Here is a 57,462-nt window from a genome sequence, read left to right as displayed (position 1 = left end):
CATCGGCGTCCAATACCAGTGGCCCGCTGGTGCTGAGGTGGTGTTCGAACTGGGCCCTTCCCCACTCATCCTGCCCGAGCCCCGGCCCCAGTACGCGTACCGTGGCCCACCCCTCGTCCATCCCGACCGGGCATCCCATCAGCTCAGGCTGCACCAGGCTGGCGGGGGGAGAGTCCGGGTGCTGGCACAGTCGCACCAGACCCGCCCCCGCCCGCAGGCAGGCCTGCCCCGCCAGCAGTATGGCTCCCTGCATCCCCAGGTTGCCCCCCACCAGCAACACCTTGCCGTGCTTGCCCTTGTGAGCCGAGCGGGGACGGGGAGAGAGCAGATTCTTTAGGCGGGGATAATCCAGGCGCTCGGCGGCAGGCACCAGGCCGGCCTCGGGCACCACCCCGAGGGGATCCCAGTCGAGTTGGCCGACGCCGTCCACCCCGTCGGCGGTGAGCATGCCCTGCTTGATGCCGATGAAGCTGAGGGTGCGGGTGGCGTGCACCAGGGCCCCCATGGCGCGGCCGGTGTCGGCATTGAGCCCGGAGGGGAGATCCACCGCCAGGACGGGGGCATTCAAGCCATTGATTGTTGCGACGATCTTTGTCATTGGCAAGGAGAGGGGGAGCTGGACACCGGTGCCGAGCAGTGCATCTATCACCAGATCCGGCGAAGGGAGCGACGCCCCCTCGAGCGCATCGGCCATCATTACCTCTCCCCCCACCGCCAGCCACTCGTCGGCGGCCCGCCTGGCGTCTCCTCTGAGCAGGCCCGGGGCCCTGGCGGCGATCACCAGAGGCTCGAGGCCGAGTCGACGGGCGAGGCGGGCCAGCACATAGCCATCCCCCCCGTTGTTGCCCGGGCCGACGAAGATCCACCAGTGGTGACTCTGGGGCCAGTGATGGCGAGCATAACTGCACAGGGCGGCACCGGCCCGCTCCATCAGGGCGTAGAGGGCTTGCCCCTCACGCTCGGCCCAGCGCTGCTCCAGCTTGCGGATCTGTTCGGCCCGCCACAGCGGCTGTGCTAGACTGATGCCTTGTTTTTTGCCGATAGCGTCCTCGATACCCTCTACCATGACGGCTCCCCACCTTCATCATCCACTGGCCCGATTCCTGGCTTGGCATATGACGTGCCATGACGGCGCACGGCCCTCGTCACCCTCTGTGCTGCGGGCGCCATGCCGCTGCCAGCAGGCAGGTAAGGCACAATGACGGCCGCCGAACTCGCGCAACTGGCCCACGATATCAAGCTCTGGGCACGGGAGCTAGGATTTGACCAGGTCGGCATCACCGACACGGATCTCGCCCTCGAGGAACCCAGATTGCAGGCCTGGCTGGATGCGGGTCATCACGGCACCATGGACTACATGGCGCGCCACGGCATGATGCGAGCCCGGCCCCACGAGCTGCTGCCGGGCACCCTGCGGGTGCTGTCGGTGCGGATGAACTATCTCCCCTTCGAGGCGGGCTTTGCCGCCACCCTGCGCGATCCTACCCTGGGCTACATCAGCCGCTATGCCCTCGGGCGCGACTACCACAAGGTGCTGCGCAACCGGCTCAAACAGCTGGGAGAGCGCATCGAGCAGCGCTGCCAGACACTGTTGCCATCCACGCAGGCAACCCCGGGGGAGTGGCGCCCCTTCGTCGATTCGGCCCCCATCCTGGAGCGCCCGTTGGCGGCCAAGGCGGGGCTCGGCTGGGTGGGCAAGCACTCGCTGCTGCTCAACGAGACTGCCGGCTCCTTCTTCTTTCTCGGGGAGCTGCTGGTCGGCCTGCCGCTGCCCGCCGATGCCCCGGTGGAAAAAGAGCAGTGCGGCAAGTGCGTGGCCTGCATCAACATCTGTCCGACCGGCGCCATCGTCGCGCCCTACGTGGTGGACGGGCGGCGCTGCATCTCCTACCTCACCATAGAGAACGACGGCCCCATCCCGGAAGAGTTCAGGCCGCTGATGGGCAACCGCATCTACGGCTGTGACGACTGCCAGCTCATCTGCCCCTGGAACCGCTATGCGGATGCGAGCCCAGAGCCCGGCTTCAGCCCGCGCCCCAATCTGCATCGCCCGCCGCTGTTGACCTTGTGGGGCTGGAGCGAGAGCGACTTTCTCAAGCACACCGAAGGCAGCCCCATTCGCCGTATCGGCTATCGGCGCTGGCGCCGTAACCTGGCGGTAGCGCTCGGTAACGGCCCGGCCAGCAGCGATGCCATGGCCGCACTGCAACAGGCGCTCGCCAGTGCCGAGCCCATGGTGGCCGAACACATCGAGTGGGCGCTGGCGACCCTGGCCGTGCGCCAGGAGAAAGAGAACAAGAAGACCCGTTTGCTGATCCGCTGCATCGAAAAAGGCCTGCCGGATCACGCATAAGTGATCTGGTCCTTGCCGGATGACAGCACTTTTTTCATGCTCTGCCGACCATTGGCCATCGGCACAATAAAAGGAAGATTCGGATGCAGATGTTGGGAGTAGATATTGGCGGCTCCGGGATCAAGGGCTGCCTGGTGGACACCGAGACTGGCGAACTGATTGGCGAGCGCCACCGCATCGCCACGCCGCAACCGGCCACCCCGGCCGCCGTGGCGCATACCCTCAAGGCGCTGGTCGAGCATTTCCAGTGGAAGGGCCCGGTGGGGTGCGGCTTCCCCGCCACCATCCACAACGGCATCGCCAAGAATGCCTCCAACATCGACAAGAGCTGGATCGAGACCGACGCCGCCCACCTGTTCGCCGACGTGACCGGCCTGCCCTGCCACGTGCTCAACGACGCCGATGCAGCCGGGTTGGCCGAGATGCGCTTCGGTACCGGCCGGGATCGCAAGGGAGTGATCATCCTCATCACGGTGGGGACCGGCATAGGCACCGCCGTGTTCGTCAACGGCCAGCTGCTGCCGAACACCGAGCTGGGTCATCTCATCCTGGAAGGGATGGTGGCGGAGCACTACTGCTCGGACGCGGTGCGCAAACGCGAGGATCTCTCCTGGAACCGCTGGGGCAAACGCTTCAACAAGTATCTGGCCCGCCTCGAGTTCCTCTTCTCCCCCGACCTCTTCATCCTGGGTGGCGGCAGCGCCGCCAAGCTCGACAAGTTCATCGACCGGATAGAAACCCGTGCCCCCCTGGTGGCGGCGGCCAACCTCAACCAGGCCGGCATCATAGGGGCCGCCCTCTACGGCGCGGCCCGGCAAGAGGACTGACTCTCCCCGACAACGCCGCAAGAGGCCCGGACCGGGCCTCTGCCATGGCGCGCTAGATGTCGTCGAGCCGATGGGCTCCGTGCACCAGCCGGGTCAGCCGGGATTGCGCCATGGATGCCAGCGACGTCAACAACGCGGCCGTGTCCGGCGTGGGGCTCTCGCGAGCCAGGCGCCCCAGCTCGCCAACGAGTTTTTCCTCCTGCCGCGACACCATGGCCACTATCTCCTCGGGTTGAGTACCGGCCGCCAATGCCAGACGCTGGCAATCGGCCAGCAGATCCTCACCGAAGCCCTGATCCAGCCAGGTCTCCTTGACCGCACTCCCCATCTGCTCCCGATAGTCGTGCAGGTGGGCCGCCGCCGCGTCCTCCCGCCCTTGCAGATAGGCCAGCAACATCCGGCTGCGCTCCCCATCCACCTGGGGGATCAGGCGCCCGTAACTGCGCCCCTGCTGCTGATGCAGTTGTTCAAGGTAAAGCATCAGGTCCTTGATCTGTTGAAATCGCATCTCTGCTTCCTCCTGCCGTCCACCTCCTGCCAGTATAAAAAAACGCCGCTCCCTCCCCGGATAAAAGCGGTCGTTTTTTGTTCTACATCAAAGGGATGGGAAAGAAAAAGGAGAAAACGAAGAGCAACAGGCAAAGAGATTCCTCCCTGTCATGCTGGCAACTGGCCGCCAGCGCCCAGGGGTAGGCCGTGACAAAACGGGGGAATCATCGATTCAAGGGTGATTATCCAGGTTATATTCGGAAGGATGATTTCAAATCAGAATCTAATATTGAAGCTGTCGGTTTACCCCTCTTCCCTTAGTCAGCGAGCGGGAATCCTTATCCATTTTTTAGACGTCTAGACGTAGAAACATGCGTTGACACAGCCATCCGGACATCTTAGCATCATCCTCCATGATGGCAGAGCAACCCAGTGAAACCTCTGCCCAATTCACCCGCCTGTAGCGCCCTGTGCTTTAAGGCTGTTAGCACGGAAGAATCCATGATTAAGTTGATCGGTCTCAACAAAGTCTACGGTAAAGGCAGTGACGCCGTGCACGCCCTGCGTGACGTGAGCCTGCATGTGCCACAAGGCAAGATTTTCGGGGTGATCGGCGCCTCCGGTGCTGGCAAGAGCACCCTTATTCGTTGCGTCAACCTGCTGGAGCGTCCCACCCAGGGCCAGGTCATCGTCGATGGTCAGGATCTCGTGGCTCTGAGCGAACGGGACCTGACCCAGGCTCGTCGCCAGATCGGCATGATCTTCCAGCACTTCAACCTGCTGGCCTCCCGCACCGTGTTCGCCAACATAGCCTTCCCGCTGGAGCTGGCTGGCTGGAGCAAGGCACAGATCCAGACCCGGGTCGACGAACTACTGGCCCTAGTCGGGCTGGAAGCCCGTGCCCACGCCTATCCGTCCGAGCTCTCCGGCGGCCAGAAGCAGCGCGTCGCCATCGCCCGCGCCCTGGCTCCGGCCCCCAAGGTACTGCTGTGCGACGAGGCCACCTCGGCCCTCGACCCCCAGACCACCCGATCCATCCTGAGCCTGCTCAAGGAGATCAACGTCAAGCTGGGGCTCACCATCCTGCTCATCACCCACGAGATGGATGTGGTGAAGGGGATCTGTGACGAAGTGGCCATCATCAGCGACGGTCGCCTGATCGAGCAGGGTGAGGTGGCCTGGTTCTTCAGCAATGCCAAGACCCAGCTGGCCCGTGATTTCATCCACTCCACCATCCACCTGGAGGTGCCCCAGGAGTACCAAGACAGGATGAGTGCGGAGCGGGTGGCCAACAGCTATCCCCTGGTGAAGCTCGGCTTCACCGGCGCCACCGTCGATTCGCCACTCATCTCCGAGGTGAGCCGCCGTTTCAACATCGACATCAGCATACTGAGCGCAGACATCGAATACGCCGGTGGCGTCAAGTTCGGCTTCCTGCTGGCGGAGCTGTTCGGGGATGAGGCCCAGTGCGAGGCCACCCAGCTGTTCTTCATCGACAACCACATTCAGCTGGAGGTAATGGGCTATGTACGAAGCAATGACTAATCTGCTGCGCCCAATCCTCGGCGACTCAGCCATCCTATCCAGCTGGAGGTAATGACTCATGTCCGAAGCCATGATTAATCTGCTCATCACAGCCCTCGGCGACACCCTGATCATGGTGTTTGCCTCCGCCCTGTTCGGCTGCCTGCTCGGCCTGCCGCTCGGCGTGGCACTGCACGTGACCAAGGCGGGCCAGATCCTGGCCAACCCGCTGCTGAACAAGATCCTCGGCATCGTCGTCAACGTCGGCCGCTCCGTGCCCTTCATCATCTTGCTGGTGGCCATCATCCCGCTGACCCGGCTGATCGTCGGCACCAGCATCGGCACCATAGCCGCCATAGTGCCGCTGACCGTGGGCTGCATCCCCTTCATCGCCCGTCTGGTGGAAGGTGCCCTGATGGAAGTGCCGGACGGCCTGCTCGAAGCCGCCAAGGCCATGGGTGCCAAACCCTTGCAAATCATTGCCAAGGTGCTGCTGCCTGAGGCCCTGCCCGGGATCCTCAACAGCATCATCATCACCCTCGTCACGCTCGTTAACTACTCCGCCATGGCCGGTGCCATCGGGGGGGGCGGCCTGGGCGATGTGGGTATTCGCTACGGCTACCAGCGCTTCGACCCTACCGTCATGCTGGTCACCGTGGTCATTCTGGTGGTACTGGTTCAACTCATCCAGAGCGCGGGTGAGCGCCTGGTCAAACAATGTGATCATCGTTAATCGTCGATTTCTGACAGGAGGTTTTTATGAAATTGGGCATTAAATCCGCTGCGGCTGCGCTGCTGGCAACTCTGGTACTGGTCGGCTGCGGTCAGAAGGAAGAGAGCAAGACCCTGAAAGTCGGCGCCATCGCCGGCCCCGAGACCGAACTGGTCGAGACCGCGGCCAAGGTGGCCAAGGAGAAATACGGCCTGACCGTGGAGATCGTCACCTTCTCCGACTACGTCACCCCCAACGTGGCCCTGAACGACGGCAGCGTCGACGTCAACGCCTTCCAGCACAAGCCCTACCTGGATGCCCAGATCCGTGATCGCGGCTTCAAGCTGGTGCCGGTTGGCAACACCTTCGTCTACCCAATCGCCGGTTACTCCAAGAAGATCAAGGCCCTGTCCGAGCTGAAAGACGGCGCCCAGATCGCGGTGCCGAACGATCCGACCAACCTGGGTCGCTCCCTGATCCTGCTGGAGAAGCAGGGCCTGCTGAAGCTGAAGGAAGGCGCCGGTCTGGAAGCCACCGTGCTGGACATCGCCAGCAACCCGCGCAACTTCAAGATCGTCGAGCTGGAAGCCGCTCAGCTGCCCCGCTCCCTGGAAGATGTTGATCTCTCCATCATCAACAACACCTTCGCCGGTCAGATTGGCCTGACCCCGACCGAGAACGGCCTGTTTGTCGAAGACAAGGAGTCCCCCTACGTGAACCTGATCGTTGCCCGCGAGAACAACAAGGACGACGAGAAGGTCAAGGAGTTCGTCCAGGCCTTCCAGACCGACGAGGTCTACAAGAAGGGGACCGAGCTGTTCAAGGGCGGTCTGGTGAAAGGTTGGTAATCACTCACTCTGTAAAAAAGGCCACGTCAAGCGTGGCCTTTTTTTTTGCCACCGTTATCATAGCCAGAAGCACGGCAACACGAAAAAACAGAACAACAATGAAGAAATGGTATCTGGCCTACTGCAAGCCCAAGGAAGAGGCTCGCGCTCGCGCCCATCTGGCAGCCCAAGGCGTCGAATCCTATTACCCCATGGTGGAAGTCGAGAAGCTGAGACGGGGTAGACGGGTTCCGCTACGTGAACCCATGTTCCCCAATTACCTGTTCATCTACGTGGATCTGGAAGAGGTCACTCCGGTCACCCTGAAGTCCACCCGCGGCATCAGCCGCATCATTCACTTCGGCAAGGAGTGGACCCCCGTCAGCAGCCAGCTGATCTACCGGCTGATGAGCCGGGACGACAGCGACGAGGCGCGCGCCAGCTATGCCCGCCTGCCGACGCAAGGGGACAAGGTATTGATCGAATCTGGTCCCCTGGCCGGGTTCGAGGCCATCTACCTGGAGCCGGATGGCGAGAAGCGGGCGATCCTGCTGGTCAGCCTGCTCAACCAGGAGACCAGCAGCAGCTTCGACAACCAGGCCTTCCGGCGCCTGGACTGATTCTCACCAGACGTCGCTGGCGAGAAGCGCCCCAACCCTGCTGGTGAGCCTGCTCAATCAGGAGACCAGCAGCAGCTTCGACAACCAGGCCTTCCGGCGACTGGACTGACCCGGATTCCGGCATCTAGACGGCGTCGGCAGCGAGAAACGCACCATGCATGCTGGTCAGCCTGCTCAATCAGGAGACCAGCAGCAGCGTCGACCACCATGCACTGGAAACAAAACGGGGCAGGCCCATCGGCCTGCCCCGTTTTTATGCCGCTGCACCGCTCCCCTCCTCAGGCATCCAGCGCAAAGCGGCTGATGGCCGTGGTCAGTCGGTTCGTCTCCCGGGTCAGTCTGGCGGCGATCAGCTCGCCCTGTTGACTGTGCTCGCTGGACTGGTGGCTGAGCCCGGCGATCTCCTCCACGGTGCCAGCCACCTCCTGCGCCACTCTCGACTGCTGCTCGGTCGCGGTGGCGATGGCGGCAAGCTGGCCGCTGAGATCCTGCACCAGCGTCGACATGGCCGCCAGTGTCTCGCTCGCCGAGACCACGGCGCCCCGGCCTTGCTCCACCAGCAGGGTACCGCTGCCCACGGTATCGGCCGTCTGCCGGGTCTGTTGCTGGATGCTGGCGATGGTCTGGTTGATCTCCGCCGTCGACTGGCTGGTGCGGCTGGCCAGCAGGCGCACCTCGTCCGCCACCACGGCAAACCCCCTGCCCTGCTCTCCCGCGCGCGCCGCCTCGATGGCGGCATTGAGCGCCAGCAGATTGGTCTGCTCGGCGATGGTGGCGATCACCTCGGTGACGCGACCCACCTGCTCGCTCTGGCTGCTGAGCAGCGTCATCGCCTGATTCGCCTGGGTGATCATGGCGGCAATCTGCGCCATGGTGGTACTCATGCGGGCAAGAGCCTGTTCCCCCTGTTTGGCCTGTCGCTCGGTCTGACGCGCCGCCCCGGCCGCATCGGCAATGTTCCCCGCCACGTCCCGGGTGCTGGCCGACATCTGCTCGATGGCGGCTGCAACCGTATCCAGCCGCTGATTCTGGCTCGCCAGATCGTCCACTATGGCGTTAGTGGTCAGTCCCACCTCGCGACCGGCCCCCTCCACCTGCGCCACGGCCCCCTGGATCTCCCCCACCAGCTGGCGCAACTGGCTCGACATCCGGTTGATGGAGCCGGTCAACCCGCCCAGCTCGTCCTGGCGCAGCACCGGCAACGGCTCCCTCGGCAGACGGCCATCGGCGACCTGCCCGGCACGGCTCACCAGGCTGGCGATGTCACGGGTCAGGCGACGACTGAACAGCAGGGCCACCAGGGTGCCGAGCAGGATGACGCTGGTGGTTGCCAGCAGCAGGGTGCGGTGGATGGTCTGACTGGCGCCGGCCATCTTGCCCGCTATCTTCTCCACTTCCCCCCGGGTCTGGGTCACCTGGCTCGCCAGCTGGTCGGCGAGCCGGGTCAACGCAGGTTCTATGTCGGTGGCCATCAGGTGGTTGGCCTGATCCCAGTCCGGCGCCTGTCGTCTGGCGATCACCTGCCCGACCAGCTCGGCAAAGGGAGCCGACATCTCCTCAAAGAGCGTCCACAACCCCTTCTGCGCCTCGGTGAAGTTGGCCTGTTGCTGTTTCAGCTCGGCCACTCGCTGCAGGTGGAACTGGTAGTAGTCCTGGTACTTGTTCAGGTACTCCTTGTCCCCGGAGATGAGGAAGTCCCGCAGGGCGGAGAGGGCATTGGCCAGCCCGTTGTAGGCATCCCCCACCTGCTTGAGCAGCAGGCGGCGATCGCCGGGCAGCGTCATCTGGGGGGTCGCCACCTCTTCGTTGGCAATGGATTGCAGCTGATCGAGGGCCGCCTCCGCCAGGGGGCCTGCCTCAAGCAGCATCAGGGTGTGGGCCGGCAGATTCTCCTCGGTATGGGCCAGGGCCCACACCTTCTCCTGCCCCCCCTTGAAGGTCTTGAGGGACCGGGTCAGAGCGGGTGTGAACCCCTGCTGCTCGATGGCCTGCCAGGCCGCCTCCCACTCCTGCTTGATGCGCGCACCTTGCGCGGGATCCTTGCCGAGGATGAGGTAGGCCCGCAGGGAGGAGACGGTGGCGATCAGGGCCTTCTGGCTCGCCTCGTCCCGTTGCAGGGCGGGCAGGGCCTGGGCCAGCAGGGTCTCCTGGGACGCTTCAATCCGACCGAGCTGATGGTAGACAAGGGCGGAGGAGAGAATGATGAGCAGATTGATAAAACAGAAGCTCAACAACAGCTTGCTTGATATTTTCATGACCATCCTTGTGTCGCAGCGGGCATCCTGCCCTTGATTAGCGCCCGATCAATGCGGGCAATCGTTCGCGCCAGGTGTCATGCCAGACGAGCAACTCCTCGCGTGGCATGGGGCGGGCGGAGAAGAATCCCTGGCACTGATCGCACCCCAGCCTGGCCAGCAGCCGCCAGGTGGCCTCGTCCTCGACTCCCTCTGCCACCGATTTTAACCCCAACTTGCGCGCCAGTTCGATACTGGATTCGATGATGGCGAGGCGGGAGGGATCCTCATAGCAGCGATCGACGAAGGATCTGTCCAGCTTCAGCTCGGTGAACGGCAGCAGGGCGAGCTGCTGCATGGAGGAGTAGCCGGTCCCGAAGTCGTCGATGGAGAGGCCGAAGCCGTGCATCCGCAAGCGGGTCAGCACCTCCAGCGACTTGCCGAGATCCTTGACGAAGGCACTTTCTGTCACTTCCAGTGTGATGAGCTCGGGGTTGATGCTCCAGCGCTGGCAGTGATTGAGCAGGGTATTGCACAGATCCCCCTCGATCAGCGAGGTGGTGGAGAGGTTCATCGACAGGTTGAGGGAGAGTCCTGTCTTCTCCCACAGATGGCCGTCGCGCAGGGACTTGCCGATGATCACCTCGGTCAGCGGATCCATGAGCCCGTTGTGCTCCGCCAGCGGGATGAAGCGGGCCGGCGAGATGAGCCCATATTCGGGATGCTGCCAGCGGGCAAGCGCCTCCATGCCGACCCACTGACCGTTTTCAAAGCTCACCTTGGGCTGATACCAGGGCAGCAACTGATCCTGCTCCAGGGCCCGACACAGCTCATCCAGGCTCAGGTTGTGACCGTCCTCCTCCTGGCTGCGCACCTGCTGGGGCTGCCAGGCGCCGATCAGCTGCGCGATCTGCTGATGGCTCGCGGGTTTGTCGATACGCCCCAGCACCTGCAGGCCGTAGGCACGGCTCATGCGCAGTACGGCGTCGACCACATCGTCCTCCAGTGCGCTGCACAGCACTATGCCGCCGCGAAAACCGCCCAAAGAGAGGCGACGCAGCAGGGCCATGCCATCCATGCCGGGCATCCGCAGATCGCAAAACAGGATGTCGACCTGGTGGTGCTGGCACTGGGCCAGTGCCTCCTCCCCGTCCTGAGCCTCCAGCAGGTTAGCGTAGCCAAGTCCGCGGATCTGATGCATCAGGGCCTTGCGCTGGAAGTTGTGATCCTCCACCACCATGATCACCCACTCATGCCGTGCACTATTCATCGAGCCATAACCCCGTTTCACCTCTGATAGAGTCCATCAATACCTGTACCGTCTGACTCAGCTCACCGAGCCTGTCCAGCTGCTTCAACCTGGCCGCCGCCTCCAGTCGGGCAGCCTCCTCCGCCAATGCCTGCTGTCCCACCATGCGAGCGGCCCCCTTGATGCGATGCGCCGTCTCCACCAGCGCCTGGGTATCCTGTCGGGCCAGAGCCAGCATCATGTCCTCCCCATCTTGCCGATTGGCCTCCAGATATTCGCTGGCCATGCTGCGAGCCACCGCCTCCTCCCCAAACAGGGTCAACCAGCTGATGCCCGACGCCTGGGCCCTGGCTTGTCGGGGGGCCACTGACTCATGCTGCAGCGCCAGAGCCGGCAACCAGCGAGCCAGGGTCTGACGCAAGGTCTCCAGGCTGTAGGGCTTGAACAACATGTCGTTCATGCCCGCCCCCCGCATCTGCTGACCGGCCTCCTCCGAGGTGTCGGCGGTGACGCCTATGATGGGCGCCTCGTCACCGGCCGCCCGCAGGGTGCGCGTCAGGGTATAACCATCCATCACTGGCATGTGGCAGTCGGTCAGCAACAGGGTAAATCCCTGCCCCTGCCAGGCACGAAGCGCCTGTTCCCCATCATCCACCACCTCGGACTCGAGCCCCAGGATGGCGAGCTGACGGGTCAGCAGCGCACGGTTGACGGGATGATCGTCCGCCACCAGCACCCTGCCCTTGAGCTTATCCCGCTGTATCTGTATCGGCCGACTGGATCGCTCGCTCGACAGTTGGCGACAGGTCTCCAGCAGCAGGTCGGGATAGATGGGCGACTGGCCGAGCCGCCACCAGGCGTCGCTGCCCATGCGGCCGCGCAGTGCTTCGTGGGGGGAGAGTACTATGCCCTTGAGCGAAGACTGCTGCAAATACTGCAACCAGCCACCACCGAAAATCTGCTCCATATGACCCTCTTGAGCCAGCAGGTAGCCATCCAGAGGCTGGTGCCACTGGTCGGCGGTCAGTCGGTGGAGTCTGGCGCCGAGTTGTTCCATCACCGACTGCACCACCTCATCCTCACCGCACCACCACCACACTTGGCCGGCCAGCGGCGGCGCATCCCACTGACACTCGGACAGGGGCATCGCGAAAGTCACCGTGGTGCCCACCCCTGCCTCGCTCGCCAGCGTCAGGCTCCCACCCATCTTCTGGGTCAGCTGATGGCAGATGGCGAGCCCAAGCCCGGTGCCGCCAAAGCGCCGGTTGATGTCGGACTCCACCTGCTTGAACGGGATGAACAGGTTGTCCTGCTTCTCCCGGGCGATGCCTATTCCCGTATCCCGTACCTGCAAGCTCAATCGATGGTCGTGGTAGCTCACCCGGATGGCAATCTCCCCCGCCTCGGTAAACTTCACCGCATTGCTCAGCAGATTGGAGACAACCTGGCCCACCCGCACCGCATCCATGCTCGCCTGATCCGGCACCTCCCGCCCCCACGTCAGCGCCACATTGAGTCCCTTGCCATAGGCCAGGGCGGCATGCCCCCGGATGACGTCACAGATGACCGAGGTCAGTCGGCAAGGATGGGGGTGCAATTGCAACTGCCCCGCCTCCATCTTGGAAAAGTCCAGGATGTCGTTCACCAGATAGAGCAGGTGATTGGTGGAGGTCGAGATGTTGCGCAGCATGTAGCGCTGATCGTCATCGAGATGGCTCATCTGCAACAGCTCCAGCATGCCGTGCATGCCGGAGATGGGGGTGCGCAACTCGTGGCTCATGGTGGCGAGGAACCGGCTGCGCACCCGGGTCGCCTCCTCCGCCACCCGCCTCGCCTGGCGCAGCTCCAGCTCCTGGCGTTTCAGGTTCGTGATGTCCTGCACCACCCCGTTCAGAATGACGCCCTCGAGCCCCTCCTGCCGCACGAAGTGACCCCGGATCTGCAGGTAACCCGATTGCCCCTGGCGCTGGATCTCCACCTCGAGATCCAGCGGTTTCATGGCCCTGGCATGCTCCTCGACTGTGTCAACGAAGTCCTGATGGGCCTGCCCCGCCAACCCGAGAATCGTGGCTCCGGTGCTTGCCGTCTGCACCGGTTCATCTTCATAGCCCACTATCTCTCTGAGGCCCTGGGAGGTGTAGAGGAAGTGCCCATTGCCCGGCCCCAGCCAATGGTACTGGTAAACCAGGCCCGGCATGCTGTCGGTGATCTGGGTGAGTCGGGTCTGGGCCTCCTGGGCCGCGAACCGCGCCTGTTCCAGCTCGGTCACATCGGTCAGCACGGTCAGGATCCCGAGTCGCTTGCCGCCGGGGCCGACGAACAGGCGCTTGGTGTAGATCATCTGATGTTCGACACCGTTGGCGAGCTGGATCTCGCCGCGGCCATGGAGCTCCTCGCCACTCTCCCAGACCCTGGCATCCTCCTCGATCACCCTGGCCCGGATGGCCTCCGGCAGCCTGTCCTGGAGCAGTCGCTCATACGAGCCGTTCAGGTTCTCGCCCCCCAGGAACATCTGCCGATACGCCAGATTGGTCATCGCAATTTCATAGCGCTCATTGGTCAGCACCACCTGATTGGGCAGGGCATCGAGCATCATCTGGACAAACATCAATTGCTCTTCGAGCCGCCGCTCCGCCTCCCGCCGCTGGCTGATCTGGCGGCGCAGGGTCCGGTTCCAGCCCACGAACAGCAGCAGAAAGAGCACGAAGATGCCCCCGCCCAGGGTGGACCAGAGCAGCACCTTGTCGGGATCCAGTCCCGTCTGTATGGTCAGGGAGAGCCACTTCTTCTCCAGGGCGGCCAGCTCCGCCGGCGAAATGGAGAGCAACACCTTGGTCAGGATCTGCTGCAACATGGGATCCTGCAGATGGGTTGCCATGGCGATGGGAACCCGCAGTTCGTTGCCGGAGAAGACCACCTGATAACGGTCGCTGAATCCCTTCTTCAACGACTCTTCCAGGGTGGTCATGCTCATCAGCACGTAGTCGACCTGCTGCCGATCCAGCTGGGGCAGCAACTCGGGATCGCTCGCGACCGCCACGGGCTCGGCCCCCACCTCGGTCAGCAGCGTTTTTTCCACCGAGCCCCCCACCATGCCCACCCGGTGTCCCTTCAACGCCCTGGGGTTGGTCAGCTCGGCCATGCCTCGCCTCGCCACTATCACCCGGTTGAGAGAGGCATAGTTCGGCGTGAAACGGGCAAACTGCTGTCGTTCGGCGGTCGGTGTCATGGCCGGGATGACATCCAGCTTGCGAGCCTGAAACAGATCCAGGGTCTGGGCCCAGCTTCGGGTCTGTACCAGGGTGAACTGCAGACCGGCGCGCTGGTTCATCATCGCCAGCAGATCGGCAATGAGCCCCTTGAGCCTGCCCCGATCGTCAATCTCACTCATGCCGGGCCAGTCCGGGGCGACCCCGTACCTGATCACCGGATGCGCTTGCAGCCACGCCTGCTCCTGCGCGTTGAAGACAATCTCCCTGTTCCCTTTCACCAGGGCATAGTCGACGATGCCGCCAGCTTCCAGGATGCCGCGACGCTCCAGCGGGGAGATGTCCTCAAGGGCCCGGTCCAGCAGCCCCTGCAGTACCTCGCCCCCAGGGGCGACCGCCATTGCGAGCGAGGTATCCCTCATCCAGTCCACCGTGGTCAACGTCATGCCCGCCATGGCTTGCAGGCGGCTCAGCATGGGCAACTCGGCCAGATAGGCATCCGCCTGCCCCTCCTTGAGCATGAAGATCGCTTCATCCCGGCTGTCCACCGTCACCAGGTTTGAGATGCCGAGTCGCAGCAACTCATCGCAAGCGCTGACACCGAAGACGCAGACCCAACGCACCCCATAGGCCTCCTCCAGGGAGAGACTGTCCCGTCCTCCGGTCAACAGGACGGCGCGCGGCAGCGCCATCAACGCGGAGGTAAACAGCATCTGCAGCTTGCGTGTCGGGCTCGGTGCCACGCCGATCACCATGTCGACCTTGCCATCCAGCAATGCCTGCTGGACCCCTGCATTGTTGGCATAGGCCTGGTAGCGCAGCTTGAGCCCCAGCCTGCTTGCTATCTGCGAGGCAAATTCATCCAGAGGGCCGGTGAAGTTGCCCCGGCCATCGGTATAGACATAGGGAGGCCAGGCCGTCGCCGGCATGCCGACCACCAGCTCGTCATGGACGGCGAGCCACTGCTGTGCGGCTGGCGTGAAAGTGCTTCTGTCCAGTTGCGTCGAGGCCGCCATCACCACCAGGCTACAGCAGGTCAACCAGCACAACAGGATGAGACGGTAAAACATTGTTAGTTCCTAATAAAGCGAGGGCGATAGCAGGTCAGAATCTCAGGGCAAGGTGAGAACACTGCGAGTAAAAATAAAGCCAGGCTCTCACCTTGCTTGAAAATGTCGCGTTTTCGCGCAGGTCAGGGGTCCTTCCCTGAGCATTGTTACAATACCACCAGGCAGCAGTACCGCATGAGTGGTTTCTTGATATCAAAAATCCAGGAGAGTGCCATATTCAGTGACAGGGATGGGCACAGCAATACGTTCCCTGACCCAACATAAATCCATTGCTGACAGCGAAGGCGAAATGCTCTTTATGTTCAAGACCATGCACTATGGTTTGCTCACCGCCCCATGCATTGAGTATGCGTCTTAGCTCAGTAGCATCCCCCCTGCTAAATGCAGCTTCAAAAAAATTGCTGTCTATCTTTACCCCATCAATATATGGGTGAAAGGATTTTGACATCTGCAATGAAGGCCATTCATCATCAGCAATCATCCAGAACCGTACGCCTAATGACTTGAGTTTTATAATATTATCCAGCGCAATGTCGGACGACTCGTTCATGATCGTCTGCATCTTCACGCCGACATTGACTCTGAATTGAAAAACAAATGGAATAAAGTCTTTCCATGCCGATCTGGTATCCAGCAAACTAGCCGCCGCATCAATAAACAACCCTCGATAGGACAATGCATCCTGCCGATTCAATTTTTGAAAGAACTCCAGTTGTCGTATAAAAGACATTCTTTCATCGCTGTGATTGTTGAGCACACTCCCATTGTTTTTTAGGATGCGTTGCTTGATTTCAAAAGAAAAGACATCGCCGCTATTGAAATTAACTATCGGTGTTAATGTATGCCTAACAGAGCCAGGGCATTGACTGATTGCCATAGTCATCAAATTCCTCCATCTCAAACCTTGCAAGACGTGGATAAAACATGCCTCAACTTGACCAAGGTAACTATGTACCGGCAATCAAGGTCCGTTTTTATCACTATGCTCCTGATCCCAGAAAGGGGCACCTGCACCGTACCTTCACATGCGGTTAGTTCACGCCTGAGATGGATTGGCAATGTGTCTCTGAAAATCAGGTAGCCACGGTTTCTTGTCAAAGATATGAGCTAATTCATTTCTCTGTTTCCATATTTATGATGCGGTGGTACAACCGCCGGCACATTCACTGGATAACATCACGTGACTTCTCAAGTCGATGACAATGTTTTTCTGTATTCTTCAAGTACAACGCTTTTCTCCGACCTTGAGTGCCCTCGAACCATGCAAAGGGATGCTCATCATTCGAGCAAACCACTGTACGGAAACTGAACGAATGACCAGATGGCGACCCTGAATAGAAAAGATGCATTATGATCCACATAATTCACACCAATTTAAATGACAAAGAAATCAAAAAAACAAAAAATTTAAAATGTCGATAAAAAACAAATACATAAATGAAAATCAAACAGAAAAAAGCCCCGAACGAGACGAATTTATAATCTGAAAACCAAGTATTGAAAGTATAAAAAACCTTTTGTTAAAGAGTTACCCGCATTACGAAACATAAATACAACAGTGAGCGCACTCGATGCCTGTCGGTGTCACATGGTTTGAAGAGGTCATTCTGGAAACCATCATCTGCGATCGGAATGAATTTCATAGCGAGGTATATCTCACCGAAAGATTTATCTTCCTCTGAGATTGCTTTATACCGATTTGGGCCGTGCTGCGAATGATGACGGCTTCTATCAGAAAAGAAAAATGGCAGGCCCGGGCCTGCCATCCACAAGTCGGGGGCCGAAGCCCCTCGCCTCAGGTTATTCGATTCCCGAGTCGGAAACCGGTTTGAAACTCCCGCTCACGGACATGAGCGACCTGCACATTGTGCCCTTCCAGCCCGATGTCTTTGAGCAGGGCGGGAGAGAGATGCAGATAGCTGACGCGACGTTCCAACCGGGTGATCCGTTTTTGAACCAGGGTTTCGACGTGGCGCAGCAGGGCGAGTTCGATAGACATAATATTCTCCAGTTGAACGTGCGGTTCTCCCGGAGAGAGGACATCACCCTGCGGGACAACCGCGGGTGATGAAAAGGCAGGTGTTACCTGTTCCCTCCACGCGGTAAATAAAGAGCACGAGTCTTCGCGCTGCCATTGCAGCGATCGAACGCAACGTTGAGCATGGAATGTTGCATGATCGTCTCCTTACCGTGTGAAAGTTGAACAAGTTGCCACAGTCTAAAAAAACACCGAATTTTACGCAATATCACCCCCACCCATATGGGTGGAATGCGGCCACAGCCGACCTCGGTCAAATCCCGGACAACAGCCTGAACTCCTCCAGCGCATAGGTATCCGTCATGCCGCTGACGTAGTCGAGCAAGAGCCGCACCCTGTAGTACCACTCCTGCTCGCTACCCTTGTCGAAGCGCGGATCCCGGCTGGCCACCGCCAGCCGGTATGCCTTGAGATGGCGGGCCGACAAGCGGTGGAACAGCCGCCGGGCGAAGAACAGCTCGCTCCCGCCGTTGCTGGCCAGCAACCGCTCGAACTGCGCGGCCGGCAGTGCCAGCAGGCAGGAATAGGTGGAAAGCACCCCACGCAGGGCGGCATGGCCTTCCAGCTCCAGCGCCTCCACCTCGGGGCGCATGAATACCTGCTCGCGGGCCACACGTTTGAGGGTATCCAGCACTCTGGCAGCCGGTGCCTGACCGTGCAAGAGCGCCCTGGGGTAGGCGCCGCTCAGGATGGCCTCGTGGTCGCTCACATAGGTGTGGGCCGCGAGCGCCACCAGATCCCGAGTCAGATGCTGACGGAAATGGGGGAAGAAGCCCCTGCCGGATGCCAGCGCCTCCTCGAGCAGGCTGGCCATGTAGCCCCCCTCATCGGCACCGCGCAGCGCCACCAGCAGCTCGCCCTGGGTGAGGATGCGCCTGTCCACCGCGTCTTCCAGATCGGCGATGCAGTAGGAGATGTCGTCCGCCGCCTCCATGATGTAGACCAGCGGATGTCGGCATCCCGGCGCCAACCCCAGACTCTGGCCGAGGGCGCGATAGAGAGGCTGCTCGCTGAAGAAGATGCCGCGCTTGCTGGTCCAGCCATGGTGCTGGCCATAGCCCTGGGGATTGTGCAACAGGGGCTGCTGCGGGTATTTGCACAGGGCCGCCAACTGGCCCAGGGTCAGGTTCATCTCGTGCAGACTGTGCACCAGTCGCAGGCTCTGGGCATTGCCGTCAAACACCAGCAGGTCCTGGCGAAGCTCGGCCCACTGCGGGCTCGGCAACTGATCATGGGCGCTGGCAAACAGCTCATCCAGCGACTGTGCCAGCCACTGGCTCATCACCTGCTCGCCGAAGTGGCCGAACGGCGGGTTGCCGACGTCGTGCAGCAGGCAGGCCATCTCCACCAGGTTGATGAAGGCCCCTTCGCAGACGGTGCCCGCCGGCAGGGCCGCCAGGATGCGCCTGCTGATCTGGCGACCCGTCTCCTGCACCTCCAGGGAGTGGGTGAGACGGCTGCGCACCGAGGCCTTCACATCGAGCGGAAAGACCTGAGTCTTCTGCTGCAGGCGGCGCACCGGCGCGGCCTGCACGATGCGAGCGCGATCCTGCTCGGTCGCCTCCAGCAGCTCTTCGCTGCCCCAGGGGTGAATGCGCGCCGGGGTAATCAAACGGCTATACATGGTGCGGCTCCTTGCCAGCGACGTCCGTCAGGTTCACGACAACAACCAGCGCCGCAAGCGGGCGATATCGCCGGGGTATTCACGGCGCAGCGTCTCAATCCAGTCCTCCACGTTCTCCCACCAGGCGGGGTGATCCGGGCTCTGGATAAGCTGGGCTGTCTGCTGCAGGCGGCGCAGGCCGATGGAGCCCGCCGCCCCTTTTATCTTGTGCGCCTCCTCCACCACGCCGGCCTGATCCCTGGCAATCATGTTGGAATCGAGCACCGCCATGTAGTCCGGCATCATCTTCTCGAACAGATCCACGCTGGAGAGCAGCACCGGCTTGCCGACCGTACTGGCGTAATCGGTGAGGAAGGGCAGATCCAGCAGCGCATCCTGGTTGCCCGCGTCCGCCTGATCAAAGGCCTCGTCGTCGGCGAGATCCGCAAACAGATGACCTATCACCTCCCGCACGGCCTTGGAGCCGAGCGGCTTGTTGATCACATCCTGCATGCCGTGATCCCGGTAGTACTGGCGATCGCCGGTGGCGTTGGCGGTGAGCGCCACCATGGGGGGCAGGCTGTCGCCATAACGCGCCAGCAACTGGGCCGCCACGTCGAAGCCGGTCATGTCCGGCAGCTGGATGTCCAGCAGGATGAGGTCGAAGTCATCCGGGTTGGCCATGGCCAGCGCCTGGGTACCGTCCCGCGCCACCTGCACCTGATGACCCAGCTTGTTGAGCAGGGCGCAGGCGACGGTGACGTTCAGCTCCACATCCTCCACCAGCAGGATATCCAGGGAGGGCATCTCGGGCTCCTGCGGGGTCACCTGCGGCTCGACACAATCCACCTCCAGCTCGGCAGTGAAGCAGGAACCCTCACCCGGGTCACTGTCCACGTAGAGTTGGCCGCCCATGGCCTGCACCAGCTGACGGGAGACGGCCAGCCCTATGCCGGTGCCGGTGGCGTGCTTCTTGCCCTGCACCTGATAGTACATGGCGAAGATCTTCTCCTGCTGGGCCCGCGGGATGCCGACCCCGGTGTCTTCCACCTCGAAGTGCAGCGCCAGCTTGCCCGGTTCATCGGCAGCGTGGGCGAGGCAACGCACCGTCACGCCACCCTCGTCGGTGAATTTGACCGCATTGCCCACCAGGTTCCACAACACCTGGCGCAGCCGGGTGCCGTCAGCCATCACGAACTGCGGCATGTCGCCGTCCCGATCGAAGTGCAGGTAGAGCCCCTTCTGCTCCGCCTGGATGCGCGACAGCATCTCCAGCTCGTCGAGGAAGGCGGGCAGGTCCATGGGGGCAGGTGCTATCTCGAGGCGGCGGCGGTCAAGTTTGTCGAGATCGATGATGTCATTGAAGATGTTGCCGAGCGTCACCGCGCTCAGGTGGATGGTCTTGAGCTGCTGCTGCCGCTTGGCATCGAGCGGCGTGTCCATCAGCATGCGGCTCAGGCCGACGATGCCGTTGAGCGGCGTGCGCAGCTCGTGGCTGATGGTGGAGATGAAGGTGGTCTTGTCCCGGCTCGCCTTCTCCAGCTTGTCCTGATACTGCTTGCGCTCTGTGATGTCGCGGCCAAAGCCGAGCAGGCCGAGCCGCTTGCCGAACCTGTCGAAGAAGGGCACCTTGCGCAGCTCGAAGTAGGCCTTGCGGCCATCGGGGTACTCCAGCCACTGCTCGTAAGTGAGGGGCTCGTTGCTGGCGAAGACCTGCTTGTCCGTCTCCACCACCTTGCTGGCGATGTCGTGCTTGTAGACGTCGAACGGCGTCAGCCCGATGAGCTCAGCCTCCACCTTGCCGGTCAGCTCCTCCATGGCGCGGTTGCAGCCGGAGAACTGCTCGTCCTCGTTGCGGTAGTAGACCAGGTCCGGAGAGCAGTCGATGAAGGAGCGCAACAGGGCGGTGCGCTCCCCCAGGTGCAACTGGGCCTTCTCCCGCTGGAACACCTCGTTCTCCAGATCTTCTATGGCTTGCTGGCGCAGGGTCTCGGCCCGGTTGGTCTCGGCTATCTGGGCATTGAGGCGGCTGATGTTCTCCTGCAGCTGGCTGTTGAGCTCGAGATCGCGCTCGCGCATGTCCTGCAGCTTGCGCACCATGCGGGTCAGCCGCTGGCGGGAGTCCTCCAGCTGATCTACCACGATGGAGAGGAAATAGACGGCCCAGGGGGTCACCAGCAGGCCGAAGAAGACAGAGCGCACCAGGTCGACGATGTCCACGGTACCGCGCAGAAACAGGGTCACCCCCATCTGGATGGAGACCGCCAGCACTATGATCGCGGTCGCCAGGAACATGCTGAAGCGCACCAGTCCCAGCTTGGTCATCAGGTCGACATAATATTGCGCCCAGGATTTGATTTGCTTCATCTCGTTGTTTTCTCCCCGTTATTGCGCAAACAGAATACCAGTACGGCGCCCTGAACTCTTGCCCGTTGCACCTTAAATTATTGATTAACGTCACACTCCGACTGGGGTAGCATTCCCGCCTGAGTCAGTCAGCTCCGGTTCAGCAAAGGATCCCGAGCCGCACTGCCACCCTTGTCATCCCTTGTGTCAGGAGCACACCCCATGCGCAATCATGTCCTGTTGAGTCTTGGTCTGCTAGCCGCCAATGCCGCCCACGCCGATCTTGGCGAGATCCCCAGAGAGTCCGGCTGGTCCGGTTTCCTGCTCGGCGGGGTCAACGTCGTCAGCTACGAGTCCAACTTCTACGCCGGCGATGACAACCACAGTCGTATCAACGACCTCGGCTCTCCCGACAGCGAGAGCGGCCTGACGCCGCTCATCAACGCCGACATCCGCTACACCTTCGCCGACACCCGCACCCAGGTGTTCCTCGGCAACCTGATTCAGGATGCGGTGCGCTTCGACTTCACCCAGCAGCTGGGCCTGCGCCAGGAGATGGGCGACAAGGGCATAGTGGCCACCTCCCTGGTGTTCAGCGCCATGCCGGTGGAGCTGTGGAGCGATCCCTTCGCCACCAAGGTAGATCGCAGCTCGACCGACGTGAAGTCGAAGGGCGTGCGCTTTGCCTGGGACAAGATCTGGGGCAGCCACTTCTACGGCACCCTCACCACCCGGGAAGTGGATCTGGACGAGGAGCGCAGCGGTCAGCAGTATGACCAGACCCACGGCACCCAGTATGCCGCCATGCTGAATCGCAACGGCAAGGTGCACGACATGGCGCTCTCCTACCAGTTCCACTTCGGCGGCAATCAGTTGCTGGAGCCAGCGATCCTCTACAAGCAGGCCAGGCTCGACGGCAGTGCCGAGAGCTTCGACAACACAGGGTTGCAGCTGACTTACGCCAAGCGGGGCCCGCAATGGTCCATTGTCAGCAACCTCTATGCCGGCAAGCGCAAGTATGACGAGGCGAATCCCCTGTTCGGCCAGCGTGCCGATGCAGACGAGTTCGCCATCAACGGCACCTTCTTCTGGCACAACCTGTTCGGGGTCAAGGCCCTGGCCGCGACCTTCACCGCCGCTTACTCAGGCGCCGACTCCGACATCGACTTCTACGATACCCAGGCCACCCGCTTCAGCACCGGCTTGCTCTACAACTTCTAAGCCAAACCCTGTCGAAAACAGCGAGGCCACCCCAGGGGTGGCCTCGTTTTTTTCGCTTTCTGACTGCCTTAGATGCCGAGGGAGTCCAGCAGATCATCGTGCTCGTTGCTCGCCGGGGCGACCGCCTGGGCCGGCTTGGTCGCCGCCAGCTTGGCCTGGGCGATCAGCTCGTCCGGATCGACCTCCTCCTGCACCCCACCATCGTGAATCCGGATAAACTCGGTCCTGTCCATGGCCAGCTCCAGATAGAAGATGTTGTTGCTGGCGGTGAAGAAGGTGACCCTGCGGGTCTCGGGGTTGTCGAGGTTGGTGTCGACGCTCAGCATCACCTGCTTGTTGAGGGCCAGCATCTTGGGCTGGTTCTGGGTGATGTGGGTCTGCAACTCGCGTCCCACCTTGGTGGTGAAGCTGCCGACGATCTGGTTCATCAGCTCGCCCATGACGTTGCTCACCTCATCCGAGGTATGGGAGATGGCGAGATCCTCCTTGGAGAGCCCCATGCTGAGCATGTAACGCTCGTAGAGCTCCATGGCGGCAGCGGCGGAGAAGTTGATCACCACCAGCCCGGAGAAGCCCCCGTCAAACAGCACGAAGCAGCCGATGTCCGGCTTGAGGCAGGTCTTGCTGATCCGTTGCACCATGCCGGAGAAGCGCACCTGGGTCTGGGTCGCCGCACTCAATACGCTCGTCACCGAATTGCACAGGCTCAGCAGCACGTCCTCTGTGGTCAATACGGCATCATCCTCGGATCTTGTCACTATCATGGAACCTTCCTGCTGATCGAAAAAATAGGCTTGTCTGTCTCACCGCCCATGTCATCACGCGCGCGTCCGATACGCTAACAGATTGCGTGATCCCGGTGTTGAAACCGCGAGCCGCCTCTCACTTGACCGTATTGTCAGTCAGAAACGGCTGGAATCCACCCAGGGTGGCCAACCGGGCTCGCCAGTTATCGGCCTGCTGTCGCAAATCTTGTGTCTGATAGGGGATGGTGGGATGTGCTCCCCAGATGGGACCGGGCCAGGCGGCATCCGAGCTGAAGCGGGCGACATGATGCAGGTGCAACTGGGGCACCAGGTTGCCGAGCGCCGCCACGTTGATCTTGTCCGGATTGAGCGCCTCTTCCATCAGGGTGGCAACGGCGCAGGACTCCTGCATCAGCTGTTGCTGCTGCGCGGGGGCTAGGTGGTGGATTTCACGCAGGTCGGCGACCCTGGGCACCAGGATGAGCCAGGGATACTGGCTGTCTTTGGCCAGCAGCACGCGGCAAAGGGGGAGATCCCCGAGTATCTGGGTATCCGCCTGCAGGCGGGGGTGCAATGCAAACATGGGGCCTCGCTGGTCAACATGGGCACGTCAGGAGATGAGTGTACCCACGTTACTGCAACGGGGGGCAAACTTAAAGCCGGGGCACGGCCCAACCGATGAAGCGCTTGCGAAGATCGGGATCCGCCCGCAGGAAGAGTTGCTGCAACTGCCCCTCCAGTTCGCTGGCAGGTACTGAAGGGGCCTGGGCCGCCGTCGCCGCGGCCGTGGTCGCCACGGCGCCGGTCGCCAGCACCGCCTTGCCCGTGCCGCGGTTGTACTCCATCAGCCTGGCGTGCCAGTCCATGCCGATCTGCATGCCGTTGACCACCAGGGCCTCCTGCTGCACCTTCAGGGGCTTGTCCCCCACCAGCAGGCTCACGACCGGCGCCTTGGCGTAGCGCTCCATGCCTTTCTCGTCGGTGGGCACCGCGGCCTGCAGGCGCACCGACTGGCCGCTGGCCTCATAGCGGATCACCTGGGGCTCGGAGCGGATCTGGCGATCGTTGTCGCTGCTGTTGCGACTCGGGATCACCCCCTCATAGCGCACCAGCAACTGCTGCGCCCCGTCGGCCAACACCCCATGCCGCTCGTCCTGCACCTTGCCGTCGCTCACCGCCAGGATCTGGAAATCCCCGGGGACCTCGACCCTGACCTCGGCCTGCACCGCGCCAGCACACAACAACATGACCCCAACCCAACCCTGATGACCCTTCATTCCCGTCTCTCTCTGCTCGCTATGATGGGCGCAGGCTAGCAGCCAAAGATGACAGAAAAATAACGCGAGCCAGCCTCTCAGAGCAGGTAGTGGGGCCGCTCGGCAAACCACTGAGCCAGCACCTGCTTGAACAGCCGTATCTTGCGCGGCACCCGGCGCTGCTGGGCATGGAGCACATGCAGTGGGTGCAGGCCGGTCTGCCAGTCCGTCAGCACGGCCACCAGCTCGCCCCTGGCCAGACTCGTCTCCACCAGCATCAGCGGGCACTTGGCAAACCCCATGCCCGCCCGTGCCAGCTGCAGCACTGTGCTGTAGTGGTTGGCCCGCACCTTGCCCTGCACCAGGATGTGGGCCTCCTCCCCTGCCTTGCGAAAATGCCACTGCTCCCAGGCCGGGTTGTGCCCCTGGCGCAGGCAGGAGCGCCCTCCCAGCTCATAGGGGGTGGCGGGGAGCCCCTCCCGTGCCAGCAGGGTTGGGCTCGCCACCACCACGTCTTTCAACTGCCCAAGGGGCAGCGCCACCAGGTTGTCCGGCACCTGATCCATGGCGCGCAGGGCGATGTCATTCTCCCCCTGACTCATGTCGATCATGGCGTTGGTGAAGTTGAGCTCCACCTCGACCCCGGGGCAGAGCACGGCGAAGCGCGCCAGCAGCTCGCTCACCATGGCATCCCCCGTGCTGACCGGGCAGGTGAAGCGCAGGCGACCACTGTCCTCCTCGGTCAGAGCCTGGATGTCCTGCTCCGCCTGACGGGCAAGGGCAAAGATCTGCCCCGCTTGCACATGGAGGGTTCTGCCCGCCTCGGTCAGGCTGAGTCTGCGGGTCGTGCGCTGCAACAGTTGCGCATTGAGAGCGGACTCCAGAGCGCTGACGTGGCGGCTCAGCATCCCTTTGCTCACCCCCAATGCATCGGCAGCGGCGGAGAAACTGCCCCGCTGCACCACCTCGTAGAAACTGCTCAGATGGGCGATCTCCATCCATTAGCTCCAATATGGAAACAATGGGTTTATCTTAAGCGCTTTTTCTCCCTTTTCATCCAGCTATCATCAACACATCCCAACCAGGAGCGATAGAGATGAAGATTGTGATTGTGGGTGCCTCCGGCACCATAGGTTCCGCCGTCAGCGAGTTGCTTGCCAGAGACCACCAGGTGATCAGGGTTGGCCACAGCCGGGGGGATGCCACTGTCGATATGACGGATGGTGCCTCCATCGCCGCCCTGTTTGCGGGCATCGGCCGGTTCGATGCTCTGGTGGTCGCCAGCGGCAGCGTGGCCTTCAACGCTCTGACCGAGATGACGGACGAGCAGTGGCAACTGGGGCTCCAGAGCAAACTGATGGGCCAGATCAACCTGACCCGGGCCGCCATTCCCCATCTGAATGACAACGGCTCCATCACCCTCATCAGCGGCATACTGAGCGAGGAGCCCATCAACTGGGGGGTGAGCGCGACCACCATCAACGGCGCCATAGAGCACTTCGTGAAGGGGGCCGCCTGCGAACTGCCGAGGGGCCTGCGCATCAACGTGGTGAGCCCCACCGTGCTGGAGGAGTCCATGGACAAGTACGCCGACTTCTTCCCGGGCTTCGTGCCTGTGCCCGCCGCCCGGGTGGCGCAGGCCTACAGGAAGTCGGTGCTGGGAGTGCAGACCGGCCAGATCTTCCGGGTCAATGGCTGAGGCCTCCCTCTCTCACTGCCAGATGCCAATAAAAACGGGCCCCGTCATGGGGCCCGTCTGTTTGCCGGCTTGCTGCCTTCACCGCCGGCAAACGTTTGTGCGCCGGTGGCAAAAAAAGGCGGTCAGCCTCAGTCGATCAGCCCGTACTGCTCCCGCAGTACCTCGATGATCTCCTGCTTGGGATTGGCACTGCGCACCAGCTTGTGACCAATGACCTTCTCGGCGATCCCGACGTAGGTGTGGGAGATGTCCATCATCACCTCGGTGGGCAGCTTGTTGTCCCGGGCCAGGGCGAAGCGTTCCGGCATGCGGTTCTTGTTGAGCAGGATGTCCGGATCCGGGAAGTGATTCAGCAGCCACTGGCGGAAGCCCTCTTTGGACTTCTCGACGATCTCGCCCTGACGCAGGGCCGCGCCGTCCCAGATACGGGAACTATCGGGGGTACCCACTTCATCCATGTAGATGAGCTTCTCGTTGCTGGCGGCATCCTGGACATAGCCAAACTCGAACTTGGTGTCGACGAAGATCTGATCGAGCGCGGCCAGGGCCTCGCTGATGACGTTGAAACCATCCTTGAGCAGCGTCTCGTAGCGGTCGATGTCCGCCGGGGAGCGGAAACCGAAGGCCTGATGGTGGCGCGCTATGTCGGCACGGGAGACGTTGACGTCGTCCGCTTCCGGCACGCCATCCAGCCCCTTCAGCACGCCCTTGGTGGAGGGGGTGATGAGGATCTCGGGCAGCTTCTGATCCTTCTTCAGCCCCTCCGGCAACGTGATGCCGCAGAACTCCCGCTCGCCGTCCTTGTAGGCACGCCACATGGAGCCGGTGATGTACTGGCGGGCGATGGCTTCGATCATCACCGGGCGGGCCTTTTGCACTATCCAGACGAAGGGGTGCGGTATGTCCAGGATGTGGCTGTCCGCCAACCCCTTCTCCTTGAACAGCTTGAACCAGTGGCTGGAGATGGCATTGAGTGCAGCGCCCTTGCCCGGCACGCCGTTCAAGCCATCCACACCCTGCCAGATGCAGTCGAAGGCCGAGATGCGGTCGCTGATCACCATGAGGGCGAGCGGTGTATCGGCCGGCACATCATAGCCTTTCTCTCTTATGAGCCGGGCACTGTCTGCGGGGGTCAACCAGTAGACGCTGCGCACTTTGCCGGAATGGACAGGTTTATCGGTACGGATCGGCAAATCGTCATTCACCGCCAATACTTGATCTGCAAGACTCATGGCTAATAACACTTCCTGTTGTGGGACTGACAAGACAGGCGCATCAGGCTCCTGTCTACGAGGGATTCATTCAAGCGAAGCAGCGCCAGGCCTCTCTGCCGGGGCAGGCTCCCAAGAGGGCCTCTGCGCAAACTCCACATAACAAAACAGGGGCACCAGGCCCCTGTTTCTATTCTGCTTTCGCAGCCTGATCGGCCACGCCTTTGGCAAACGCCTCGGACAGGCTGATATACATCTGGGAGATGACGCCGGATGCAACCGGCTTCTTGTCCTTGTCGAACAGGGTGATGGAGGTCTTGCCTCCGGCCATCTCGCCCAGCTGGAAGCGATACTTGTCTTCCTCCAGCTTGAACGGCTCGGCCCCCTTGGCCTGCCAGAACTCTGCATCGGGCTCGTCATACTCGACGTCGATCCAGCCCAGGGACTGCTGGGTATCCTTGATGGTGAAACCGTAGGCCGGCAACACCTGGTTGAGGCGGCGCCAGACCTGCTCGAAGGAACCATCGGCAATCCAGGCGCTCAGCTCGTTGTTGTCCAGACCCAGCTCCAGACCCATGCCATCGTTGGACTTGTGCTGTTCGCGGGCCTTGAGCTGCTTGTCGTAGTAGAGGGAGAACTGGTTCAGTGCCCGGGTCGCATAGCGCTGGGCATCGGCCGGGGTCAGCACTGTGCTGGTCTCGCCGTCGATGGTCTCTTCATGCTCCAGCACCCGTACCGACATGTTGACGGCGTGACGCTGCACATCGTTGCTAAGGGTGAACTGGTAGCGTTGACGGATACGGAAGTCGTCGTCCTCCTCCGCCCAGCCATCGAGGGCGGCGGAGTTGTCAAACCAGCCGGTCTGCAACACGCCGGCCTGCTGCTCCAGCTTCTCTGTGGTGACCTTGTGCTGGGCCAGGAAGTTCATCAGGAAGGCCCAGGTATCGCGCTCCACGCTCTGGCTGGTGCTCAGGGCATAGAAGGCCAGGGTCGGTTCGCTGGCCTTGGCCACCACCTGACTGCCAGGGACCACCGTCAGCAGCTGGGCTGGCGGACGCACGTCCACCTTGGCACCGATGGCACCTTCGCGGCTGCTCTCCGGCAGGGCCGGGATGTCGAAATTACTGTTAAAGGCGGGGGTACTCAACCCGGAGGGCACGAGGAAGGCGCGACCTTCGAGGCGGCTCTCTTCATACTCGAAGCCACGGTTGGCCATCTTGCGATCCTGGGGTGAGCTACAGGCTGCCAACACGGCAACAGTCGCGACACTCAGCACCAGGCGCACTGCATTTCCCTTTCCATTTGCTTTAAACACTCGCCATCAACTCCGCAGTCGTCAGTGCTCGCGCCATCGCCTGTTCCCCCTCGGGGGTGAGGTCGGTCAGCGGCAGGCGCAAGGTCGCCGTCGCCATCAATCCCAGTCGGGCACAGGCCCACTTGACCGGAATGGGACTCGGTTCGCAGAACAGAGTCTGATGCAACGGCATCAATCGATTGTTGATGTCATGAGCCTGCCCGGCATCACCGGCCAGCGCAGCACGACACATGTCGGCCATCTGGGGCGCCGCAATATTGGTGGTGACCGAAATGACGCCATCGCCCCCTTGCAGCATAAAATCACATCCGCTGGCATCATCGCCACTATAAAGCGCGAAATCCGGCCCGCACAACTCGCGCAGCAGCGGGGTGCGGCTCAAATCCCCCGTCGCCTCCTTCAAACCGATGATGCCGGGAACCTTGGCCAGACGAGCCACGGTCTCCGGTTTGAGATCGCAGCAGGTGCGACCGGGCACATTATAGAGAATTTGAGGCAGACCACTAGCCTCGGCGATCGCACAATAGTGACGATAGAGACCTTCCTGGGTGGGTTTGTTGTAATAAGGGGTCACCGAGAGACCCGCCACCACGCCGGCTTGGGCGAAACGCCTGGAGAGGGCGATGGCATGGGCTGTGCTGTTGGAGCCGCAGCCCGCGATGACCGGAATGCGGCCAGCGGCGAATTCGACGGCTTTTTCCACGACGGCGATATGTTCCTGCTCGCTCAGGGTGACCGACTCTCCCGTGGTGCCCACCGCGACTATGGCACTGGTACCGGCGCCGACATGATACTCCACCAGGGCCGCCAGACTGGTCCAATCGATGTCACCCGAGGCCAGCATGGGGGTAACGAGCGCAACAATACTACCGCGTAACATGGATATTTCTCCCGATTTTCAGGGGCGTAATGGTAAAGCTGCCCCTTTTGAAAAACAAGGGAGGCAAGGGACAAGCCGTGTTACCATCCGCCACAAAACGTATGGATGCACGAGGGCAGGAGAGAGCCCGGAGCAGGGCGTCATGCCCGCCAAGCGCTCGCTTTCACCGCATTCGCAATAAATGGACGAGAGACGATTTATGACTCACTACCTGGTCGTAACGGCCATCGGCACGGACAGGCCTGGCATCGTCAATGAGGTTACCCGTCACGTCAGTGGCTGCGGTTGCAACATTGTCGACAGCCGTCTTGGCATCTTCGGTAACGAATTCACTTTCATCATGCTGTTGTCCGGTGACTGGAACAGCTTGATGCAGCTTGAGATAAGCCTCCCCCTGCGCAGCCAGGAGTGGGATCTCATCACCATGATGAAGCGCACCGAGCGCCACCACTCCCTGCAATACGACATCAGCGCCAGCGCCGAGGTGCTGATCCGGGATCAGCCGGGCATCGTAAGCCAGTGCACCCAGTTCTTCAGCGATCACGGCTGGGATATCCAGGCCATGCAGACCGTCACGCTCGAGCAGCAACCCTTCAACCTGCTCAAGGCCAATTTCCAGCTCAATCAGGCCAAGCAGGGCGAGGCGGCGGACTCGAAGACGGCCTTCGCCGATTTCTGTCGTGAACTGGGTGCCGAGTCATTCGAGTTCATCGTCAATCACAAATACGCCTGACGGCGTTTATCCGAGGAGACCCCATGCAACCACTACAAGTTGGTACTCAGGCCCCCGATTTTTCCCTCCCCGATCAGGATGGTCAGCAGGTCAGTCTGTCCTCCCTGCGGGGCAAGAAGGTGCTCATCTATTTCTATCCCAAGGCGATGACCCCGGGCTGCACCACCCAGGCCTGCGGCCTGCGCGACGTCAATGCAGAGCTGGCCGCCCTCAACGTGGTGGTGCTCGGTATCAGCCCGGATCCGGCCAAGCGCCTGAAGAAGTTCGAGGAACGCGATAGCCTGAACTTCCGGCTGCTGGCCGATGAGGATCACGCCGTGGCCGATGCCTTTGGCGTCTGGGGCCCGAAGAAGTTCATGGGCAAGGAGTATGACGGCATCCATCGGCTGAGCTTCCTCATCGATGAGGAGGGCAAGGTGGCCCATCGCTTCGACAAGTTCAAGACCAGCGATCACCATCAGGTAGTGCTCGATCTCGTCAGGGGCTGAGCCCCGCCAGTTCAGACACGACAACAGGGCCTGCAGATGCAGGCCCTGGTCGTTTGCACCCAACTCTGCCACGCAAGAGCCGGGGATGTCCTGCCAAATGCAGCGCCCCTATTGCGCCCTCCTTCCCGTTTTTCTCGCCAACCTCCCCTATCAGATCAAAAAATTTATCCTGGATATGGGTTAACGTGACCCCAGATTCATTTTCCAGCGAGACAGCCCATGAACATGAGCCATACCGAACGCCTGATCCTGAGCAACCAGTACGAGATCCTGGCCAAACTCAATCCGGAGAAGGCGGCGTTTTACCAGCGGGCCAGCACCATAGTCGAGCGTGGCTACTGCCTGCAGATCCTCGAGCTGGAGAAGAGCTTCGGCCACCTGGATCTCGCCACCTGCCAGGAGGTGCTGGACACCCTGGAGCTACATCATGCGCTGGCCATCTCCTGGGGCAACCTCGACGCTGGTACCCGGGCCGAGGTGAACGAGAGTCGCCTGGCCTTCAACGGCTACAGCCGCAGCCAGGAGCGGGAACTGGCGGATTATGTCTGCTTCCTGCTGGAGGTGGACAAGCGCTTCCCCGAGCTACCCTGCCCCTGCGACGAGCTCTCCAGCGACATCGCCATGCGCGACAAGTACCAGCGCATGCTGGCGGCCTGGCGTCAGTGCCCCCGTCAGTACAAGCTCTCCATTCAGGAGATCAGCAAGGTACTGGCCGCCTGAATATGAAAAAGGCGCCTGAGGGCGCCTTTTGCTCCCCTGCCGGGGTTATTCGTAGAGGAAGGATTTGTCCAGCTGCTTGAAGGCGGCGTTGAGGGTATCGGCCAGCTCCTCGTAACGGGGGCGGGCCACCAGCTGACGATGACCGCCCTGCTCGTTCATCTTGCCGTTGATCTCCCTGTACCAATTGGCAAGGGAGGGAGGGAGCCGGGTATCGGCACGCTGGCCGAGCCAGTAATAGCCTTGCAACGGCAGGCTGAGCAGGAAGAGCACGGAGGCCATCACGGAGGGCCAGTAGTGCAGCTCGCCGAACTGGAACTGCAGCATGACGCTGAGCACGGCGAGTGCCGGGATGACCCTGAGGGCGAACTCGGTGGCCTTGATCACCCGATTCTCCGGGAACATGGAATTAAGCTCGGGACGGCGCGGCCAAAGAGTCATATAATGACGGCCTTGCTGTAATTTAGTTCCAAAAATGTTCATGCTCATACTACCTCCGAGCTCTTTTTGAACGTATTAACGGCAAAACCTCGACAATATTTGAGAGGCAATAACAAAGGTTGAGGATGACTTTGTTATTTTTCAACAATCAGGTTATCCTTTGTACGCCCAATTTTTACGCCAGTGGTTTGCTGCTGGCCTGTCAGGGACGTCAGAATTCCGGGTCTTGTATCACTATACAAGGGGCAAGCAACAGATTGCCAACCCTCATAAGGATAAGTTGATAGTTTTTGGACGCACCGCGTCCGGCGCATCCTCCAACCCAACCCAATCTGCGATAGGATTTATTCATGAGTAAGCTGGTTCTTGTTCTTAACTGTGGCAGCTCGTCCCTGAAGTTTGCTGTCATTGACGCAACCACCGGTGATGATCTGCTGTCCGGCCTGGCCGAGTGCTTCAACCTCGACGACGCCCGCATCAAGTGGAAGCTCAACGGCGAAAAGGGTAGCGCCGATCTGGGTGCCGGTGCCGCTCACCAGGAAGCGCTGGACTTCATCGTCCACAAGATCCTGCCGCTCAACCCGGAACTGTCCAAGAACCTGATCGCCATCGGCCACCGCGTGGTACACGGCGGCGAGCAATTCACTTCTTCCGTGCGGATCTGCAATGACGTGATCGCCGGTATCGAAGCCGCCATTCCTTATGCTCCGCTGCACAACCCCGCTCACCTGATCGGTATCCGTGCCGCGCTGAAGGTCTTCCCTGAGCTGGCCGAGAAGAACGTCGCCGTGTTCGACACCGCCTTCCACCAGACCATGCCGGAAGAAGCCTTCCTGTACGCCCTGCCGTACAAACTCTACAAAGAGAACGGCATCCGTCGCTACGGCGCCCACGGCACCAGCCACTACTACATCAGCCTGGAAGCCGCCAAGCAGCTGAACAAGCCGGTGGAAGAGCTCAACATCATCAACTGCCACCTGGGCAACGGCGGCTCCGTCTGCGCCATCAAGAACGGCAAATCCGTCGATACCTCCATGGGCCTGACCCCGCTGGAAGGCCTGGTGATGGGTACCCGTTCCGGTGATCTGGATCCGGCCATCATCTTCTTCCTGCACGACAAGCTGGGCATGAGCGTCGCCGAGATCAACACCATGCTGACCAAGGAATCCGGCCTGCTGGGTCTGACCGAAGTCACCTCCGACTGCCGTTTCGTTGAAGACAACTACGACAGCAAGGAAGAAGCCAAGCGCGCCATGGACGTGTACTGCTACCGTCTGGCCAAGTACATCGGCGCCTACGCCGCCGCCATGGACGGTCGTCTGGATGCCGTGGTCTTCACCGGCGGCATCGGCGAGAACTCCGCCCCGATCCGCGAGATCACCCTGGGCAAGCTGGGCCTGCTGGGCTTCGACGTCGACCACGACGCCAACCTGAAGGCACGCTTCGGCAAGGGTGGCGAGATCACCAAGGCTGGCTCCACCAAGGCCCTGGTTATCCCGACCAACGAAGAGTGGGTCATCGCCCACGACGCGCTGGAACTGGTCGGCGCATAAATTAGCTGTAGAGCAAGGCCGCCCCAGGGCGGCCTTTTCCTGATCCCAAAAATGAACAAGGGGTAATAAGTGGCACGCACTATTATGCTCATCCCGGTCGGCACTGGTGTCGGCGTAACTTCCGTGAGTCTTGGCGTCGTTCGCGCCATGGAACGTCACGGTGTCAATGTCAGCTTCTTCAAACCGGTCGCCCAGCCGCGCCCGGGTGAAACCGGTACCGAGCGCTCCACCGCCGTGATCCGCGCCGCCGCCAACATCAACCCACCCGAGCCGTTCGCCCTCTCCTACGCCGAGAACATGATCACCTCCAGCAACACCGACATCCTGCTGGAAGAGATAGTGGCTCGCTTCGAAGAGCACGTGAAGACCAGCGGTGCCGAAGTGGTGGTGATCGAAGGCCTGGTACCGACCGACAAGCAGCCCTTTGCCAACAAGCTGAACTACGACGTCGCCAAGGCGCTGGACGCCGACATGGTGTTCGTGACCCATCCGGGCAACGACTCCAGCCAGAAGCTCAAAGAGCGCATCGAGCTGGCCTGCTCCAACTTCGGTGGCGTCAGCAACCCGCGCATCGTGGGCTGCGTCATCAACAAGGTGGGTGCACCGGTTGACGAGCACGGCGTGACCCGCCCCGATCTGACCGAGATGTTCGAGGCCCATCACCACACCTCCGACACCGCCCACAACCTGGAAGTGCTGCAGGTGTTCGGCAAGAGCCCGCTGCGCATCCTCGGCTGCATCCCCTGGAACACCCAGCTGATCGCCCCGCGCGCCAAGGATCTTGCCAAGCATCTGGCCGCCAAGATCCTGCACAAGGGTGAGCTGGACAGCCGTCGCCTGCAGACCGTGACCTTCTGTGCCCGCTCCATCCACAACATGATCGAGCACTTCCGTCCGGGTAGCCTGCTGGTCACCTCAGGCGACCGCTCCGACGTCATCGTCTCCGCCTGTCTGTCCGCCATGAACGGCGTCAAGCTGGGTGCCCTGCTGCTGACCGGCAACTACCACCCTGAGCCGCAAGTCATCGCCCTGTGCCAACAGGCCATGGCTACCGGCCTGCCGATCATGATCACTGGCACCAACACCTGGCAGACCGCCGTCAGCCTGCAGAACTTCAACGTCGACATCCCGGAAGATGACCGCGAGCGTATCGAGCTGGTGCAGGACTATGTGGCTGGCCACATCGACAAGCACTGGATCGAGTCTCTCTCTGCCAAGTCCACCCGCTCCCGTCGCCTGAGCCCGCCGGCGTTCCGCTATCAGCTGACCGAGCTGGCCCGTCAGGCCAACAAGCGCGTCGTGCTGCCGGAAGGGGAAGAGCCGCGCACCATCAAGGCTGCCGCCATCTGTGCCGAACGTGGCATCGCCCGTCCGGTGCTGCTGGGCAACCCGGAAGAGATCCGTCGCGTCGCCGAACAGCAGGGTGTGGTACTGACCGATCGCGTCGAGATCATCGACCCGCTGGAAGTACGCGAGCGCTATGTGCCGCGTCTGGTCGAGCTGCGCAAGAACAAGGGCATGACCGAAGTGGTCGCCCGCGAACAGCTGGAAGACAACGTGGTGCTGGGCACCATGATGCTGGAGCGTGGCGAAGTGGACGGTCTGGTTTCCGGCGCCGTGCACACCACCGCCAACACCATTCGTCCGCCGATGCAGATCATCAAGACTGCCCCGGGTTCGTCCCTCATCTCCTCCATCTTCTTCATGCTGCTGCCTGATCAGGTACTGGTGTACGGTGACTGCGCCATCAACCCGGATCCGAGCGCTGAACAGCTGGCCGAGATCGCCATCCAGTCCGCCGACTCCGCTGCCGCCTTCGGCATCGAGCCGCGCGTCGCCATGATCTCCTACTCCACCGGTACCTCTGGCGCCGGTGCGGATGTGGAGAAGGTGCGTGAAGCGACCGAACTGGCCAAGGCCAAGCGCCCCGACCTCATCATCGACGGCCCGCTGCAGTACGACGCGGCCATCATGGAGAACGTGGCCAAGTCCAAGGCACCGAACTCACCGGTCGCGGGTAAAGCCACCGTGTTCGTGTTCCCGGACCTCAACACCGGCAACACCACCTACAAGGCGGTACAGCGCTCCGCCGAGCTGGTCTCCATCGGCCCCATGCTGCAAGGCATGCGCAAGCCGGTCAACGACCTGTCCCGTGGCGCCCTGGTAGACGACATCGTCTACACCATCGCCCTGACCGGTATCCAGGCAGCCCAAGCCGAGTAATATCGCCCTCGCTGACCCTGTGAAAAACCCGCCTTCCGGCGGGTTTTTTTATGGCGGCGAGATGTTGATCCACAAGATCAAATCAGGATCCTAGGCAGATCCCCCGATCTGACGCTGGGGCTCATCTGGCAAGGCGCTGGCGATAAGCAAACACTCACACCCGCGCAGGGGGATTGCACAATTGCGATCCAGTCAGGATCAAATCAGAATATCCCTTTAAGATCAGCAAACTAACGCCAGACACACCGCTAATCTACAGAGTTTTCCACAGCTTTTGTGGATAGTTTACCGATCATTTGAAAGAAAATGACAGTTCCAGTCAGCACTTCCCCCCCTAGAGCGACCATGAGAAAGGGGCTCCGAAGAGCCCCTGTTGGATAGATTACCAGCCCCTGATATCAGGGACGCAGGGACTTGTCCGCACGGGAGATGCCGCAGACACCAGAGCGCACCACTTCGATGATCTCGTTGGTTTGGGCGGCAGTCTTGATGAAGGCGTCCAGCTTCTCGCTGGTGCCCACCAGCTGCACTGTGTACTGCTCGGGGGTGACGTCCACAATCTGGCCACGGAAGATATCCGCCAGCCGTTTCAGCTCGTCGCGGGCACCACCGGCGGCACGTGCCTTGACCAGGGCGATCTCCCGCTCGATGTGCTCCCCTTCGCTCAAATCGCACACCTTGAGCACGTCCACCAGCTTGTGCAGCTGCTTCTGGATCTGCTCCAGCACCCGCTCGTCACCCATGGTGACGATGGTCATGCGCGACAGGGTGGGATCCTCGGTGGGGGCCACCGTCAGGGTCTCGATGTTGTAGCCGCGCTGGGAGAAGAGGCCCACCACACGGCTCAGGGCGCCGGATTCGTTCTCCAGCAGAACGGAAATTATATGTCTCATCAGGTCCTCTCCGTCTTGCTCAGCCACATCTCGTCCATGGCACCGAACTTTATCTGCATCGGATAAACGTGTTCATCCGGGTCAACCGAGATGTCCATGAACACCAGCCGATCCTTCATGGCGAACGCCTTCTCCATGGCACTCTCCAGCTCGGCCGGATCGCTCACCGCGATGCCGACGTGGCCATAGGCTTCCGCCAGCTTGACGAAGTCCGGCAGGGATTCCATGTAGGAGTGGCTGTGACGGCCGCCGTAAAACATCTTCTGCCACTGCTTGACCATGCCCAGCGCACGGTTGTTGATGGAGATGATCTTGATGGGCACCCCGTACTGCATGCAGGTGGAGAGCTCCTGGATGTTCATCTGCACCGAGCCGTCACCGGTGACGCAGCAGACCACGGCATCGGGGTTGGCAAACTGGGCCCCCATGGCGGCCGGAATACCGAAGCCCATGGTGCCGAGGCCACCGGAGTTGATCCACTGGCGCGGCTTGGCGAACGGGTAGTAGAGGGCGGCAAACATCTGGTGCTGACCCACATCGGAGGCGACGAAGGCCTCTCCCTTGGTCACCTTGTAGAGCGCCTCTATGACCTGCTGCGGCTTGATCAGGGTGGGGTGGGTCTCGTAGGCCAGGCAGTTGCGGGAGCGCCACTGATCGATCTGGCTCCACCAGTCCGCCAGCGCCTGCTTGTCGTTGTCGAAGCCGCACTCGCGGATCACTTCCAGCATCTGTTCCAGCACGGTTTCCACCGAGCCGACGATGGGCACATGGGCCTGTACCGTCTTGGAGATGGAGGTGGGGTCTATGTCGATGTGGACTATGGTGGCGTTGGGGCAGAACTTGCTCACGTTGTTGGTGACGCGGTCATCGAAGCGGGCACCCACGGCGAAGATGAGATCCGCGTTGTGCATGGTTTTGTTCGCTTCGAAGGTGCCGTGCATCCCCAGCATGCCGATGAATTGCGGATGGGTGCCGCTGAAGGCCCCCAGCCCCATGAGGGTGGTGGTCACCGGCAGGTTCAGCAGCTCCGCCAGCTTGGTCACCAGATGATCCGCATTGGCGTTGATGGCGCCACCGCCCACGTACATGACAGGGCGGCTCGCCTCGGTCAGCAGCTTGGCAGCCCGCTTGATTTGCCCCTTGTGTCCGGCCTTGGTCGGATTGTAGGAGCGCAGGGAAACGGACTCGGGATACTGGTAGGGGAATTTCTCTTTCGGGTTCTGCACGTCCTTGGGCAAGTCCACCACCACGGGCCCCGGGCGGCCACTGGCGGCAATGTAGTAGGCCTTCTTGATGGCCTCTGGAATCTCGCTGGCCTTCTTGCACAGGAAGCTGTGCTTCACTACAGGGCGGGAGATGCCGATCATGTCGGTCTCCTGGAACGCGTCCTCCCCTATCATGCTGGTCGGCACCTGACCGGACAGGATCACCAGAGGGATCGAGTCCATGTAGGCGGTGGCGATACCGGTGATGCAGTTGGTGGCACCGGGACCCGAGGTCACCAGCACAGTGCCCACCTTGCCGGTGGAGCGGGCGTAACCGTCCGCCATGTGCACCGCGGCCTGCTCGTGCCGCACCAGGACATGCTCCATCTTGCCGTTTTCGAAGAGAGCGTCATAGATGTCGAGCACTGAGCCACCAGGGTAGCCGAAAACGTGTTCCACTCCCTGATCTTCCAGCGCTCTAACCACCATCTGGGCGCCTGATAACATCTCCATGATAAAGCCCTCCAGGCTTTGCTCCGTTAAGCGAAAGCTACCGACAGTCCGCTGCTTCCCGGCAGCGCCGATCCGTCTCTTGTTGTTGTCTGCATCCAGACCAGGCGAGTTCGGAGCCGTCGATAGTAGAAAAATAGGTTTTTTCCATCATTCACCCGAAAAGCGGGTGAAAAACCAACTTAACCCGCTTGTGAACGCTTGTCCACGGCTTTGTCTGACCAGAACAGTCATAAATTTCAAACAGCTATTAACATTCAGTGACTTGGTCACCAGACCGGAAACAAAGCGGGGAGTATGGGGGGGAAACTAGCGGATCATGCTGCCAATCAGGGCAGAGATGGAAATAAATGGCCCGCCCCCAGGGGGCGGGCCGTCAAAACCATAACGTTTTAGTGCTCGTCTTCCGGCTCCGCCAGCCAGATCTGCTGATCCGGATCCGTCTCTTCACAGACCGAGATGCTGACCCCCATGTCGAGCAGCTCATGCAGGGTGAGATTGTCTGCCAGGGTCATGGTGTCGCCGTTTTCATTGGTAAAGCGCATGGTGTCCGTCCTCTCCTTGGTGGGATCAATTCAGTCTAGTCAAAGGCGCTGAGTTGCGATAACCAGGGACGGGACAATGCCGGGTTGCCCGCCAACTCGCTAAGGCGATCGCACACCTCCTCCGGAAAGAGGGTTCTGGCCCACAGGCGGCGGGAGAGAGACTCAATATCTTCCTCGGTACCGGCCAGCAGCCAGTCGGCCAGCGCACCCGCCACATCGGGGTAATGCACTCTGCCGGGTGCCGGCGCCTCCAGCCAGGCTCTCACCGCATTGACATCCAGCGTCTCCATCAACTGGGCCAGCCCCATCAGCTCCAGGGTCCTGCCGTTGGTCAGCTGCTCGAACTGACCGCCCAGAGGCTTGACCAAGAGCTTCTTGCCCAGCGACAGCGCCTCCGAGGCCAGTTCAAACCCCGCATTGCTGATGACACCCCGGCAACCGGCCAGCGCCAGCTTGAAGCCCTCACGGGCCGCCGGCTCGAAGCGGATGTTGCGCCATTGACTGGCCTTGCGAAGACCGGGGTGAAAGCAGACGAATCGCTGCTGGCTGAAGCGCGACAACAGCGCAGCTATCTGCTCTGTCTGCTCGAATGGCAGATAGACCAGGATCTGCTGGTTGTCCGGGACCGGGGTCATGGGATCTATGATGGGGGGCAGCAGCGGCTGACCGAAATGGAACCAGTGCAACCCCAGAGAGCGGCTCACCGGGGCGAAGTGGCGCATCAGCTGGCGGTTGAAACCACTCTCCCCCCAGCGCGGAATGGGCCAGTCGAAGCTGGCCTGATGGCTGATGGTCAGACTGGTTTTTTGCCAGCGCCGGGCTGCATGGGCACTGAGTGGCTCAAAATCGCTGATCACCAGATCGTAATCCCGGCAATCCAGCGCTCGCATGTCCTGCCAGAAACGCAGGGGAGAGAGCCCCTTGAGGGTACGCCAGCCCGAGATGCAGCCCTGATGGCTGACGAAACTGATGCCGGGAAAGGTGCGGTAGTCCCCGAACTCCCCCATCTCGAAGTAGCCGTCGACGGCGCGCCCGCTGAACAGGTAGTCGACCTCTATCCCCCTGGCCTTCAGGGCGCGCGCCAGAGTCCTGCTGCGGCTGATATGACCGTTGCCGGTCCCCTGTACCCCGAACAGTATCCTCATCCCTGGCTCCAGTTAAGGGCCCAGAGGGCGCAGCCGCCCCCGAGCAGGGCGCCGGCCACCAGATCGCTCAGATAGTGCACCCCGAGCAGCAGGCGCGACGCCCCGACCAGGATGGCCCAGAGAAACAGCAGCGGCGCCCAGAGCGGAAAACTTGCCGCCAGCACGGTGGCCATCAGGAAGGCGGCGGCGGTATGGCCGGAGGGCAGGCTGTAGCGATCGGAGGGGGTGATGAAGACCGGCAAGCCCACGGGGCGCTGACGTCTCAGGGCATTCTTGAGCAGCAGATAGAGCGGCAGCTCGGCGGCAAAGGCCAGCAGGGCGACTTGCACCACTTCCCGCTGCGCCTCCCCCTGCCACCAGAGCAGGGCGGCCAACACGGCGTAGAGGGGACCGTCACCGGTGCGGGAGACGAGCCGGCTGATCCTGGCCTGCGACCGGTTGTAGGGATGAAGCAGACAGACGCGGCACACCCGCAGGTCCCATTGCTGGATCTTGTTCATCACGCCTCCTGCTCTTGAGTCTTGCCTGCAGACTAGGGCGGCGGAGTGACACTTGGTTGAAGGAGAGATAACAGATTTGTGAAATGAGCCATGCAAAAAGGGCCATGCGGCCCTTTTTTCAGTTTTTACCCGGGAAGACTCAGTTCAGGGAACCGCGCAGGCCGTTCTCCATCAACTGGCAGTTGTGGGCCGCCAGCCGGCTCATGAAGCTCTCGTCCACCGTCAGGCCGAACACCTGCTCGTAGAGATCCTTCATCACGAAGGGCTGCCACATCATGCTGAGGAAGGAGATCTTCAGCATCTCGGGATCCAGGTTGTCGCCCAGCTGGCCATTGGAGCGCATGGATTCGAGCAGGGCATCGAACTGGGGCAGTTGACGCTCCAGCAGACGATTCAACACAAAATCCCGCCCCGGACTCTTCTCGGTTGATAATGCGCTGGAGATGGCGGAAGTCAGTTCGCTGTTAGGCGCCATCACCTGATAGTAGGTATTGAGCAGATCGGTCAGGCTGCGGTTGCTGCTCTCGTCATGCCAGGCCTGATCCAGCGGCTCGGCCACATCCCCCAGCACCGCCTTGTAGAGGCCCTCTTTGCTGCCGAAGTAGTAGTGGATCATCGCCAGATTGGAGCCGGCCAGCTCGGCGATCTCGCGGGTCGTCACCTTGCTGTAGGGGGTGTTGAGAAAACGTTCGCGTGCGGCGGCGAGCAGCTTGTCACGAATGTCGGAACGTCCGACCGGACGGCCAGGTCTGCGTTTTTCCATGGAATACCTCAGATAATTCAGCAAGGGCTGATAAGTCGATCTGATTGTGCGGGTGATCGAGTACAGCAGGAACGACCAGATAATCAGGCATGAACCGAATATGGGACAAGGAAATTTGCACTCCTTTACAATCCGATTAAATAACACAGTGAATTGAACCTGTCCTTTCGAGTTGACACAGCATAAAAATCTCGATATTGGTAGTAGCGTTATCGACTGGAAGGATTGAGTCATCATGCATATTGCCGCTCCGCTACTACTGCTCCCCCTAATCGCGACTTCTCGCGCGGGATCCTTGTAGCCGGGCTAAGGCATAGCCGGAATTTACAAAAACCCGTGCACCCCGCACGGGTTTTTTTATGCCAATGCAGGATGCACGCACCGAACTTAGGAAGAGGGAAGTCACATGTCAGATCGAGTCATCATATTCGATACCACCTTGCGTGATGGCGAGCAGGCGCTGTCGGCCAGCTTGACGGTCAAGGAGAAGCTGCAGATTGCCCAGGCGCTGGAACGACTCGGTGTCGACATCATGGAAGTGGGCTTCCCTGTCTCCTCCCCTGGTGATTTTCAATCGGTGCAGACCATAGCCCGCCACATCAAGAACAGCCGTGTCTGCGCCCTGGCCCGCGCCCTGCCCAAAGACATCGATGCCGCCGGCGAAGCCTTGCGGGTCGCCGACGCCTTCCGCATCCACACCTTTATCTCCACCTCCTCCATCCACGTCGAAAGCAAGCTGAAAAAGAGCTTCGAAGACGTGCTGGAGATGGGGGTCGGTGCCATCAAGCACGCCCTGCGCTACACAGACGACGTGGAGTTCTCCTGCGAGGATGCGGGCCGCACACCGATTGATAATCTCTGCCGCATGGTGGAGGCCGCCATCAAGGCGGGGGCTCGCACCATCAACATCCCGGATACCGTGGGCTACACGGTGCCGACCGAATTCTCCGGCATCATCCAGACCCTGTTCAACCGGGTGCCGAACATAGACCAGGCCATCATCTCGGTGCACTGCCACGACGATCTGGGCCTCTCGGTGGCCAACTCCATCGGTGCCGTACAGATGGGGGCGCGTCAGATAGAGTGCACCATCAACGGCATCGGCGAGCGGGCGGGCAACTGCTCCCTGGAAGAGGTGGCGATGATCCTGAAAACCCGCGCCGACCTGCTCGGGGTGCACACCAACATCCGCCACAACGAGATCCACCGCACCAGCACGCTCGTCAGTCAGCTGTGCAACATGCCGGTGCAGCCGAACAAGGCCATCGTTGGGGCCAACGCCTTCTCCCACAGCTCAGGCATCCATCAGGACGGCGTGCTCAAGGCCAAGAACACCTACGAAATCATCACCCCCGAGAGCATCGGCCTCACCCAGAACAACCTCAACATGACCTCCCGCTCCGGCCGCCACGTGATCAAGCACCGCATGGAGAGCATGGGCTACGCCGAGAGCAGCTACGATCTCGACCACCTCTACGGCAAGTTCCTGGTCCTGGCCGACAAGAAGGGGCAGGTGTTCGATTACGATCTCGAGGCGCTGGCCTTCTTCAGCCAAATCCACGAGGAGCCCGAACACTTCAAGCTGGAGTACCTCGGGGTGCAGAGCGGCAGCTCTGTGCTGGCCACCGCCTCGGTCAAGCTCAAGGTGGGTCAGGATCTGATCTGCGAAGCGGCCACCGGCAACGGTCCTGTGGATGCGGTCTACCAGTGCATCAACCGCATCACCGGCTACGAGATCCGCATCGACAAGTACGAGCTCAAGGGCAAGGGGGAAGGCAAGAATGCCCTCGGCCAGGTCGACATCGTCGCCGAATACAAGGGCCGCAAATTCCATGGCATGGGGCTGGCCACCGACATCATAGAATCCTCGGCCCAGGCCCTGGTCCATGTCATCAACAGCATCTGGCGTGCCGATCAGGTCGCCGAGCAGATGGAACGCAATAACAACATCAAATCGGAAACCGTCTGAGCAGTTAGTGATAGGTTCACTGAGCAGATGGGACATAAAAACAACACCAAATCGGAAACCGTCTGAACAGTGAGTGATCGGCTCACTGAGCAGATGGGACATAAAAACAACACCAAATCGGAAACCGTCTGAGCAGCGATCGGCTCGCTGAAAGGACGGAATTCAATCACAACATCAGGACGGAGACAGTCTGAACAGGTATAGGCTCGCAGTATCGGGTCACTGGGCAGATGGAACTCAAGACAACATCAGGACGGAGAGAGTATGAGCAGTTATCGGATCGCAGTATTGCCGGGGGACGGCATTGGCCCGGAAGTGATGGCCGAGGCCATCAAGGTACTGGAAAAGGTACAGGCCAAATTCGGCTTCTCCCTCGACTATGATCGCCACGACGTCGGTGGCATCGCCATCGACAACCACGGCACCCCGCTGCCCCAAAGCACCATAGCGGGCTGCGAAGCGGCCGATGCCGTGCTGTTCGGCTCGGTCGGCGGCCCCAAGTGGGAGCACCTGCCACCGAACGATCAGCCGGAGCGCGGCGCCCTGCTGCCCCTGCGTGCCCACTTCAAGCTGTTCTGCAACCTGCGCCCGGCCCGTATCTACACCGGCCTGGAGCAGTTCTCCCCCCTGCGTGCCGACATCTCGGATCGCGGTTTTGACATCGCCTGCGTGCGGGAGCTGACCGGTGGCATCTACTTCGGCCAGCCCAAGGGGCGCGAAGGGGAAGGCGCCATGGAGAAGGCATTCGATACCGAGGTGTATCACCGCTTCGAGATCGAGCGCATCGCCAGGATAGCGTTCGAATCGGCCCGAGTGCGCAAGTCCAGGGTCACCTCCATCGACAAGGCCAACGTACTCGCCTCCTCCATCCTGTGGCGCGAGGTGGTCAGCGAGGTCGCCAAGTCCTATCCGGACGTGGCCCTGAACCATATGTACATCGACAACGCCACCATGCAGCTCATCAAGGATCCGTCCCAGTTCGACGTGCTGCTCTGCTCCAACCTGTTCGGTGACATCCTCTCCGACGAGTGCGCCATGATCACCGGATCCATGGGGCTGCTCCCCTCCGCCAGCCTGAACGAATCCGGCTTCGGCCTGTTCGAGCCGGCCGGTGGCTCGGCCCCCGACATCGCCGGCAAGGGCATTGCGAACCCCATAGCCCAGATTCTCTCCGCCGCCCTGATGCTGCGTTACAGCCTCAAGCAGGAAGAGGCGGCCCAGGCCATAGAGCAGGCCGTGGCCCAGGCTCTGGCCGAGGGTTACTTCACCGCCGACCTGCATCAGGGTAACGCACAGCACCCGGTACAGAGCACCGCCGAGATGGGCAGCCAGATAGCCGCACGGATCTGAGCCACGCAGCACATAACAAGGAATACAGAGCAATGTCCAAGACCCTCTATCAGAAAGTGTTCGACGCCCATGTGGTCCGGGAAGTGGAAGGGGAAACCCCCCTTATCTACATCGACCGCCATCTGGTGCATGAAGTGACCAGCCCGCAGGCGTTCGACGGCCTGCGCGCCATGAAGCGCCCGCTGCGCCGCCCGGATCTGACCTGGGCCACCATGGATCACAACGTCTCCACCACCACCAAGGACATCGCCGCCTCTGGCGAGATGGCCCGCATCCAGATGGAAACCCTGGCCGCCAACTGCAAGGAGTTCGGGGTCCGTCTCTACGATCTCAACCACAAATACCAGGGCATAGTCCACGTGATGGGTCCCGAGCTCGGCATCACTCTGCCCGGCACCACCATAGTCTGCGGCGACTCCCACACCGCCACTCATGGCGCCTTCGGATCGCTCGCGTTTGGCATCGGTACTTCCGAAGTGGAACATGTGATGGCGACCCAGACCCTGAAGCAGGGCCGGGCCAAGACCATGCGTATCTCTGTCAACGGCAAGCTGGCCGAAGGCATCAGCGCGAAAGACGTGGTGCTGGCCATCATAGGCAAGGTCGGCGCGGCCGGCGGTACCGGTTATGTGGTGGAGTTCGCAGGCGATGCCATCACGGGTCTCTCCATGGAAGGGCGCATGACGGTGTGCAACATGGCCATCGAGCTCGGCGCCAAGGCAGGCATGATCGCACCGGATCAGACCACCATCGACTACATCCGCGGCAAGGTATTCGCCCCCACCGGCGAGGCGCTGGCGCAGGCCATCGCCTACTGGCAAACCCTCAAGAGCGATGCCGATGCCAGATTCGATGCCGAAGTGGTGCTGGACGCCGCCGCCATCGCCCCTCAGGTGACCTGGGGCACCAACCCGGGCCAGGTGATTGCCGTCAATGAACCCATTCCTGCGCCGGAGTCGTTTACCGACCTGATGGAGCAGCAGTCCGCCCGCAAGGCGCTTGCCTACATGGACTTGCAACCGGGCCAGAAGCTCTGTGATGTCACCATCGACAAGGTGTTCATCGGCTCTTGCACCAACAGCCGCATCGAGGATCTGCGCGCCGCCGCCGCCATCGCTCGTGGCCGCAAGGTGGCCGCCGGGGTACAGGCCCTGGTGGTGCCGGGCTCCGAGCAGGTGAAGGCCCAGGCCGAAGCCGAGGGGCTGGACAAGATCTTCCTCGAGGCGGGTTTTGAGTGGCGCCTGCCCGGCTGCTCCATGTGTCTGGCCATGAACAACGACCGGCTGCAACCGGGGGAGCGCTGCGCCTCCACCAGCAACCGCAACTTCGAAGGGCGTCAGGGCCGTGCCGGCCGCACCCACCTGGTGAGCCCGGCCATGGCCGCCGCCGCCGCCGTCACCGGCCGCTTCGCCGATATTCGCGCACTGTAAGAGGACATAACGATGACAGGCTTCAAGCAACACAAAGGGATCGTCGTCCCCCTCGACAGCGCCAACGTCGACACCGACGCCATCATTCCCAAGCAGTTTTTGCAGAAGGTGAACCGCATCGGTTTTGGCAAGCACCTGTTCCACGACTGGCGCTTCCTGGACGATGCCGGCCAGCAGCCCAACCCCGAGTTCGTGCTGAACCAGCCGCAATTCGCCGGCGCAAGTATCCTGCTGGCCCGGGAGAACTTCGGCTGCGGCTCGAGCCGCGAGCACGCCCCCTGGGCGCTGGCAGACTACGGCTTCAAGACCATCATTGCCCCGAGCTTTGCCGACATCTTCTACGGCAACGCCATCAACAACGGCATGGTGCCGGTGCGCCTGAAGGAGGAGGAGGTCGAGGCCCTGTTCCAGTTGGTTGCCGCCCAGCCGGGTATCGAGATCGACGTGGATCTGGAGGCGAACCAGGTGCGCGCCGGCGCGCTCACGTTCGGCTTCGAGATCGACGAGTTCCGCCGCTACTGCCTGCTCAACGGACTGGATGCCATCGGCCTGACCCTGCAGCACGAGGCCGCCATCAGCGCCTTCGAGGCGAAGCAGCCGAGCTGGATTTGACCCATCAGGTGCCATAAAACGAGTAGAATCCACAGGGAGCCGAGGCTCCCTGTTTTATTGTCGGGTCGCTGTACAAGGCCCGCCACCTCTGCATGTCCGACAGGAGACACCTATGTCCGCAAGGGGCGCCCTTTCACTGCTCTGCCTGCTGCTCAGCCTCCCGGCCCTGGGCGGACAGACCTACTTCAACAGCAACGGCGGCCAGCTCAACGTCGGCTGGCAAGACAAGGAAGGCAAGGCCCAGCAACTCAGCTACCGGCTGGAGGCGGGCAAGCTGCCGCCGCTCATCGCCTATCGCCCGGCCAGGATGCAGGAGGAGGTGCTGCAGAGCTTGCTGCAGCAGGCTGCACTTGAGTTCCCCGAGGTGCAGTTCTCCCTCTCTCGCCCCAGTCTCGCCCTCAGCCTCAAGAGCCGCAACGCCGACAAGGCCAGGGAAGCCTCGCTATGGGTCAAGCCGGAGCAGGCCAGGCTGGAGGCCGAATGGCTCAAGCAGCACTACTTCCAGCCCTTCACCCCGCCCGACGGTGCCCCCGCCATCAAGCAGGATCATGTGCGTATCGCCCTGGAGAGCCGTGCCGAACTGGCGCCACTGGCCGAGCAGCTCAAACAGGAGGGGGCCACAGAGACAGAGGCGCGCCAGAAGACGGTGGAGCACATGCTCGACTTCATCCAGGCCATCCCTTATCAGCTGCTCGACAGCCAGTCGGGGCGCTCGGGCAAGGGCTTTCTGAGCCCGCGCCAGGTGCTGGAGCAGAACCGGGGGGACTGCGACAGCAAGGTGACCCTGATGGCGACCCTGCTGGCCCAGCGCTTTCCCGAGCTGAAACAGGCCATGGTGTTCGTGCCGGGTCATGCCCTGCTGGGAGTCGCGCTGCCGGCTGGCCCGGGTCAGGCGACCCTGAGCTGGCAAGGGGAAACCTATCTGCTGCTGGAACCGACCGGCCCCGCCCAGCTCCCCATGGGCCAGATCGCCGCCACCAGCAAGACGCTGGTCGACAGCAAGCAATTGAGCGTCCAACCCGTGCTGGCCAGCCACTGAGTCGCCTCCGGAGCGGCGATCCGGGCGGGAAGGCAAGGTTGGCCCGGGCCGAAAATGCATCGACCAGCCGGTGGCTGGTCGATGGAACAGGGTGGCGTGCGGACTCAGGTCAGCGGCAGAAACTCCAGGGCCAGCAAGAGTCCACCCTCCTCCTCCAACACCCGCACTATGCGGGCCTGGGCCTCGAAGGGGGGCAGCAGGTTGCTGCTGGTGGCCAGGCTCACCCGGATGGGTTGGGCCAGATCAAACCCGTGTTCGTTCACCTCGACCCCCATGCCATTGGCGCTGAGATCCCGGCAGACTCCTTCAAGCACCTGCGGGTGCTGGAACAGGGTGACAGGGGCGTTGATGACCATGCGCTGGAAGGCACGTCTTTCCTTGGTGCTGGTGATCACTGGGGCATCCTCCTTGGTGGTGGCTCGCGCGGCGCGGCCCCGGAAACATAGTGCTGGCCTCCCCCAAAGAAGGTCAATACAATGCGGTTCGTTGCTCAAACGGGGTGCGGTTTACCGCTGAGATTATACCCGTGAACCTGATCCAGATAATGCTGGCGGAGGAATTTGAGGCATGGCGCGCGTTTTTTGCGCCCTCATCCGCTGGCCCTCACCACAAGAGAGGTGCCATTGATGCGCAGATCGCTGCCCATGGCACCTCAGTACTCACAGGAGTGCCATTGATGAAGACCCTGCTGCTGCTCGCGACCGGCCTGCTCTCTGCCCAGGCATTTGCCGCCGACACCCTCACCGTCTACACCTACGGCTCCTTCGCCGCCGAATGGGGCCCAGGTCCCAAGATCAAGCAGGCCTTCGAGAAGGAGTGCGGCTGCACCCTCAATCTGGTGGCCCTGGAAGACGGTGTCGCCATCCTCAACCGGCTGCGGCTGGAAGGTCAGCACAGCAAGGCAGACCTGGTGCTGGGGCTGGACGATGCCCTGGTCAGCGAGGCCAAGCAGAGCGGCCTGTTCGCCCCCCATCACACCAGGCTCGACGCCCTCAAGGTTCCGGGTGGCTGGCAGGATGACACCTTCGTCCCCTATGACTACGGCTACTTCGCCTTCGTCTACGACAAGGACAAACTCAAGCAGCCTCCCAAGAGCCTGAAAGAGCTGGTGGAACGCCAGGATCTCAAGGTGATCTATCAGGATCCCCGCACCTCCACCCCGGGTCAGGGGCTGATGCTCTGGATGAAGTCTGTCTATGGCGATCAGGCCCCCGCCGCCTGGGAACAGCTGGCCAAAAAGACGGTAACCGTCACCAAGGGCTGGTCGGAGGCCTATGGCATGTTCCTCGACGGCGAGGCGGACATGGTGCTCTCCTATACCACCTCCCCCGCCTATCACCTGATCGCCGAGAACAAACCCCAGTATCAGGCGGCCGCCTTCGCAGAGGGGCATTACCGTCAGGTGGAAGTGGCCGCCAAGCTGAAAAGCGCTACCCAGGACAAGCTGGCTGACCAGTTCCTGCAGTTCATGGTGAGCCCGGTCTTCCAGCAGGAGATCCCCGCCGGCAACTGGATGTACCCGGTGATCGACCAGCCGCTGCCCAAGGGCTTCGAGCAGATGATCACGGTCGCCAAGCCGCTGAGCTTCACCTCTGATGAAGTGGCCGCCAATCGCAAGAACTGGATCCGCGAATGGCTGCAAGCCGTCACCCAGTGAACGCAGACACTCGTCCCCTCTGGTGGCTGCCAGGCAGTGCGGCCACCTTTCTGATCCTGCTGTTGTCCCTCGGGCCGCTCGCGGCCCTGCTGTGGCAGGCGGGCACCTTGTCTCCCCGCACTCTGTTGGCCGATCCCTACCTGCGCCATGTGCTGGGCTTCAGCCTGGGGCAGGCGCTGCTTTCCACCCTGCTGAGCCTGGGGCTTGCCATTCCGGTCGCCCGGGCCCTGGCGCGGCGCCGCTTCCCCGGCCGTCGCCTGCTGCTCAAGCTGTTCGGCCTCTCCCTGGTGCTACCGGTCATCATCGCCATCTTCGGCATGGTCGCGGTGCACGGTCGCCAGGGCTGGCTGCCACAGCTGCTGCGCGGCCTGGAGCTGGATCCCGGCAACTACCTGTACGGCCTGTTCGGCATCCTGCTGGCCCATGTCTTCTTCAACATGCCGCTGGCAGCCAGACTCATCCTGCAGAGCATAGAGAGCATCCCCGAATCCTCCTGGCGCCTCGCCAGCCAGCTCGGCATGCGCTCCTCCCATATCTTCCAGCTGCTGGAGTGGCCGCTCATCCGCGGCATACTGCCGGGGCTCGCCAGCCTCATCTTCATGCTCTGCTTCACCAGCTTCACCACAGTGCTGGCGCTGGGCGGCGGCCCCAAGTCCACCACCCTGGAAGTGGCCGTCTATCAGGCACTGCGTTTCGATTTCGATCTCGCCACCGCGGGCGGACTGGCGCTGGTACAGCTGCTGCTGACCGTCGCCCTGCTCCTGCTGCAACACAGGCTGCAGACCACCCCGGCCAGCCGTCTCACCAGCCGCCGCCCCTGCCTGAGGCCGGATCGCCATCAGCCGGGGACAGGCCTGGTGGATGGGCTGGCCCTTGCCACCGGGCTTGCCATCTTCCTGCCCCCCCTGCTAGCCATAGTCGTGGCCGGTTTCAACCCCGGCCTGCTGACGGCGCTGGCATCCCTCCAACTGTGGCAGGCGGGCGGCCAGTCCCTGGCCATCGCCCTGGCGGCCGGGTCGCTGGCGACCCTGCTCGGCGCCAGTCTGCTGCTCACCAGCCGCCACCTGAGGGTGCGTGGGCGCAAGCGGCGGGCCGCCGCCCTGTGGGAGGCCAGCGGCTCCATGATCCTGATGATCCCGGCAGTGGTGCTGAGCACAGGGCTGTTCATCATGTTCATGCCCTTCACCGATGTCTTTGCTCTGGGCCCCTGGCTGGTGGTGCTGGTCAACGCCCTGATGGCGCTGCCCTATGTGCTGCGCACCCTCAGCGCCCCCATGCAGTTGGTGGTGCGTCAGTATGACCGGCTGGCGGACAGCCTGGGGGTGCGCGGTCTGCATCGCCTGCGACTGGTGGAGTGGCCTCTGCTGCGCCGCCCGCTGGCGCTCGCCATGGCGCTCTCCATGATATTGTCCCTCGGGGATCTCGGCGCCATCGCCATGTTCGGCAGCCAGGCTCTCACCACCTTGCCCTGGCTGCTCTATCAGCAGCTCGGCAGCTACCGGCTGACCGAGGCGGCCGCCACCGCCCTGCTGCTGCTCACGCTCTGTTTCTCCCTGTTCTGGCTGGTTGAGCGGGGTCTTGGAGGAAAAAATGCTGAACATTGAGGCACAGAGCGTACGACTCCACCCTCACCGTTTATTCGGCCAGACAGCTGGTCAAGCGGCCTCTTGGAGAAGACAACATGCTGAACATTGATCAGCTGGTCACCAGCTACCCGGATTGGCGCGTCAGCTTCAGCGCCACCCTGCCCAGAGGGGAGATCACGGCCCTGATAGGGCCGAGCGGCGCCGGCAAGTCCACCCTGCTCGGCATGATCGCAGGTTTCGTGCCGGTGGAGTCCGGCCGCCTCAGTTTCGATGACGTCGATCTGCTGCCGCTCGGCCCGGCCGAGCGCCCTGTCACCACCCTGTTTCAGGATCACAACCTCTTCCTGCACCTGTCTGTGTTCGACAACATTGCCATCGGCCTGCACCCGGGCCTGCGCCTGAGTCCGGCACAGCGCGAGCAGGTGAAGCAGGGCGCAGAGCGGGTCGGTCTTGGCGACATGCTCACGCGCCTGCCGGAGCAGCTCTCCGGCGGCCAGCAACAGCGGGTGGGGCTGGCCCGCGCCTTGGTGCGGGGAAAACCGCTGTTGCTGCTGGATGAGCCCTTCTCGGCCCTGGATCCCGCCCTGCGCCGGGAGATGCTGGCCGAAGTGGCCCGCCTCGCCTGCGAGCAGGGCATCACTGTGCTCATGGTGTCCCACAACCCGGAGGATGCCCAGCTGATCGCCGATCAGGTGTTGTTCGTGGACGAAGGGCGCATCGCCCTGCAGGGCAAACCCGACATACTGCAAAACAGCGAACACCCCGGGCTGCTGCGCTACCTTGGTCGCGCTCTCTCTCCATAGTGGATGGCCAACAAGCTGATGGTCTCCCCCTGGCATAACCCCGGAGGATGCCCAGCTGATTGCCGATCAGGTGTTGTTCGTGGACGAGGGGCGCATCGCCCTGCAGGGCAAACCCGACATACTGCAGAACAGCGAACACCCCGGGCTACTGCGCTACCTTGGCCATACACATGGGCAATGACGGCAACGGAATCAAAAAAGGGGAAGCCGTCCGGCTTCCCCTTTCTCATGCAGAGATTGCGTTAAATCAGAGATTTTCCTCGGCGAACGAAGCCAGGCGGCTGCGCACCACCCCGTTCAGGAAGATATTGGCACTGCCGTCGAAGTCCTTGAACCGTTCGACTATGTAGGTCAACCCTGAGGTCACCGGGCTCAGATAGTTGGAGTCTATTTGCGCCAGGTTGCCGGAGCAGACGATCTTGGTCCCCTCACCGCAGCGGGTGATGATGGTCTTGATCTGGGAAGCGGTCAGGTTCTGACACTCGTCCAGCAGCACGAAGGTGTTCTGGATGCTGCGCCCGCGCATGAAGTTGACCGATTTGAACTGGATGTTGGCCTTCTCCATGATGTAGCTGAGGGACCCGCTCATGTTCTCGTCCTGCTTGTGCAGCACCTCCAGGGTGTCAGTCACCGCCGCCAGCCATGGCATCATCTTCTCTTCTTCGGTACCGGGCAGGAAGCCGATGCTCTCGGCGATTTCCGGGGTGTTACGGGTGACGATCACCTTCTCGTAGATCCCCTTCTCGATCACCAGCTCCAGGGCAGCCGCCATGGCGAGCAAGGTCTTGCCACAGCCCGCCGGGCCGGTCAGGATCACCAGGTCGATGTGCGGATCCAGCAGGGCATCCAGCGCCATCCCCTGATAGACGTTCTTGGGGTGCACCCCCCAGGCCTTGCGTGACATCAGCCGCTCGCGGCCCAGATCCTTGAGACGGATCTTGTTGCCATCGTGGCTGAGTACCCTGGCTGCAAAGAAGTTCTCCTCGTCCAGCAGGTACTGGTTGACGTGTACCCCCTCCAACAAGTTGGCATCAATAACGTGCACCGTATCGCGGCCATGGGTTTCGCTGTCGCACTCGCCCACCCGCTCCCAGAAGCTGCCGGGCACCACCTGAAAGCCCTTGGCGAGCAGACGGATGTCGTCGATGAGCTGGTCGCTGCGATAATCCTCCACATGGGCAAGGCCCGCCCCCTTGGCCTTGAGGCGCATGTTGATGTCTTTGGTGACCAGCACCACCTGGCGTTTCATCTCATGCTTTTGCAGGTAGAGGGCCGCGTTGATGATGCGGTTGTCCGCCTCCTTGTCGGTGAACACCTCGGCATCCTGGGGCAGATGGTGATCGCTGAAGATGGAGATATGACCGCTCGCCTCGCCGGCCAGGGCCACCCCCTGCACTATCTGTTCGGGGTTGGCGTCGCGAAACACGTCTTCCAGCGCCCGGATGGCGACCCTAGCATCACGACTGACGTCTTTCTGGCGATCCTTGATGTTGTCGAGCTCTTCGAGCACCGTCATGGGAATGAGCACGTCGTGCTCTTTGAAGGAGTAAATGGCGAGGGGTTCGTGAAGCAGAACGTTGGTATCCAGGATAAACAGCTTTCGGTCCGTGTTGTCCATAAGCATCCTCCTTGGCACTGAAGGTGCCACGTGTGTGAATCTCAGATGTCATTGAAACCACACGGCCGTGACAGTTTTATTACCCCCAACGCTACGCCCGATTTTACCAGCGTGCAACAAATCCCTTTGGCTCCCGCGACTGACTGAACAGAAAATACCCAATAGAAAAGACCGGCCCACAGGCCGGTCTTTTCATACTGCTTTTCGGACTAACCGCACCTGCTAGCCACACTTGGAATCGCCACAGTTGAGGCAGGTCATGCAGCCATCCTTTTGCACCAGCGCCTTGGTGTGGCACTTGTAGCAGAGCGCCGCACTGGCCGGGAAGCCGCTGCCTGCCTGCTGGACGTCAGCCTCCTGTTCGGCCTGGATCTGTGCCTGCTTCTCGGCCAGAAACGCCTGCTGGTGCTCATCCAGCCCGGTGGCCTTGAGCATGCCTATCTCGGTGAGATGAGTCTCGATCACGTTGCCAATTTCGGCGATGAGCGATGGCACATACTTGCCCTTGTTCCAATAACCCCCTTTGGGATCGAACACGGATCTCAGTTCCTCCACCAGGAAGGTGACATCCCCGCCCTTGCGAAACACCGCAGAGATGATGCGGGTCAGCGCCACTATCCACTGGTAGTGCTCCAGGCTCTTGGAGTTGATGAAGATCTCGAACGGACGGCGCGTCTCGTGGACCGTGCCCTCGTTGAGAATGATGTCGTTGATGGTGATGAACAGCGAGTGCTCGGAGACATGCTCCGGCGTCTTCAGCTTGTAGGTGGTGCCCATCAGCCGCTCCGGACGCAGTACCGTCTCGTGCATGTGCACCACGTCATCCTGAGGAGCCGGCGCTTCTTGCGGCTCATCCCGGGTTTTCACCTTGTAGGCGACGATTTTCCTGTCGATCTTCTTGACCATAATCTGTTCTCAGAATTTACCGTAATAGCCTTCTTTCAAGGCGTCGTAGAGGTTGGCGGCGGTGTGCAGCTCACCATCGTATTCGATCTCTTCGTTCCCCTTCACCGTGATGACGGAGCCATCCTCCAGGGTGAACTCGTACTGAGTGTTTTCCAGATCCTTCTCCTTCACCAGCACGCCCTGGAAGGCCTCGGGGTTGAAGCGGAAGGTGGTGCAGCCCTTGAGGCCTGAGTCCGAGGCATACATGTAGATGTCCTTGAACTGCTCGAACGGGAAGTCGGTCGGTACGTTGGCCGTCTTGGAGATGGACGAATCTATCCAGCGCTGGGCCGCGGCCTGGATGTCCACGTGCTGGGCCGGGCTGATGTCGTCGGCGGTGATGAAGTAATCCGGCAGACGGCAGGCTTCATCCTCGGTGTAAGGCATGGCGCCAGCATTGATGAGCTCCCGGTAGGCCAGCAGCTCGAAGGAGTAGACATCCACGCTCTCCTTGCTCTTCTTGCCCGCCTTGATGACGTTGCGGCTGTAGTGATGGGCGAAGCTCGGCTCTATACCGTTGCTGGCATTGTTGGCAAGCGACAGGGAGATGGTACCGGTCGGCGCTATGCTGCTGTGGTGGGTGAAACGCCCACCCACCTCGGCCAGTGCGGCCACCAGGGCGGGATCCACCTCGGCCACCTGTTGCATGTAGCGGCTGTAGCACGCATGCAGCACCTTGCCCTTCACCTTGTCGCCGAGCTTGATGCCATCGGCCGCCATCTCGGGGCGCAGCCGCAACATCTTGCCGGTCACCTCGAACTCCTGCTCCATGATGGGGGCAGGGCCCTTCTCTTTCGCCAGCGCCAGGGACTCCTGCCAGCCGGTCATGGCCAGCTCCTGGGAGACCTGCTCGGTGAAGGCGACAGAAGCGGCAGAGCCGTACTTTATCTGCAGCATGGTGAGGGTCGACCCCAGGCCGAGGAAGCCCATGCCGTGGCGGCGCTTGGCGGTGATCTCCTCGCGCTGCTTAGGGAGCGGCAATTGATTGATCTCCACCACGTTGTCCAGCATGCGGGTGAAGATGGCCACTACCTTGCGAAACGCCTGCCAGTCGAAGGCGGCCCGCTCGGTGAAGGGCTCGCGGACAAACTTGGTCAGATTGACCGACCCCAGCAGGCAGGCGCCATAGGGGGGCAAGGGCTGCTCACCACAGGGGTTGGTGGCGCGGATCTCCTCGCAGAACCAGTTGTTGTTCATCTGGTTGACCTTGTCGATCAGGATGAAACCGGGCTCCGCATAGTCATAGGTGGAGGTCATGATGACGTTCCACAGCTTGCGCGCTGGCAGGGTCTTGTAGACCTTGCAGGCCACCTGCCCCAGCGCGTTGATCACCACTCCTTCCTTGTTCGGCCAGTCGGCCCAGAGCACCTGAGCGGGATCATCCAGGGCGATGCCGTCCTGCTCCACCTCTTTGGCGGTGTAGGGGAAGATAAGCCGCCAGGGAGCATCCTCCTTCACCGCCTTGACGAACTCTTCTGTGATCAGCAGGGATAGGTTGAACTGGCGCAGGCGGCCATCTTCCCGTTTGGCCTGAATGAACTCGATCACGTCGGGATGCCGGATATCCATGGTACCCATCTGGGCGCCGCGACGACCACCGGCTGACGAGACGGTGAAACACATCTTGTCGTAGATATCCATGAAGGAGAGCGGGCCCGAGGTATAGGCCCCGGCGCCGGAGACGAAGGCACCACGCGGGCGTAGGGTCGAGAAGTCATAACCGATGCCGCAGCCCGCTTTCAGGGTCAGGCCGGCCTCGTGCACCTTGCCGAGAATGTCGTCCATCGAATCTTCGATGGTGCCGGAGACGGTGCAGTTGATGGTCGAGGTGGCCGGCTTGTGCTCGAAGGCCCCGGCATTGGAAGTGATGCGACCCGCCGGGATGGCGCCATTGCGCAGCGCCCACAGGAAGGGCTCATACCAGGCATCGGGCTCGCTCTCCTGGGCCGCCAGCGCACGGGCAACCCGCTGATAAGTCTCGTCTATGGTGCCATCGATGGGCTCCCCATCCTTGCTCTTGAGGCGATACTTGCTGTCCCAGATCTCGAGGGAAGTTTCCTGCATGGGGATGAGGGCAGAACCGGGTCCACTCTCCAGAACAGGGTTGGATTTAGCCATTTTCAAGCCACCTTATGTGAATGCAACAACGTCATGACAGAGTTAAAAACACAACTAATAGGTTTCATATAAACCAGATAACACTATATATAGTGTCTCTCTCACGGGGCGCCGATTCTATCCTAAAAAAATGCCCCGGCCAGCAGATATTTGGGCCAGGGCATTTAACCAGTTCATTTCCCGATGAATTTAACGGGAGGGGAAATCTCAGGGCTTCTTGACGTACACGCTCGGCGTCTCACCCGCCATATTCAGATAGAACTCGTAGACACCGTCAGCATCCGGCGAGAACTTCATGTCCTCATACTTGGAGCAGGGGTTGACCGGCACAGGCTCTCCGCCCAGCACGGCGACGCCGTCACTCGGACTCTTGTAGCCGAAGTTGGTACCACAGCTCCAGCCGGAATCGGCGAACTTGAACTTGTAGGGCGCCCACTCTTTCTTGAGCGTTCCCTTGGCCATGTAGAGCTTGTCTGCTACCTTGACAACCTTGCTCTCATCGGTCGCCATCCAGTCGTTCATCTCCCCGCGCAGGTAGATGGACTTGCCGTCGAAGTCGCTGTTGTCTGCCGCCTGCTCTGCACCACCATTGGATGCGCAACCGCCTAATACCAGGGTTCCCGCCGCCAGCATCATCGTTACTGTTCTTTTGAACATGTGTCCATTCCTCAGATTATTGTGATTCCTTGGCCCATCGAACGTGGGCAGACGAATTAAAGCAGAGCAGGCATCACAAGAAAGGTAGAGTCATCACATTCTGTGCTTTTTATATCCAGCACGTGGCGATAATGGATAAATATCGAACAGAAGATGGTCGAGGTTTTTGGACCGAGGGAACATGTCGTCAAAGTTAGAGGTCAATTATCAGTCAATGCGCTAATTTTCAGACAATAAAAAACCCCGCTCGAGTGAGCGGGGTTTCTTGTATTGGGTGCCTGGCAGTGTCCTACTCTCGCATGGCGAATGCCACACTACCATCGGCGCTACCGCGTTTCACTTCTGAGTTCGGCATGGGATCAGGTGGTTCCACGGCGCTATGGCCGCCAGGCAAAAAACTTCATCTGGAAAGCTGACGTGAATAACGAGTTGCCTGTTGGCTTCGCTATCACTGAATTAGGTAGTAGTTCGTTCACTTGCTACAAGGCCCAGAACACTTCTTGGGTGTTGTATGGTTAAGCCTCACGGGTAAT

The 57,462-nt window shown here is 61.3% G+C and carries 49 protein-coding genes, 1 rRNA gene, 2 pseudogenes and 1 riboswitch (1 of these 53 only partly in view); of the genes and pseudogenes, 23 read left to right on the top strand and 29 right to left on the bottom strand.

All coding sequences use genetic code 11. The annotated features are described in order from the left end of the window. On the bottom strand, positions 1–1,066 hold the 5' portion of the coding sequence (locus tag KW824_RS09455) for an NAD(P)H-hydrate dehydratase (protein ID WP_218409645.1). The gene continues 437 nt to the left of window position 1, outside the view; 1,066 of the gene's 1,503 nt are visible here — the first part of the coding sequence; its start codon is at positions 1,064–1,066; its stop codon lies off the left edge, out of view. A gap of 132 nt (positions 1,067–1,198) precedes the next feature. Between KW824_RS09455 and queG the strand changes: the two genes are divergently transcribed. Then, positions 1,199–2,353 (top strand): tRNA epoxyqueuosine(34) reductase QueG, encoded by a 1,155-nt coding sequence (queG, locus tag KW824_RS09450; RefSeq protein WP_218409644.1) that lies wholly within the window; start codon positions 1,199–1,201, stop codon positions 2,351–2,353. A gap of 83 nt (positions 2,354–2,436) precedes the next feature. Beyond that, complete coding sequence (ppgK, locus tag KW824_RS09445) at positions 2,437–3,180, top strand: polyphosphate--glucose phosphotransferase (RefSeq protein ID WP_171272533.1); 744 nt, start codon at positions 2,437–2,439, stop codon at positions 3,178–3,180. 52 nt (positions 3,181–3,232) lie between these two features. On the opposite strand, the gene KW824_RS09440 is transcribed toward ppgK, so the two are convergent. Beyond that, complete coding sequence (locus KW824_RS09440; RefSeq protein WP_218409643.1) at positions 3,233–3,688, bottom strand: hypothetical protein; 456 nt, start codon at positions 3,686–3,688, stop codon at positions 3,233–3,235. 482 nt (positions 3,689–4,170) lie between these two features. On the opposite strand from KW824_RS09440, the gene metN reads away from it, so the two are divergent. The 5 genes and pseudogenes from metN to KW824_RS21005 form a co-directional block, all read left to right on the top strand. Next, positions 4,171–5,214 (top strand): methionine ABC transporter ATP-binding protein MetN, encoded by a 1,044-nt coding sequence (metN, locus tag KW824_RS09435; RefSeq protein ID WP_218409642.1) that lies wholly within the window; start codon positions 4,171–4,173, stop codon positions 5,212–5,214. Between the two features lie 58 nt (positions 5,215–5,272). Next, a complete protein-coding gene (locus KW824_RS09430; RefSeq protein WP_005327310.1) occupies positions 5,273–5,926 on the top strand; it encodes a methionine ABC transporter permease in 654 nt (217 codons plus the stop codon). A 26-nt stretch (positions 5,927–5,952) separates the two neighbouring features. Further along, positions 5,953–6,753: a methionine ABC transporter substrate-binding lipoprotein MetQ gene (metQ, locus tag KW824_RS09425; protein ID WP_005327312.1), complete on the top strand. Its 801-nt coding sequence runs from the start codon at positions 5,953–5,955 to the stop codon at positions 6,751–6,753. Positions 6,754–6,851: 98 nt separating this feature from the next. Further along, a complete protein-coding gene (gene rfaH, locus KW824_RS09420) occupies positions 6,852–7,352 on the top strand; it encodes a transcription/translation regulatory transformer protein RfaH (RefSeq protein ID WP_005331636.1) in 501 nt (166 codons plus the stop codon). Between the two features lie 37 nt (positions 7,353–7,389). Next, positions 7,390–7,461 (top strand): annotated as a pseudogene (locus KW824_RS21005) (transcription/translation regulatory transformer protein RfaH); the annotation flags it as partial. A gap of 169 nt (positions 7,462–7,630) precedes the next feature. On the opposite strand, the gene KW824_RS09415 reads toward KW824_RS21005, so the two are convergent. The 7 genes from KW824_RS09415 to arcB all read right to left on the bottom strand — a co-directional run bounded on the left by KW824_RS09415 (position 7,631) and on the right by arcB (position 21,122). Beyond that, positions 7,631–9,607, bottom strand: a complete 1,977-nt coding sequence (locus KW824_RS09415) for a methyl-accepting chemotaxis protein (RefSeq protein WP_218409641.1) — start codon at positions 9,605–9,607, stop codon at positions 7,631–7,633. Positions 9,608–9,644: 37 nt separating this feature from the next. Continuing rightward, positions 9,645–10,856: an EAL domain-containing protein gene (locus KW824_RS09410; RefSeq protein WP_171272536.1), complete on the bottom strand. Its 1,212-nt coding sequence runs from the start codon at positions 10,854–10,856 to the stop codon at positions 9,645–9,647. Next, positions 10,849–15,114, bottom strand: a complete 4,266-nt coding sequence (locus KW824_RS09405) for a transporter substrate-binding domain-containing protein (RefSeq protein ID WP_218409640.1) — start codon at positions 15,112–15,114, stop codon at positions 10,849–10,851. Before KW824_RS09405 ends, KW824_RS09410 begins: the two co-directional genes overlap by 8 nt. Positions 15,115–15,331: 217 nt before the next feature. Continuing rightward, complete coding sequence (locus KW824_RS09400) at positions 15,332–15,997, bottom strand: EAL domain-containing protein (protein ID WP_218409639.1); 666 nt, start codon at positions 15,995–15,997, stop codon at positions 15,332–15,334. 912 nt (positions 15,998–16,909) lie between these two features. After that, the gene (locus KW824_RS09395; RefSeq protein WP_005328210.1) at positions 16,910–17,113 is read right to left on the bottom strand and encodes a hypothetical protein; all 204 of its coding nucleotides are present in this window, start codon (positions 17,111–17,113) and stop codon (positions 16,910–16,912) included. 292 nt (positions 17,114–17,405) lie between these two features. Continuing rightward, on the bottom strand, positions 17,406–18,776 hold the full coding sequence (dgt, locus tag KW824_RS09390) for a dGTPase (protein WP_043130497.1): 1,371 nt from the start codon (positions 18,774–18,776) through the stop codon (positions 17,406–17,408). Between the two features lie 33 nt (positions 18,777–18,809). After that, on the bottom strand, positions 18,810–21,122 hold the full coding sequence (gene arcB / locus KW824_RS09385) for an aerobic respiration two-component sensor histidine kinase ArcB (RefSeq protein WP_005323804.1): 2,313 nt from the start codon (positions 21,120–21,122) through the stop codon (positions 18,810–18,812). A 201-nt stretch (positions 21,123–21,323) separates the two neighbouring features. On the opposite strand from arcB, the gene KW824_RS09380 reads away from it, so the two are divergent. After that, the gene (locus tag KW824_RS09380) at positions 21,324–22,322 is read left to right on the top strand and encodes a DUF2860 family protein (protein ID WP_218409638.1); all 999 of its coding nucleotides are present in this window, start codon (positions 21,324–21,326) and stop codon (positions 22,320–22,322) included. A 68-nt stretch (positions 22,323–22,390) separates the two neighbouring features. Here the strand turns inward: KW824_RS09380 and KW824_RS09375 are convergent, their stop codons facing one another. From KW824_RS09375 to KW824_RS09360, 4 genes are all read right to left on the bottom strand, one after another. Further along, a complete protein-coding gene (locus KW824_RS09375; RefSeq protein WP_005323808.1) occupies positions 22,391–23,086 on the bottom strand; it encodes a DUF3334 family protein in 696 nt (231 codons plus the stop codon). A gap of 118 nt (positions 23,087–23,204) precedes the next feature. After that, positions 23,205–23,651, bottom strand: coding sequence for an HIT domain-containing protein (locus tag KW824_RS09370; RefSeq protein WP_041206363.1), 447 nt, complete (start codon positions 23,649–23,651; stop codon positions 23,205–23,207). A 70-nt stretch (positions 23,652–23,721) separates the two neighbouring features. Then, the gene (locus KW824_RS09365) at positions 23,722–24,345 is read right to left on the bottom strand and encodes a DUF2057 domain-containing protein (RefSeq protein ID WP_218409637.1); all 624 of its coding nucleotides are present in this window, start codon (positions 24,343–24,345) and stop codon (positions 23,722–23,724) included. Positions 24,346–24,422: 77 nt separating this feature from the next. Next, positions 24,423–25,322 (bottom strand): LysR family transcriptional regulator, encoded by a 900-nt coding sequence (locus KW824_RS09360; protein ID WP_171272544.1) that lies wholly within the window; start codon positions 25,320–25,322, stop codon positions 24,423–24,425. A 98-nt stretch (positions 25,323–25,420) separates the two neighbouring features. Between KW824_RS09360 and KW824_RS09355 the strand changes: the two genes are divergently transcribed. Continuing rightward, positions 25,421–26,023 (top strand): short chain dehydrogenase, encoded by a 603-nt coding sequence (locus KW824_RS09355; RefSeq protein ID WP_218409636.1) that lies wholly within the window; start codon positions 25,421–25,423, stop codon positions 26,021–26,023. 128 nt (positions 26,024–26,151) lie between these two features. Here KW824_RS09355 and KW824_RS09350 read toward each other — a convergent pair whose 3' ends face one another. The 3 genes from KW824_RS09350 to dapA all read right to left on the bottom strand — a co-directional run bounded on the left by KW824_RS09350 (position 26,152) and on the right by dapA (position 29,429). Further along, positions 26,152–27,255: a phosphoribosylaminoimidazolesuccinocarboxamide synthase gene (locus KW824_RS09350; protein WP_218409635.1), complete on the bottom strand. Its 1,104-nt coding sequence runs from the start codon at positions 27,253–27,255 to the stop codon at positions 26,152–26,154. A gap of 169 nt (positions 27,256–27,424) precedes the next feature. Continuing rightward, positions 27,425–28,549: an outer membrane protein assembly factor BamC gene (bamC, locus tag KW824_RS09345; protein WP_218409634.1), complete on the bottom strand. Its 1,125-nt coding sequence runs from the start codon at positions 28,547–28,549 to the stop codon at positions 27,425–27,427. After that, positions 28,542–29,429 carry a 4-hydroxy-tetrahydrodipicolinate synthase gene (dapA, locus tag KW824_RS09340; protein ID WP_218409633.1) on the bottom strand — a complete coding sequence of 296 codons (888 nt, stop codon included), beginning with the start codon at positions 29,427–29,429 and terminating at the stop codon, positions 28,542–28,544. Before dapA ends, bamC begins: the two co-directional genes overlap by 8 nt. A gap of 199 nt (positions 29,430–29,628) precedes the next feature. Here dapA and KW824_RS09335 point away from each other — a divergent pair, with 199 nt between their 5' ends. The 3 genes from KW824_RS09335 (at position 29,629) to KW824_RS09325 (ending at position 31,370) form a co-directional block, all read left to right on the top strand. Continuing rightward, on the top strand, positions 29,629–30,162 hold the full coding sequence (locus KW824_RS09335) for a glycine cleavage system protein R (protein ID WP_025328154.1): 534 nt from the start codon (positions 29,629–29,631) through the stop codon (positions 30,160–30,162). A gap of 23 nt (positions 30,163–30,185) precedes the next feature. Continuing rightward, positions 30,186–30,650 carry a thioredoxin-dependent thiol peroxidase gene (gene bcp, locus KW824_RS09330; protein ID WP_182786312.1) on the top strand — a complete coding sequence of 155 codons (465 nt, stop codon included), beginning with the start codon at positions 30,186–30,188 and terminating at the stop codon, positions 30,648–30,650. Positions 30,651–30,869: 219 nt separating this feature from the next. Then, positions 30,870–31,370: a YfbU family protein gene (locus tag KW824_RS09325; protein WP_005323826.1), complete on the top strand. Its 501-nt coding sequence runs from the start codon at positions 30,870–30,872 to the stop codon at positions 31,368–31,370. Between the two features lie 45 nt (positions 31,371–31,415). Here the strand turns inward: KW824_RS09325 and yfbV are convergent, their stop codons facing one another. Further along, complete coding sequence (gene yfbV / locus KW824_RS09320) at positions 31,416–31,856, bottom strand: terminus macrodomain insulation protein YfbV (RefSeq protein ID WP_025328157.1); 441 nt, start codon at positions 31,854–31,856, stop codon at positions 31,416–31,418. A gap of 302 nt (positions 31,857–32,158) precedes the next feature. Between yfbV and KW824_RS09315 the strand changes: the two genes are divergently transcribed. After that, positions 32,159–33,361: an acetate kinase gene (locus tag KW824_RS09315; protein ID WP_005323830.1), complete on the top strand. Its 1,203-nt coding sequence runs from the start codon at positions 32,159–32,161 to the stop codon at positions 33,359–33,361. A 69-nt stretch (positions 33,362–33,430) separates the two neighbouring features. Continuing rightward, positions 33,431–35,584, top strand: coding sequence for a phosphate acetyltransferase (gene pta, locus KW824_RS09310; protein ID WP_025328159.1), 2,154 nt, complete (start codon positions 33,431–33,433; stop codon positions 35,582–35,584). 398 nt (positions 35,585–35,982) lie between these two features. On the opposite strand, the gene ilvN is transcribed toward pta, so the two are convergent. The 6 genes from ilvN to KW824_RS09280 all read right to left on the bottom strand — a co-directional run bounded on the left by ilvN (position 35,983) and on the right by KW824_RS09280 (position 41,145). Continuing rightward, entirely contained in the window at positions 35,983–36,477 is a 495-nt protein-coding gene (ilvN, locus tag KW824_RS09305) for an acetolactate synthase small subunit (RefSeq protein ID WP_025328160.1), read from the bottom strand. After that, positions 36,477–38,195 (bottom strand): acetolactate synthase 3 large subunit, encoded by a 1,719-nt coding sequence (locus KW824_RS09300; RefSeq protein WP_182786314.1) that lies wholly within the window; start codon positions 38,193–38,195, stop codon positions 36,477–36,479. Before KW824_RS09300 ends, ilvN begins: the two co-directional genes overlap by 1 nt. A 389-nt stretch (positions 38,196–38,584) precedes the next feature. Continuing rightward, positions 38,585–38,737 carry a hypothetical protein gene (locus KW824_RS09295; protein ID WP_005323837.1) on the bottom strand — a complete coding sequence of 51 codons (153 nt, stop codon included), beginning with the start codon at positions 38,735–38,737 and terminating at the stop codon, positions 38,585–38,587. A gap of 35 nt (positions 38,738–38,772) precedes the next feature. Next, positions 38,773–39,882 carry an MJ1255/VC2487 family glycosyltransferase gene (locus KW824_RS09290; protein WP_182786316.1) on the bottom strand — a complete coding sequence of 370 codons (1,110 nt, stop codon included), beginning with the start codon at positions 39,880–39,882 and terminating at the stop codon, positions 38,773–38,775. Beyond that, the gene (locus tag KW824_RS09285) at positions 39,879–40,382 is read right to left on the bottom strand and encodes a phosphatase PAP2 family protein (RefSeq protein WP_182786318.1); all 504 of its coding nucleotides are present in this window, start codon (positions 40,380–40,382) and stop codon (positions 39,879–39,881) included. Before KW824_RS09285 ends, KW824_RS09290 begins: the two co-directional genes overlap by 4 nt. A gap of 139 nt (positions 40,383–40,521) precedes the next feature. Next, a complete protein-coding gene (locus KW824_RS09280) occupies positions 40,522–41,145 on the bottom strand; it encodes a TetR/AcrR family transcriptional regulator (RefSeq protein WP_005323843.1) in 624 nt (207 codons plus the stop codon). Between the two features lie 406 nt (positions 41,146–41,551). Between KW824_RS09280 and leuA the strand changes: the two genes are divergently transcribed. The 5 genes from leuA to KW824_RS09255 all read left to right on the top strand — a co-directional run bounded on the left by leuA (position 41,552) and on the right by KW824_RS09255 (position 47,545). Beyond that, positions 41,552–43,114 (top strand): 2-isopropylmalate synthase, encoded by a 1,563-nt coding sequence (gene leuA / locus KW824_RS09275; protein WP_171272549.1) that lies wholly within the window; start codon positions 41,552–41,554, stop codon positions 43,112–43,114. 264 nt (positions 43,115–43,378) lie between these two features. Then, complete coding sequence (leuB, locus tag KW824_RS09270; protein ID WP_182786320.1) at positions 43,379–44,464, top strand: 3-isopropylmalate dehydrogenase; 1,086 nt, start codon at positions 43,379–43,381, stop codon at positions 44,462–44,464. 32 nt (positions 44,465–44,496) lie between these two features. After that, positions 44,497–45,894, top strand: coding sequence for a 3-isopropylmalate dehydratase large subunit (leuC, locus tag KW824_RS09265; protein WP_182786322.1), 1,398 nt, complete (start codon positions 44,497–44,499; stop codon positions 45,892–45,894). 12 nt (positions 45,895–45,906) lie between these two features. Next, complete coding sequence (gene leuD / locus KW824_RS09260; protein WP_218409632.1) at positions 45,907–46,506, top strand: 3-isopropylmalate dehydratase small subunit; 600 nt, start codon at positions 45,907–45,909, stop codon at positions 46,504–46,506. Positions 46,507–46,618: 112 nt separating this feature from the next. Then, positions 46,619–47,545 (top strand): transglutaminase domain-containing protein, encoded by a 927-nt coding sequence (locus KW824_RS09255; RefSeq protein ID WP_218409631.1) that lies wholly within the window; start codon positions 46,619–46,621, stop codon positions 47,543–47,545. Positions 47,546–47,649: 104 nt separating this feature from the next. Here KW824_RS09255 and KW824_RS09250 read toward each other — a convergent pair whose 3' ends face one another. Then, the gene (locus KW824_RS09250; protein ID WP_218409630.1) at positions 47,650–47,940 is read right to left on the bottom strand and encodes a PilZ domain-containing protein; all 291 of its coding nucleotides are present in this window, start codon (positions 47,938–47,940) and stop codon (positions 47,650–47,652) included. 90 nt (positions 47,941–48,030) lie between these two features. Beyond that, positions 48,031–48,121, top strand: a riboswitch (TPP riboswitch). Between the two features lie 100 nt (positions 48,122–48,221). On the opposite strand from KW824_RS09250, the gene thiB reads away from it, so the two are divergent. The 4 genes and pseudogenes from thiB to KW824_RS09230 all read left to right on the top strand — a co-directional run. Beyond that, positions 48,222–49,202, top strand: coding sequence for a thiamine ABC transporter substrate binding subunit (gene thiB / locus KW824_RS09245; RefSeq protein WP_218409629.1), 981 nt, complete (start codon positions 48,222–48,224; stop codon positions 49,200–49,202). After that, complete coding sequence (gene thiP / locus KW824_RS09240; protein WP_218409628.1) at positions 49,178–50,806, top strand: thiamine/thiamine pyrophosphate ABC transporter permease; 1,629 nt, start codon at positions 49,178–49,180, stop codon at positions 50,804–50,806. Before thiB ends, thiP begins: the two co-directional genes overlap by 25 nt. A 77-nt stretch (positions 50,807–50,883) precedes the next feature. Next, positions 50,884–51,591 carry a thiamine ABC transporter ATP-binding protein gene (gene thiQ, locus KW824_RS09235; protein ID WP_218409627.1) on the top strand — a complete coding sequence of 236 codons (708 nt, stop codon included), beginning with the start codon at positions 50,884–50,886 and terminating at the stop codon, positions 51,589–51,591. A 40-nt stretch (positions 51,592–51,631) separates the two neighbouring features. Further along, positions 51,632–51,772 (top strand): annotated as a pseudogene (locus KW824_RS09230) (thiamine ABC transporter ATP-binding protein); the annotation flags it as partial. A 66-nt stretch (positions 51,773–51,838) separates the two neighbouring features. Here the strand turns inward: KW824_RS09230 and KW824_RS09225 are convergent. The 5 genes from KW824_RS09225 to rrf form a co-directional block, all read right to left on the bottom strand. After that, entirely contained in the window at positions 51,839–53,209 is a 1,371-nt protein-coding gene (locus KW824_RS09225; RefSeq protein ID WP_043130560.1) for a PhoH family protein, read from the bottom strand. A 222-nt stretch (positions 53,210–53,431) separates the two neighbouring features. After that, the gene (locus tag KW824_RS09220) at positions 53,432–54,115 is read right to left on the bottom strand and encodes a hypothetical protein (protein ID WP_005323870.1); all 684 of its coding nucleotides are present in this window, start codon (positions 54,113–54,115) and stop codon (positions 53,432–53,434) included. Between the two features lie 9 nt (positions 54,116–54,124). Continuing rightward, entirely contained in the window at positions 54,125–56,272 is a 2,148-nt protein-coding gene (locus tag KW824_RS09215; RefSeq protein ID WP_218409626.1) for an adenosylcobalamin-dependent ribonucleoside-diphosphate reductase, read from the bottom strand. A gap of 207 nt (positions 56,273–56,479) precedes the next feature. Continuing rightward, the gene (locus KW824_RS09210; protein WP_041206375.1) at positions 56,480–56,929 is read right to left on the bottom strand and encodes a pullulanase; all 450 of its coding nucleotides are present in this window, start codon (positions 56,927–56,929) and stop codon (positions 56,480–56,482) included. Positions 56,930–57,205: 276 nt separating this feature from the next. After that, a 5S ribosomal RNA gene (gene rrf / locus KW824_RS09205) occupies positions 57,206–57,320 on the bottom strand. Positions 57,321–57,462 lie beyond the last annotated feature (142 nt).

The organism is Aeromonas sp. sif0611 (genome assembly GCF_019218845.1).
In the GTDB taxonomy this organism is placed as follows: domain Bacteria; phylum Pseudomonadota; class Gammaproteobacteria; order Enterobacterales; family Aeromonadaceae; genus Aeromonas; species Aeromonas media.
This window is presented reverse-complemented; position numbering and strand designations above follow the sequence as displayed.

Bases quoted from the DNA above. Each gene is read 5' to 3' on its own strand.
- KW824_RS09325 (WP_005323826.1), top strand. From the start codon at position 30,870: ATGAACATGAGCCATACCGAACGCCTGATCCTGAGCAACCAGTACGAG.
- KW824_RS09410 (WP_171272536.1), bottom strand. From the start codon at position 10,856: ATGAATAGTGCACGGCATGAGTGGGTGATCATGGTGGTGGAGGATCAC.
- metN (WP_218409642.1), top strand. From the start codon at position 4,171: ATGATTAAGTTGATCGGTCTCAACAAAGTCTACGGTAAAGGCAGTGAC.
- KW824_RS09225 (WP_043130560.1), bottom strand. From the start codon at position 53,209: ATGGACAACACGGACCGAAAGCTGTTTATCCTGGATACCAACGTTCTG.
- KW824_RS09220 (WP_005323870.1), bottom strand. From the start codon at position 54,115: ATGGTCAAGAAGATCGACAGGAAAATCGTCGCCTACAAGGTGAAAACC.
- KW824_RS09335 (WP_025328154.1), top strand. From the start codon at position 29,629: ATGACTCACTACCTGGTCGTAACGGCCATCGGCACGGACAGGCCTGGC.
- KW824_RS09375 (WP_005323808.1), bottom strand. From the start codon at position 23,086: ATGATAGTGACAAGATCCGAGGATGATGCCGTATTGACCACAGAGGAC.
- KW824_RS09295 (WP_005323837.1), bottom strand. From the start codon at position 38,737: ATGCGCTTTACCAATGAAAACGGCGACACCATGACCCTGGCAGACAAT.
- arcB (WP_005323804.1), bottom strand. From the start codon at position 21,122: ATGAAGCAAATCAAATCCTGGGCGCAATATTATGTCGACCTGATGACC.
- KW824_RS09380 (WP_218409638.1), top strand. From the start codon at position 21,324: ATGCGCAATCATGTCCTGTTGAGTCTTGGTCTGCTAGCCGCCAATGCC.
- leuD (WP_218409632.1), top strand. From the start codon at position 45,907: ATGACAGGCTTCAAGCAACACAAAGGGATCGTCGTCCCCCTCGACAGC.
- yfbV (WP_025328157.1), bottom strand. From the start codon at position 31,856: ATGAGCATGAACATTTTTGGAACTAAATTACAGCAAGGCCGTCATTAT.
- KW824_RS09370 (WP_041206363.1), bottom strand. From the start codon at position 23,651: ATGTTTGCATTGCACCCCCGCCTGCAGGCGGATACCCAGATACTCGGG.
- KW824_RS09210 (WP_041206375.1), bottom strand. From the start codon at position 56,929: ATGTTCAAAAGAACAGTAACGATGATGCTGGCGGCGGGAACCCTGGTA.
- KW824_RS09430 (WP_005327310.1), top strand. From the start codon at position 5,273: ATGTCCGAAGCCATGATTAATCTGCTCATCACAGCCCTCGGCGACACC.
- leuC (WP_182786322.1), top strand. From the start codon at position 44,497: ATGTCCAAGACCCTCTATCAGAAAGTGTTCGACGCCCATGTGGTCCGG.
- KW824_RS09365 (WP_218409637.1), bottom strand. From the start codon at position 24,345: ATGAAGGGTCATCAGGGTTGGGTTGGGGTCATGTTGTTGTGTGCTGGC.
- rfaH (WP_005331636.1), top strand. From the start codon at position 6,852: ATGAAGAAATGGTATCTGGCCTACTGCAAGCCCAAGGAAGAGGCTCGC.
- thiQ (WP_218409627.1), top strand. From the start codon at position 50,884: ATGCTGAACATTGATCAGCTGGTCACCAGCTACCCGGATTGGCGCGTC.
- leuA (WP_171272549.1), top strand. From the start codon at position 41,552: ATGTCAGATCGAGTCATCATATTCGATACCACCTTGCGTGATGGCGAG.
- thiP (WP_218409628.1), top strand. From the start codon at position 49,178: ATGGCTGCAAGCCGTCACCCAGTGAACGCAGACACTCGTCCCCTCTGG.
- KW824_RS09255 (WP_218409631.1), top strand. From the start codon at position 46,619: ATGTCCGCAAGGGGCGCCCTTTCACTGCTCTGCCTGCTGCTCAGCCTC.
- KW824_RS09360 (WP_171272544.1), bottom strand. From the start codon at position 25,322: ATGGAGATCGCCCATCTGAGCAGTTTCTACGAGGTGGTGCAGCGGGGC.
- KW824_RS09440 (WP_218409643.1), bottom strand. From the start codon at position 3,688: ATGCGATTTCAACAGATCAAGGACCTGATGCTTTACCTTGAACAACTG.
- KW824_RS09300 (WP_182786314.1), bottom strand. From the start codon at position 38,195: ATGGAGATGTTATCAGGCGCCCAGATGGTGGTTAGAGCGCTGGAAGAT.
- ppgK (WP_171272533.1), top strand. From the start codon at position 2,437: ATGCAGATGTTGGGAGTAGATATTGGCGGCTCCGGGATCAAGGGCTGC.
- KW824_RS09355 (WP_218409636.1), top strand. From the start codon at position 25,421: ATGAAGATTGTGATTGTGGGTGCCTCCGGCACCATAGGTTCCGCCGTC.
- ilvN (WP_025328160.1), bottom strand. From the start codon at position 36,477: ATGAGACATATAATTTCCGTTCTGCTGGAGAACGAATCCGGCGCCCTG.
- KW824_RS09415 (WP_218409641.1), bottom strand. From the start codon at position 9,607: ATGAAAATATCAAGCAAGCTGTTGTTGAGCTTCTGTTTTATCAATCTG.
- bcp (WP_182786312.1), top strand. From the start codon at position 30,186: ATGCAACCACTACAAGTTGGTACTCAGGCCCCCGATTTTTCCCTCCCC.
- dgt (WP_043130497.1), bottom strand. From the start codon at position 18,776: ATGTATAGCCGTTTGATTACCCCGGCGCGCATTCACCCCTGGGGCAGC.
- KW824_RS09215 (WP_218409626.1), bottom strand. From the start codon at position 56,272: ATGGCTAAATCCAACCCTGTTCTGGAGAGTGGACCCGGTTCTGCCCTC.
- leuB (WP_182786320.1), top strand. From the start codon at position 43,379: ATGAGCAGTTATCGGATCGCAGTATTGCCGGGGGACGGCATTGGCCCG.
- KW824_RS09285 (WP_182786318.1), bottom strand. From the start codon at position 40,382: ATGAACAAGATCCAGCAATGGGACCTGCGGGTGTGCCGCGTCTGTCTG.
- dapA (WP_218409633.1), bottom strand. From the start codon at position 29,429: ATGTTACGCGGTAGTATTGTTGCGCTCGTTACCCCCATGCTGGCCTCG.
- KW824_RS09290 (WP_182786316.1), bottom strand. From the start codon at position 39,882: ATGAGGATACTGTTCGGGGTACAGGGGACCGGCAACGGTCATATCAGC.
- thiB (WP_218409629.1), top strand. From the start codon at position 48,222: ATGAAGACCCTGCTGCTGCTCGCGACCGGCCTGCTCTCTGCCCAGGCA.
- KW824_RS09405 (WP_218409640.1), bottom strand. From the start codon at position 15,114: ATGTTTTACCGTCTCATCCTGTTGTGCTGGTTGACCTGCTGTAGCCTG.
- KW824_RS09350 (WP_218409635.1), bottom strand. From the start codon at position 27,255: ATGAGTCTTGCAGATCAAGTATTGGCGGTGAATGACGATTTGCCGATC.
- KW824_RS09400 (WP_218409639.1), bottom strand. From the start codon at position 15,997: ATGACTATGGCAATCAGTCAATGCCCTGGCTCTGTTAGGCATACATTA.
- KW824_RS09395 (WP_005328210.1), bottom strand. From the start codon at position 17,113: ATGTCTATCGAACTCGCCCTGCTGCGCCACGTCGAAACCCTGGTTCAA.
- KW824_RS09280 (WP_005323843.1), bottom strand. From the start codon at position 41,145: ATGGAAAAACGCAGACCTGGCCGTCCGGTCGGACGTTCCGACATTCGT.
- KW824_RS09315 (WP_005323830.1), top strand. From the start codon at position 32,159: ATGAGTAAGCTGGTTCTTGTTCTTAACTGTGGCAGCTCGTCCCTGAAG.
- metQ (WP_005327312.1), top strand. From the start codon at position 5,953: ATGAAATTGGGCATTAAATCCGCTGCGGCTGCGCTGCTGGCAACTCTG.
- queG (WP_218409644.1), top strand. From the start codon at position 1,199: ATGACGGCCGCCGAACTCGCGCAACTGGCCCACGATATCAAGCTCTGG.